This window comes from Allobosea sp. TWI1241 (genome assembly GCF_039673065.1).
Classification (GTDB): domain Bacteria; phylum Pseudomonadota; class Alphaproteobacteria; order Rhizobiales; family Beijerinckiaceae; genus Allobosea.
In genome coordinates this window covers 54711-110063 of sequence record NZ_JBDJKW010000013.1, presented here as the reverse complement: position 1 = coordinate 110063, position 55353 = coordinate 54711, and the positions used below count along the sequence as shown (strand labels likewise).

The 55353-nt window shown below is 66.3% G+C and carries 53 protein-coding genes, 1 tRNA gene, 2 pseudogenes and 1 riboswitch (1 of these 57 cut by a window edge); of the genes and pseudogenes, 21 read left to right on the top strand and 35 right to left on the bottom strand.

All coding sequences use genetic code 11. From position 1 onward, the window contains the following. Positions 1 to 56: 56 nt before the first annotated feature. Together ABE438_RS16360 and ABE438_RS16355 are read right to left on the bottom strand one after the other, a co-directional pair. On the bottom strand, positions 57 to 1433 hold the full coding sequence (locus ABE438_RS16360) for a PleD family two-component system response regulator (protein WP_346503715.1): 1377 nt from the start codon (positions 1431 to 1433) through the stop codon (positions 57 to 59). Positions 1434 to 1452: 19 nt separating this feature from the next. After that, positions 1453 to 1824, bottom strand: coding sequence for a response regulator (locus ABE438_RS16355; protein ID WP_346503714.1), 372 nt, complete (start codon positions 1822 to 1824; stop codon positions 1453 to 1455). 140 nt (positions 1825 to 1964) lie between these two features. Between ABE438_RS16355 and ABE438_RS16350 the strand changes: the two genes are divergently transcribed. After that, on the top strand, positions 1965 to 2255 hold the full coding sequence (locus tag ABE438_RS16350) for a DUF3572 domain-containing protein (protein WP_346503713.1): 291 nt from the start codon (positions 1965 to 1967) through the stop codon (positions 2253 to 2255). After that, positions 2252 to 3598: a DNA polymerase IV gene (locus ABE438_RS16345; protein WP_465248629.1), complete on the top strand. Its 1347-nt coding sequence runs from the start codon at positions 2252 to 2254 to the stop codon at positions 3596 to 3598. Before ABE438_RS16350 ends, ABE438_RS16345 begins: the two co-directional genes overlap by 4 nt. Here the strand turns inward: ABE438_RS16345 and ABE438_RS16340 are convergent. After that, on the bottom strand, positions 3555 to 4397 hold the full coding sequence (locus ABE438_RS16340) for a cell envelope integrity EipB family protein (RefSeq protein WP_346503712.1): 843 nt from the start codon (positions 4395 to 4397) through the stop codon (positions 3555 to 3557). The genes ABE438_RS16345 and ABE438_RS16340 overlap by 44 nt on opposite strands. Before the next feature lie 197 nt (positions 4398 to 4594). Between ABE438_RS16340 and ABE438_RS16335 the strand changes: the two genes are divergently transcribed. From ABE438_RS16335 to ABE438_RS16315, 5 genes are read left to right on the top strand one after another with little or no spacing between them, the layout of a single operon-like run. Next, positions 4595 to 5068 carry a RidA family protein gene (locus ABE438_RS16335; RefSeq protein WP_346503710.1) on the top strand — a complete coding sequence of 158 codons (474 nt, stop codon included), beginning with the start codon at positions 4595 to 4597 and terminating at the stop codon, positions 5066 to 5068. Next, complete coding sequence (locus ABE438_RS16330) at positions 5068 to 5817, top strand: glycerophosphodiester phosphodiesterase family protein (protein ID WP_346503709.1); 750 nt, start codon at positions 5068 to 5070, stop codon at positions 5815 to 5817. Before ABE438_RS16335 ends, ABE438_RS16330 begins: the two co-directional genes overlap by 1 nt. Next, positions 5814 to 7034: a GNAT family N-acetyltransferase gene (locus ABE438_RS16325; protein ID WP_346503708.1), complete on the top strand. Its 1221-nt coding sequence runs from the start codon at positions 5814 to 5816 to the stop codon at positions 7032 to 7034. Before ABE438_RS16330 ends, ABE438_RS16325 begins: the two co-directional genes overlap by 4 nt. After that, positions 7024 to 7803 (top strand): hypothetical protein, encoded by a 780-nt coding sequence (locus ABE438_RS16320; protein ID WP_346503707.1) that lies wholly within the window; start codon positions 7024 to 7026, stop codon positions 7801 to 7803. Before ABE438_RS16325 ends, ABE438_RS16320 begins: the two co-directional genes overlap by 11 nt. Then, entirely contained in the window at positions 7800 to 8228 is a 429-nt protein-coding gene (locus ABE438_RS16315; protein WP_346503706.1) for an HIT family protein, read from the top strand. The genes ABE438_RS16320 and ABE438_RS16315 overlap by 4 nt, the downstream gene beginning before the upstream one ends. Positions 8229 to 8245: 17 nt before the next feature. Here ABE438_RS16315 and ABE438_RS16310 read toward each other — a convergent pair whose 3' ends face one another. After that, positions 8246 to 9106 carry a DMT family transporter gene (locus ABE438_RS16310; protein WP_346503705.1) on the bottom strand — a complete coding sequence of 287 codons (861 nt, stop codon included), beginning with the start codon at positions 9104 to 9106 and terminating at the stop codon, positions 8246 to 8248. Positions 9107 to 9222: 116 nt separating this feature from the next. On the opposite strand from ABE438_RS16310, the gene ABE438_RS16305 reads away from it, so the two are divergent. After that, the gene (locus tag ABE438_RS16305) at positions 9223 to 10620 is read left to right on the top strand and encodes an aminotransferase-like domain-containing protein (RefSeq protein ID WP_346503704.1); all 1398 of its coding nucleotides are present in this window, start codon (positions 9223 to 9225) and stop codon (positions 10618 to 10620) included. Positions 10621 to 10631: 11 nt separating this feature from the next. Here the strand turns inward: ABE438_RS16305 and ABE438_RS16300 are convergent, their stop codons facing one another. Beyond that, positions 10632 to 13196 carry a bifunctional acetate--CoA ligase family protein/GNAT family N-acetyltransferase gene (locus ABE438_RS16300; protein ID WP_346503703.1) on the bottom strand — a complete coding sequence of 855 codons (2565 nt, stop codon included), beginning with the start codon at positions 13194 to 13196 and terminating at the stop codon, positions 10632 to 10634. A 251-nt stretch (positions 13197 to 13447) separates the two neighbouring features. Here ABE438_RS16300 and ABE438_RS16295 point away from each other — a divergent pair, with 251 nt between their 5' ends. Continuing rightward, on the top strand, positions 13448 to 14659 hold the full coding sequence (locus ABE438_RS16295; protein ID WP_346503702.1) for a GGDEF domain-containing protein: 1212 nt from the start codon (positions 13448 to 13450) through the stop codon (positions 14657 to 14659). Here ABE438_RS16295 and ABE438_RS16290 read toward each other — a convergent pair. From ABE438_RS16290 to ABE438_RS16265, 6 genes are all read right to left on the bottom strand, one after another. Further along, positions 14638 to 15243 carry a TlpA disulfide reductase family protein gene (locus ABE438_RS16290; RefSeq protein WP_346503701.1) on the bottom strand — a complete coding sequence of 202 codons (606 nt, stop codon included), beginning with the start codon at positions 15241 to 15243 and terminating at the stop codon, positions 14638 to 14640. The two genes, ABE438_RS16295 and ABE438_RS16290, sit on opposite strands and share 22 nt — an antisense overlap. 86 nt (positions 15244 to 15329) lie before the next feature. Continuing rightward, entirely contained in the window at positions 15330 to 16247 is a 918-nt protein-coding gene (locus ABE438_RS16285; RefSeq protein ID WP_346503700.1) for a ribokinase, read from the bottom strand. Between the two features lie 55 nt (positions 16248 to 16302). Further along, positions 16303 to 17157, bottom strand: coding sequence for a carbohydrate ABC transporter permease (locus ABE438_RS16280; protein WP_346503699.1), 855 nt, complete (start codon positions 17155 to 17157; stop codon positions 16303 to 16305). Then, complete coding sequence (locus tag ABE438_RS16275) at positions 17154 to 18071, bottom strand: carbohydrate ABC transporter permease (protein ID WP_346503698.1); 918 nt, start codon at positions 18069 to 18071, stop codon at positions 17154 to 17156. The genes ABE438_RS16280 and ABE438_RS16275 overlap by 4 nt, the downstream gene beginning before the upstream one ends. Before the next feature lie 2 nt (positions 18072 to 18073). After that, positions 18074 to 19336, bottom strand: coding sequence for an ABC transporter substrate-binding protein (locus ABE438_RS16270; RefSeq protein ID WP_346503697.1), 1263 nt, complete (start codon positions 19334 to 19336; stop codon positions 18074 to 18076). 34 nt (positions 19337 to 19370) lie between these two features. Next, positions 19371 to 20321: a nucleoside hydrolase gene (locus ABE438_RS16265; protein WP_346503696.1), complete on the bottom strand. Its 951-nt coding sequence runs from the start codon at positions 20319 to 20321 to the stop codon at positions 19371 to 19373. A 218-nt stretch (positions 20322 to 20539) separates the two neighbouring features. Between ABE438_RS16265 and ABE438_RS16260 the strand changes: the two genes are divergently transcribed. Further along, complete coding sequence (locus ABE438_RS16260) at positions 20540 to 21550, top strand: LacI family DNA-binding transcriptional regulator (RefSeq protein ID WP_346503695.1); 1011 nt, start codon at positions 20540 to 20542, stop codon at positions 21548 to 21550. 4 nt (positions 21551 to 21554) lie between these two features. On the opposite strand, the gene ABE438_RS16255 is transcribed toward ABE438_RS16260, so the two are convergent. The 6 genes from ABE438_RS16255 to ABE438_RS16230 are packed head-to-tail and all read right to left on the bottom strand — an operon-like array spanning position 21555 to position 26918. Further along, positions 21555 to 22118 (bottom strand): GNAT family N-acetyltransferase, encoded by a 564-nt coding sequence (locus ABE438_RS16255; protein WP_346503694.1) that lies wholly within the window; start codon positions 22116 to 22118, stop codon positions 21555 to 21557. Further along, positions 22115 to 22897 (bottom strand): ABC transporter ATP-binding protein, encoded by a 783-nt coding sequence (locus ABE438_RS16250; protein WP_346503693.1) that lies wholly within the window; start codon positions 22895 to 22897, stop codon positions 22115 to 22117. The genes ABE438_RS16255 and ABE438_RS16250 overlap by 4 nt, the downstream gene beginning before the upstream one ends. Continuing rightward, positions 22894 to 23925, bottom strand: a complete 1032-nt coding sequence (locus ABE438_RS16245) for a FecCD family ABC transporter permease (RefSeq protein WP_346503692.1) — start codon at positions 23923 to 23925, stop codon at positions 22894 to 22896. Before ABE438_RS16245 ends, ABE438_RS16250 begins: the two co-directional genes overlap by 4 nt. A gap of 7 nt (positions 23926 to 23932) precedes the next feature. Next, complete coding sequence (locus tag ABE438_RS16240; protein WP_465248630.1) at positions 23933 to 24940, bottom strand: ABC transporter substrate-binding protein; 1008 nt, start codon at positions 24938 to 24940, stop codon at positions 23933 to 23935. A gap of 22 nt (positions 24941 to 24962) precedes the next feature. Next, entirely contained in the window at positions 24963 to 25940 is a 978-nt protein-coding gene (locus ABE438_RS16235) for an ABC transporter substrate-binding protein (RefSeq protein WP_346503690.1), read from the bottom strand. Between the two features lie 18 nt (positions 25941 to 25958). Next, entirely contained in the window at positions 25959 to 26918 is a 960-nt protein-coding gene (locus ABE438_RS16230; RefSeq protein WP_346503689.1) for an ABC transporter substrate-binding protein, read from the bottom strand. Between the two features lie 161 nt (positions 26919 to 27079). Continuing rightward, a riboswitch (cobalamin riboswitch) is annotated at positions 27080 to 27277 on the bottom strand. 268 nt (positions 27278 to 27545) lie between these two features. On the opposite strand from ABE438_RS16230, the gene ABE438_RS16225 reads away from it, so the two are divergent. After that, the gene (locus tag ABE438_RS16225) at positions 27546 to 28355 is read left to right on the top strand and encodes a hypothetical protein (RefSeq protein ID WP_346503688.1); all 810 of its coding nucleotides are present in this window, start codon (positions 27546 to 27548) and stop codon (positions 28353 to 28355) included. A 127-nt stretch (positions 28356 to 28482) separates the two neighbouring features. Here ABE438_RS16225 and ABE438_RS16220 read toward each other — a convergent pair whose 3' ends face one another. Then, complete coding sequence (locus ABE438_RS16220; protein WP_346503687.1) at positions 28483 to 29646, bottom strand: alpha-hydroxy acid oxidase; 1164 nt, start codon at positions 29644 to 29646, stop codon at positions 28483 to 28485. A gap of 156 nt (positions 29647 to 29802) precedes the next feature. Here ABE438_RS16220 and ABE438_RS16215 point away from each other — a divergent pair. Next, positions 29803 to 30337, top strand: a pseudogene (locus tag ABE438_RS16215) (IS3 family transposase); the annotation flags it as partial. Positions 30338 to 30432: 95 nt separating this feature from the next. Here ABE438_RS16215 and ABE438_RS16210 read toward each other — a convergent pair. The 4 genes from ABE438_RS16210 to ABE438_RS16195 all read right to left on the bottom strand — a co-directional run bounded on the left by ABE438_RS16210 (position 30433) and on the right by ABE438_RS16195 (position 33736). Continuing rightward, positions 30433 to 31014, bottom strand: coding sequence for a hypothetical protein (locus ABE438_RS16210; protein ID WP_346503686.1), 582 nt, complete (start codon positions 31012 to 31014; stop codon positions 30433 to 30435). A 293-nt stretch (positions 31015 to 31307) separates the two neighbouring features. Continuing rightward, positions 31308 to 31925 (bottom strand): hypothetical protein, encoded by a 618-nt coding sequence (locus ABE438_RS16205; protein WP_346503685.1) that lies wholly within the window; start codon positions 31923 to 31925, stop codon positions 31308 to 31310. 54 nt (positions 31926 to 31979) lie between these two features. Continuing rightward, positions 31980 to 32375: a hypothetical protein gene (locus ABE438_RS16200; protein WP_346503684.1), complete on the bottom strand. Its 396-nt coding sequence runs from the start codon at positions 32373 to 32375 to the stop codon at positions 31980 to 31982. Between the two features lie 53 nt (positions 32376 to 32428). Beyond that, positions 32429 to 33736 carry a GYF domain-containing protein gene (locus ABE438_RS16195; RefSeq protein ID WP_346503683.1) on the bottom strand — a complete coding sequence of 436 codons (1308 nt, stop codon included), beginning with the start codon at positions 33734 to 33736 and terminating at the stop codon, positions 32429 to 32431. A 234-nt stretch (positions 33737 to 33970) separates the two neighbouring features. Here ABE438_RS16195 and ABE438_RS16190 point away from each other — a divergent pair, with 234 nt between their 5' ends. Then, positions 33971 to 34183, top strand: a complete 213-nt coding sequence (locus ABE438_RS16190) for a helix-turn-helix domain-containing protein (RefSeq protein ID WP_346503682.1) — start codon at positions 33971 to 33973, stop codon at positions 34181 to 34183. A gap of 291 nt (positions 34184 to 34474) precedes the next feature. Here ABE438_RS16190 and ABE438_RS16185 read toward each other — a convergent pair whose 3' ends face one another. Next, positions 34475 to 35386 (bottom strand): DUF2971 domain-containing protein, encoded by a 912-nt coding sequence (locus ABE438_RS16185; protein ID WP_346503681.1) that lies wholly within the window; start codon positions 35384 to 35386, stop codon positions 34475 to 34477. 400 nt (positions 35387 to 35786) lie between these two features. Here ABE438_RS16185 and ABE438_RS16180 point away from each other — a divergent pair, with 400 nt between their 5' ends. From ABE438_RS16180 to ABE438_RS16155, 6 genes and pseudogenes are all read left to right on the top strand, one after another. Beyond that, a complete protein-coding gene (locus ABE438_RS16180; RefSeq protein ID WP_346503680.1) occupies positions 35787 to 36926 on the top strand; it encodes a DNA cytosine methyltransferase in 1140 nt (379 codons plus the stop codon). Between the two features lie 6 nt (positions 36927 to 36932). Next, entirely contained in the window at positions 36933 to 37367 is a 435-nt protein-coding gene (locus tag ABE438_RS16175; protein ID WP_346503679.1) for a very short patch repair endonuclease, read from the top strand. Then, complete coding sequence (locus tag ABE438_RS16170; protein WP_346503678.1) at positions 37364 to 38275, top strand: HNH endonuclease; 912 nt, start codon at positions 37364 to 37366, stop codon at positions 38273 to 38275. Before ABE438_RS16175 ends, ABE438_RS16170 begins: the two co-directional genes overlap by 4 nt. 121 nt (positions 38276 to 38396) lie before the next feature. Next, positions 38397 to 39586 (top strand): IS3 family transposase gene (locus ABE438_RS16165; RefSeq protein WP_346503677.1). Its coding sequence is split into 2 segments (ribosomal slippage): positions 38397 to 38661 and positions 38661 to 39586, totalling 1191 coding nucleotides; the frame shifts between segments, so codons are not numbered across the junction. Between the two features lie 70 nt (positions 39587 to 39656). Next, entirely contained in the window at positions 39657 to 41006 is a 1350-nt protein-coding gene (locus ABE438_RS16160; RefSeq protein WP_346503676.1) for an ATP-binding protein, read from the top strand. Position 41007: 1 nt separating this feature from the next. Continuing rightward, positions 41008 to 41963, top strand: a pseudogene (locus ABE438_RS16155) (O-methyltransferase). 75 nt (positions 41964 to 42038) lie between these two features. Here ABE438_RS16155 and ABE438_RS16150 read toward each other — a convergent pair. The 8 genes from ABE438_RS16150 to ABE438_RS16115 form a co-directional block, all read right to left on the bottom strand. Next, entirely contained in the window at positions 42039 to 42785 is a 747-nt protein-coding gene (locus ABE438_RS16150) for an HNH endonuclease (protein WP_346503674.1), read from the bottom strand. A gap of 4 nt (positions 42786 to 42789) precedes the next feature. Further along, a complete protein-coding gene (locus tag ABE438_RS16145) occupies positions 42790 to 43344 on the bottom strand; it encodes a hypothetical protein (protein ID WP_346503673.1) in 555 nt (184 codons plus the stop codon). Between the two features lie 434 nt (positions 43345 to 43778). After that, on the bottom strand, positions 43779 to 44042 hold the full coding sequence (locus tag ABE438_RS16140) for a hypothetical protein (protein WP_346503672.1): 264 nt from the start codon (positions 44040 to 44042) through the stop codon (positions 43779 to 43781). Positions 44043 to 44050: 8 nt separating this feature from the next. Continuing rightward, positions 44051 to 44461 (bottom strand): hypothetical protein, encoded by a 411-nt coding sequence (locus tag ABE438_RS16135; protein WP_346503671.1) that lies wholly within the window; start codon positions 44459 to 44461, stop codon positions 44051 to 44053. After that, positions 44458 to 44811: a DUF2958 domain-containing protein gene (locus tag ABE438_RS16130; RefSeq protein ID WP_346503670.1), complete on the bottom strand. Its 354-nt coding sequence runs from the start codon at positions 44809 to 44811 to the stop codon at positions 44458 to 44460. Before ABE438_RS16130 ends, ABE438_RS16135 begins: the two co-directional genes overlap by 4 nt. Continuing rightward, entirely contained in the window at positions 44808 to 45881 is a 1074-nt protein-coding gene (locus tag ABE438_RS16125; RefSeq protein ID WP_346503669.1) for a PGN_0703 family putative restriction endonuclease, read from the bottom strand. The genes ABE438_RS16130 and ABE438_RS16125 overlap by 4 nt, the downstream gene beginning before the upstream one ends. Before the next feature lie 261 nt (positions 45882 to 46142). After that, positions 46143 to 47435 carry a hypothetical protein gene (locus ABE438_RS16120; protein WP_346503668.1) on the bottom strand — a complete coding sequence of 431 codons (1293 nt, stop codon included), beginning with the start codon at positions 47433 to 47435 and terminating at the stop codon, positions 46143 to 46145. Positions 47436 to 47473: 38 nt separating this feature from the next. After that, on the bottom strand, positions 47474 to 47908 hold the full coding sequence (locus ABE438_RS16115; protein ID WP_346503667.1) for a hypothetical protein: 435 nt from the start codon (positions 47906 to 47908) through the stop codon (positions 47474 to 47476). A 67-nt stretch (positions 47909 to 47975) separates the two neighbouring features. Between ABE438_RS16115 and ABE438_RS16110 the strand changes: the two genes are divergently transcribed. Both ABE438_RS16110 and ABE438_RS16105 read left to right on the top strand, forming a co-directional pair. Next, on the top strand, positions 47976 to 48854 hold the full coding sequence (locus ABE438_RS16110; RefSeq protein ID WP_346503666.1) for an AAA family ATPase: 879 nt from the start codon (positions 47976 to 47978) through the stop codon (positions 48852 to 48854). Beyond that, complete coding sequence (locus tag ABE438_RS16105; protein WP_346503665.1) at positions 48851 to 50026, top strand: hypothetical protein; 1176 nt, start codon at positions 48851 to 48853, stop codon at positions 50024 to 50026. The genes ABE438_RS16110 and ABE438_RS16105 overlap by 4 nt, the downstream gene beginning before the upstream one ends. 809 nt (positions 50027 to 50835) lie before the next feature. Here ABE438_RS16105 and ABE438_RS16100 read toward each other — a convergent pair. The 4 genes from ABE438_RS16100 to glpK all read right to left on the bottom strand — a co-directional run. Beyond that, the gene (locus ABE438_RS16100) at positions 50836 to 51558 is read right to left on the bottom strand and encodes a hypothetical protein (protein WP_346503664.1); all 723 of its coding nucleotides are present in this window, start codon (positions 51556 to 51558) and stop codon (positions 50836 to 50838) included. A 132-nt stretch (positions 51559 to 51690) separates the two neighbouring features. Further along, on the bottom strand, positions 51691 to 53448 hold the full coding sequence (locus ABE438_RS16095) for a DUF6538 domain-containing protein (protein ID WP_346503663.1): 1758 nt from the start codon (positions 53446 to 53448) through the stop codon (positions 51691 to 51693). Positions 53449 to 53542: 94 nt separating this feature from the next. Beyond that, positions 53543 to 53616, bottom strand: a tRNA-Gln gene (locus tag ABE438_RS16090). A 539-nt stretch (positions 53617 to 54155) separates the two neighbouring features. After that, positions 54156 to 55353: the 3' portion of a glycerol kinase GlpK gene (glpK, locus tag ABE438_RS16085; protein WP_346503662.1), read on the bottom strand. Its footprint extends 305 nt past the window's final position; the window shows 1198 of its 1503 coding nt (coding positions 306–1503); the start codon falls outside the window, past its right edge; it ends in the stop codon at positions 54156 to 54158.

Sequence of the window (55353 nt, the reverse complement as noted above, 5' to 3'; positions counted from 1 at the left end):
CGCAGGGGAGTTCCGGGAGGAAAAGCCGCGTGGCGCGGGGCGCCCCCTCGCCGCGGTCAGGCCGCGCTGGAGACGATCACCCGGTTGCGGCCGCCGGCTTTGGCCCGGTAGACCGCCTCGTCAGCGCGCTTGAGCATCTCGGCGGCGGAGATGTCGCCGGCGCGGCGGCTCGCCACGCCGATCGAGACAGTGACGGGAATCGCGGCGGTGCGGGCGTGGATCGGGAAGGCCTCGCCCTCGACGCGCGCGCGGATGCGCTCGGCCACCGCGCGGGCGGCCTCGAGAGGGGTATCGGGCAGCACGACGACCACCTCCTCGCCGCCGAGGCGGGCGACGAGGTCGATGCCGCGCGTGCAGGCCCGGACGCGGTCGGCGAATTCGCGCAGCACCTCGTCGCCGACATCGTGGCCCCAGCCATCATTGACGGCCTTGAAGTGGTCGACGTCGAGGACCAGCACCGAGAGCGCCCGGGCGCGCAGGGCGGATTCGTCGAACATGCCGGAGAGGCGGCCGTCGAGATAGCGGCGGTTATGGAGGCCGGTGAGCTGGTCCATCACCGCCATTTCCATCGAGCTCTGCACGCTGTCGCGCAGCCGCTCGGCGAATCGCTTGCGGCGCACCAGGGTGCGGGCGCGCGCCAGCAGCTCGTTGCGGTCGATGGGGCGGACCAGGAAATCGTGCGCGCCGATCTCGAGCCCGCGCAGCACGCGACCCTGGTCGCCGGCCTCGCCCAGCATCAGCACCGAAAGATTGCGGGTGCGCTCCAGCGAGCGCAGCTGGCTGCACAGGCGCAACCCGTCATAATTGGCGAGATCGAGGCTGACGAGGACGATCTCGAAATCGCCCTCCGAGGCGCGTTCCAGCGCCTTGCCGGCGTCGCCCTCGACCTCGACCGAATGGAAGCTCGACAGCGCCTGTGCCAGGCGCTGGGCGATCAGCGGCCGGTCCTCGATCAGCAGGAGGCGGCCGTTGAGGCCGGTCTCGGCGGCGGCCGCCACCAGCGGGTCGGCGATGCCGAGCCGGCGCGAGGCGAGCGCGCGCTGGCGCAACTCGTCGGTGACGGATTTCAGCCGGATCAGGCTGCGGACGCGGGCGAACAGCGCCGCATCGTCGATCGGCTTGGTCAGGAAGTCGTCGGCGCCGGCATCCAGTCCTTTCAGCCGGTCGCTCGGCTGGTCGAGCGCGGTGACCATCACCACCGGGATATGGGCGGTCGACGGTGCGGTCTTCAGGCGACGGCAGACCTCGAAGCCGTTCATGCCCGGCATCATCACGTCGAGCAGCACGATGTCGGCCTCGCCGCGCTCGCAGATGGCCAGCGCCTCGATGCCGTTGGTGGCGGTCACGACGTCGAAGTACTCGGCGGAGAGCTTGGCCTCGAGCAGCTTCACATTGGTCGCGATGTCGTCGACAACCAGGATACGGGCTGACATCCTCTTCGCTTTCCGGCCCTCAGGCCGTTCCGAGATAGGCGCGTACGGTTTCCAGGAACTTCCCCACGGAAATCGGCTTGGAGATATAGGCCTCGCAGCCGCCGTCGCGGATGCGTTCCTCGTCGCCCTTCATGGCGAAGGCGGTCACCGCGATCACCGGGATCGACTTCAGGTCGTCGTCCTCCTTGATCCATTTGGTGACCTCCAGCCCCGAGACTTCCGGCAGCTGGATGTCCATCAGGATCAGGTCCGGGCGATGGGTGCGGGCGAGCTCGATCGCCTCGATACCGTCGGCGGTCTTGAGCGTCGCATAGCCATGGGCCTCCAACAGATCGTTGAACAGCTTCATGTTCAGCTCGTTGTCCTCGACGATCAGAACCGTCTTCGTCATCGAGACCCCGCTTGCGAGAGAGAATGATCGGCCGAACGCCCGGGGCTTTCAAAGCCGGCGACCTCGTTCGATGATGATGTATCACGCCAGCCGTTGACGAAACGCAAATCCGATCGCAGACACCCGGCGAGGTATCCGTCATGTCGCGCGCCATCACATCGCAGGAAGCCGAGGCGCTCGCCTTGCGCGCCCTCGCCTTCCTCGCTTCCGAGCCCGAACGCATCGAGCCCTTCCTGGCCGCGACCGGCATCGGGCCGGGCACGCTGCGCTCGGCAGCGCAGGAGCCCGGCTTCCTGCTCGCGGTCGTCGACCATCTCTGCGCCAGCGAATCGCTTCTGCTCGAATTCGCGGCCAATCTCGCGCTCGATCCAGAGGTGATCGCCCAGGCGCGCGAACTGCTCGCCGGCCCGCCGGACGCCTACGACCCGTGACCGCGCCCGGCAGCGATGCGGGCCGGATCCTGTGCCGCGACTGCCTCGCGGACCATGTCGTCACCGAGGCGGCAGCCCGGCCCCGGCGCTGCCCGGCCTGCGGTTCGCCGCGGCTGTTGAGCCATCCCGAGCGCGACAGCCTCCACCTCGCCCATGTCGACTGCGACGCCTTCTTCGCGACGATCGAGAAGCGCGACGATCCCTCGCTCGTCGACAAGCCGGTGATCATCGGCGGCGGCAAGCGCGGCGTGGTCTCGACCGCCTGCTACATCGCCCGCATGTCCGGCGTCCGCTCGGCCATGCCGATGTTCAAGGCGCTGAAGGCCTGCCCCGAGGCGGTGGTGATCAAGCCGGACATCGCGAAATACGCCAAGGTCGGCCGCGAGGTCCGCCGTCTGATGCAGGAGTTGACGCCGCTGGTCGAGCCGGTCTCGATCGACGAGGCCTTTCTCGACCTTGGCGGCACGCAGCGGCTGCACCATGCCAGCCCGGCGGCGACGCTGGCGCGCTTCGCCCGCCGCGTCGAGAGCGAGATCGGCATCACGATCTCGGTCGGCCTGTCCTATGCGAAGTTCCTGGCCAAGGTCGCCTCCGACCTCGACAAGCCGCGCGGCTTCTCGATCATCGGCCGCGCGGAAGCTGTCGGCTTCCTGTCGCCGCAGCCGGTCGGGATGATCCCCGGCGTCGGCCAGGCCGGCGTGGCGCGGCTCGCCCAGGCCGGGTTCGCCACCATCGGCGACCTCGCCCGCGCCGAGGTCGAGACGCTGTATCGCATCGCCGGGAAGGACGGCGCCCGCCTGCGCGACCTGGCGCGCGGCATCGATCCGCGCCGCGTCCAGCCCGACCACGACACCAAGTCGGTCTCCTCGGAGACGACCCTCGACGTCGACCTGTCGCGCTTCGAGGATCTCGAGCCGATCCTGTGGCGGCTCTGCGAGAAGACTTCCGTCCGGCTCAAGGGGCAGGCGCTCGCCGGGCGCACCGTGACGCTGAAGCTCAAGAGCAGCGACTTCCAGATCATCACCCGCGCCGCGCGCCTGCCGGAGCCGACCCAGCTCGCTGCAAGGCTGTTCGCCGCCGGCCGCGAGTTGCTGCGGCGCGAATGCGGCGGGCGCGCCTACCGGCTGATCGGCATCGGCGCGGCCGATCTCTCCGATCCGGAGAGCGCCGACCATGGCGACCTCGCCGACCGGGAGACGCCGCGGCTGAAGGCGATGGAAAGCGCACTCGACCGCGTCAGGGCGCGCTTCGGCGAGGCGGTGATCGGCAAGGGGCTGTCGCTGCGCGACAGCCGGCGCGCTACTTCGCGCAGTCCGAAGCCGGACGCAGATCCAGATTCGTGACGGTGCCGCGCAGGGCGAAGGAGCCGTAATCCAGCTTTACCGAGCCGCCGATGCCGTTCTCGTAGAGGTCGAAGGAGACGGTGTAGGCGGGCGTGCTCTCCTCCGAGCCGACCTTGAAATAGGACATGGTCACCGGCCAGCGCTTGACGTCCTTGAGCTCGGGCCGGCGCAGCGCCGGCTCGGCGGGCTCGCCGGTGACCGGGCGGCCGATCACGGAGAGCGTCTCGTAGACGTCCTTGCCGGTGTTGGCGCCATCATAGAGCCGGGCGTTCAGCGTGGTCTTGCCGGCACGGGCGGCCGCGATCAGCGCCTTCATCTGCTCACTGGGGAACATGGTCGGCACGGTCTCGCGATGCGTCTCCGCCTCCGGTGCGCGCAGCGTCACCTCATAGCCCTCGGCGGCCTTCTTGGCGGTGCCGTCGACGGTTTCGGCCGGTGCGCCGGCGGTGCTGCTCTCCGTCTTGAAGCGGTAGGTCTTCGCCGTGCCGTCCTCGAAGCTCGTCGTGCGCGCATCGATGACGCGCGGCCCGATCTCGGAGCCGAGCTCCGTCACCTGCCGGAAGGAGAGAGCGTAGCCGTCGCAGGCATCGCCGGAGAAATCGATGACGATGCGGCCGCGGGCGCTGGAGATGTCGCGCGAGGGCGCGCCCTGGTCGAGCGAGAGATCGTAGACGATGCGGTGCGAGGCCAGCACGACCGGGGCGGCCTTGTCCTGCGCCACAACCGGAGCTGCCAGAGCCAGAACCAGCCCCGCGCTTCCACAGATCAGCCACGCCTTCATGCCGTCATTCGCCTTCATGTTCGGCCCCGCCGGACCGGCGGAGCATGCGATTCTAGGTGCACCGGCGCAATGGCGCAAAGATGGCGCGGCGCGGCCTTAGCCATCGCCGCGGCGCCGCTTGCCGCGCAGCCGAGCTTCGTCCATGACATGGAGGCACAGCACCTGCAGACCAGCTCCGGACCCGCGCAAGACGCGCCGCTCATGAGGCCCTCGCGATGAACGCCATCGAAACCAGGCTGGCCAGCCTCGGCATCACCCTGCCCGCCCCCGCCGCCCCTGTCGCCAACTACGTGCCCTATGTCATTACCGGCAACCTGCTGGTGATCTCGGGGCAGCTCTGCTTCGGCCCCGACGGCAAGCTGGCCGACCGGCACAAGGGCAAGCTCGGCGCCGAGATCTTCAACGAGGCCGGGCTCGAGGCGGCGCGGCTCTGCGCCATCAACGTACTGGCCCAGGCCAAGGCGGCGCTCGACGGCGATCTCGGCCGCATCGTGCGCTGCGTGCGGCTCGGCGGCTTCATCAACGCCATCCCGACCTTCGCCGCGCTGCCGACCGTGATGAACGGCGCCTCCGACCTGATGGTCGAGGTGCTGGGCGACAAGGGCCGCCATGCCCGCTCGACCATCGGCGTCGCCGAGCTGCCGGCCGACGCCGCGGTCGAGGTCGAGGCGATGTTCGAGATCGCCTGATGCACGCGCAGGACTGGCTCACGATCCGCCCGATCGCCCATCGCGGCCTGCACGACCTCGCCGCCGGCGTCGCCGAGAACTCGCCCACCGCGGCGCTGAACGCCATCGAGGGCCGTTTCGGCATCGAATGCGACGTGCAGCTCAGCGCCGATGGCGAGGCGATGGTGTTCCACGACTTCAATCTCGACCGGCTGACCGCCGCGACGGGCCCCGTCGCGGCGCGCAAGGCGGCCGAGCTCGCGGCGATCGGGCTCAAAGGGTCGAGCGACAGGATCCCGACGCTCGACGCCTTCCTCGACCTGATCGGCGGGCGCACCCCGCTGGTGATCGAGGTGAAGAGCCGCTTCGACGGCGACCTGCGCCTGACGCGGCGCACCGCCGAGGTGGTCAACGCCCGTCGCGACCAGCCGATCGTGCTGAAATCCTTCGACCCGACGATCGTGGCGGCGCTGCGCGAGCTCGCCCCCGGCTTCTCGCGCGGCATCGTGGCGATGAGCGCCTACGAGTATGGCGACTATGCCGCCATGTCGCCGCAGCAGAAGCACGCGCTGGCGAACCTGCTGCATTTCGAGACCAGCCGGCCGGACTTCGTGTCCTGGAAGGTCGGCGACCTTCCCTGCGCCGCGCCCTTCCTCTGCCGCAAGGCGCTCGGCCTGCCGCTGATCACCTGGACGGTCAGGACGCCCGAGGAGCGGGCGCGGGCGGCGGAGCATGCCGACCAGATGGTCTTCGAGGGCTTCCGGCCTTGAGCGAGACCGGTCCTGACGCAGGCCTCACCGTCCGCGTCGCGACCTCGCTGAAAGGCGTTCCCGCCGCCGCGTGGGACGCCTGCGCCAATCCCGGCGCCGGCCGCCCCGCCGGCTTCGGCCCTGCCGCAGCCGATCCCGACAACCCCTTCGTCTCGTACGCCTTTCTGCGCGCGCTGGAGGAGAGCGGCTGCGTCGGCGGGCGCAGTGGCTGGTCGCCGGCCTATCTGCTCGTCCACGACGCGCAGGAGCGGCTGCTCGCCGCCGCCCCCTCCTTCGTCAAGAGCCACAGCCAGGGCGAATACGTCTTCGACCATGGCTGGGCCGATGCCTATGAGCGCGCCGGCGGCCGCTATTATCCCAAGATCCAGGTTGCGGCGCCCTTCACCCCCGCCACCGGCCCGCGCCTGCTCGTCGCCGAGGGGCCGGACGCCGACGAGGCGCGCGGGGCGCTGATCGCCGGGCTCGAGGCGCTGCGCGGCGAGATCGCAGCCTCGTCGGTCCACGTCACCTTCGCGCAGGAGCCCGACCTCGCGGCGCTCGCCGCCGCCGGCTATCTCGAACGCCACGACATCCAGTTCCACTGGCACAATGACGGGTTCGGCTCCTATGACGACTTTCTCGCCACGCTGTCCTCGCGCAAGCGCAAGGCGCTGAAGCGCGAGCGGCGCGAGGCGCTCGCCGCCGGGATCGAGGTCGCGGTGCTCTCCGGCGCCGACCTCACCGAGAGCGTCTGGGACGATTTTTTCGCCTTCTACGAGGATACCGGCGCGCGCAAATGGGGGCGGCCCTATCTGAACCGCCGCTTCTTCTCCGAGATCGGCGCGCGCATGGGCGAGCGGATCGTGCTGGTGCTAGCGCGTCGCGGCGGCCGCAACATCGCCGGCGCGATCAATTTCCGCGGCGCCTACACCCTTTATGGCCGCAACTGGGGTAGCATCGAGGACCACCCGTTCCTGCATTTCGAGCTCTGCTACCATCAGGCCATCGACTATGCGATCGCCCATGGGCTGGCGCGGGTCGAGGCCGGCGCGCAGGGCGAGCACAAGCTGGCGCGCGGGTACCGGCCGGTGGTGACCCGCTCGGCCCACCGCCTTGCCGATCCGGGGCTGGAGCGCGCGGTCGCCGCCTATCTTACGGGGGAACGGCGCGAGATCGACGCCGCCCGCTCGGCCCTGGAGGCCGAACTGCCGTTCAAGGAACAGGGCGATGGCGGCTGAGACGATCTGCGGCGACGAGGACCTCGGCTATCGCCGCAGCCTGAGCGATTTCGCCGAGCCGCTGAGGCTCGACGAGAGCTATCGCCGGGCGCATCTGCCGCTGCTGCGCCCAGAGCATCCGGGCGTGATCGCCCATGACGCGGAACGCGGCTACCTCATGGGGCGGCACGAGGCGATCTTCTCGCTGGTGATGATGCTGCCGGCCGAGGCGCTCGCGGCCTCGCCCGCCTTCGCGGCGTTCGAGGCGGAGCTGCGCGCGGCGCCCTTCGCCGCCAAGATCGCCTGGGACCTGCAGCCCAAGCGCGCCGACCGGCTGCACGCGACCGTCGTCGGCACGCTGTCGCGCGGCACGCCGCCTTTGATCGCCCCCGAGACGCGCCGGGCGCTGGCGGCGCTCGGCCCCTTCGAGGTAGTGCTGCGCGGGCCGTTCTCCGGCACGGTCAACCGCGGGCGGCTCTATCTGCGGACCTATCCGGCGCTCGGCGACGGCGCCAATCCGTTGCAGGTCATCCAGCAGGAATTCGGCCGCGCGCCGGGCGATCTCTGGCTCGTCGGGCTCTACAATCTCGTCGCGGATCTCGATGCGGCCGAGACCGCGGCGCTCGGGCACCTCGTCGCGCGCTGGTGGGACCGCGACCTGCTGCGGCTTACGGTGCGGGATCTCGCCGTGATGGGGGCCCATGACGACCTCGTGCTGGACAGCCGGATCGTCGAGACCTTACCTCTCGCGGCGTCCGAGTCGCGCCAGCCTCAAGGGGAGCAGCCATGAGCGCCTATGATCCCAGCAACGTCTTCGCCAAGATCCTGCGCGGCGAGCTGCCGTCGCAGACCGTCTACGAGGACGAGGCGACGCTCGCGATCATGGACATCATGCCGCGCGCCGACGGGCATGTGCTGGTCATCCCCAAGGCGCCCTGCCGCAACCTGCTCGACGCGCCGGCCGAGGCGCTGGCGGCGGTGGCGCTGACCTCGCAGAAGCTGGCTCGGGCCGTGATGCGCGCCTTCGGCGCCGATGGCGTCACGGTGCAGCAGTTCAACGAGAGCGCCGGCGGGCAGGTGGTGTTCCATCTCCACGTCCATGTCGTGCCGCGCTTCGAGGGCGTCGCCATGCGCCCGCATACCGGGGCGATGGAGAAGCCCGAGGTGCTGGCCGAGAATGCCGAGCGCATCCGCGCCGCCCTCGCCCGCCTCTGACCTGACAGACCGCCCGCTCAGGCGAAGCGCCTCGCACCCGCGACGCAGAGCACCACCAGCGCGGTGACGCCGACCATGGCAGGCGAGACCGCCTCGCCGAGCAGAATCCCGGCCAGCGCCAGCCCGAAGAAGGGCTGGAGCAGTTGCAGCTGGCCGACCGTGGCGATGCCGCCGAGCGCCAGCCCGCGATACCAGAACACGAAGCCCACCAGCATGCTGAACACCGAGACATAGGCGAGCCCGAGCCAGGCGGGCCGGCCGATGCCGGCCAGCGAGCCGGGCCATGTCGCGAGCGCCAGCGCGGCCATCGCCGGCAGCGACAAAACCAGCGCCCAGGAGATCACCTGCCAGCCGCCGAGCCGCCGCGACAGCGCCCCGCCTTCGGCATAACCCAGTCCGCAGACCACGACGGCCGCCAGCATCAGCCCGTCGCCGAGCAGCGAGGCTTCGCCGCCGCCCGCCAGCGCAAAGCCGGCGACCAGCAGGCTGCCGAGGATCGAGAACAGCCAGAAGGCGGGCTTCGGCCGCTCGCCGCCGCGCAGCACGCCGAACAGTGCGGTCGCCAGCGGCAAGAGACCGATGAAGACGATCGAGCGTGCCGACGGGATATGCTGGAGGGCGAGCGCGGTCAGCAGCGGAAAGCCGACCACCACGCCGAGGCTGACCACGGCCAGCGAGCCGAGATCGCGCCGGGCCGGGCGAGCCTGCGCCAGCAGGGCGAGCAGGCCGGCGCCGAGAACGGCTGCGATCACCGCCCGGGCGCTCGTCAGGAACAGCGGCGAAAACCCCTCGACCGCGACCCGCGTCGCCGGCAGGGACCCGCTGAAGATCACCACACCGAGCAGCCCGCTGCCCCATCCCTCCGTCGCGCGCGCCATGGACACCTTCTCCCGTCAGCGTCGGGACGTAGCGCCGCGGGGCTGGCGCCGCCAGATACAGGGCCATACGATCGGATAGAACCGTACTGCCACACCGCCCCATACGGAGCGTCCCGATGCCAGTCGAAACGCTGTCCCGCACCGGCGCGGTCGCCATGGCGATCCGCACGCGCATCGCCGAGAGGCGCCTCGGCGCCGGCGATAGGCTGCCCTCGATCCGCCGTCTGGCGCAGGAGATGCGCGTCTCCCCCTCGACGGTGGTAGAGGCCTATGACCGGCTGCTCGCCGAGGGGCTGATCCGCTCGCGCCCCGGCTCCGGCTTCTTCGTCTCGGCGGTGAGCGCGCCGCGTTCCCTCGCGGAGGCGGAGCCGCGCCCGGAGCCGGCGATCGATCCGTTCTGGGTCTCGCGCCAGTCGCTCGATGCCGATCCCGCGCAGCCCAAGCCGGGCTGCGGCTGGATGCCGGCGGGCTGGATGCCGAACCCGGCGATCCGCAAGGCGCTGCGCGCGCTAGCGCGGGCGCCCGAGTCGCTGCTCGCGGATTACGGCCAGACGCGCGGTTCGCTGCCCTTGCGCCGCCTGCTGGCCCGCCAGCTCGCCGGGCAGGACATCGCCACCGGGGCCGACCAGCTGATGCTCACCGCCTCCGGCACGCGCGCCATCGACCTGGTCTGCCGGCTGCTGCTGCGGCCGGGCGACACGGTGCTGGTCGACGATCCCTGCTATTTCAATTTCCAGGCGCTGCTGACCGCGCATCGGGCGCAGATCGTCGCCATCCCCTACACGCCGGAGGGGCCGGATCCCGAGGCCTTCGCGGCAGCCGCCGCCGGCACGGCGCCGCGGCTCTACATCACCAATTCGGCGCTGCATAATCCCACCGGCGCGACGATGACGCCGCGCATCGCCCACCGCATCCTCGGCCTCGCCGCCGCCCATGACGTCGTGGTGGTCGAGGACGATATCTTCGGCGACCTCGAGCCCGAGCCGTCCGTCCGGCTCGCCAGCCTCGACGGGCTGTCCCGGGTGATCCGCATCGGCAGCTTCTCCAAGACTCTGTCGGCCTCGGTACGCTGCGGCTATGTCGCGGCGCGGCCAGACTGGATCGAGGCGCTCATCGACCTGCAGGTCGCGACCAGCTTCGGCGGGCCGAGCCCGCTGGCGGCCGAGCTCGTGTTGCAGGTGCTCGGCGATGGCGGCTATCGCCGCCATCTCGATGGGCTGCACCGCCGCCTTGCGGCTCTGCGCGCCGAGGTCGCCGAGCGGCTGGCCGGCCTCGGGATCACGCCCTGGCTGGTGCCGCGCGGCGGCTTCCTGCTCTGGTGCCGCCTGCCGGAGGGCGTCGACTCCGCCGATCTCGCCCGGCTGGCGCTGGCGCGCGGGCTGGTGCTGGCTCCCGGCGACGTGTTCAGCCCGACGCGCAGTGCCGCCGCCTTCATGCGCTTCAACGTCACGCAGATGGGCGGGCAGGAGCTGTGGCGCACGCTGGCGGAGGCGATGCAGGCCGCGCGGCGGTGAGGCGGCCGCCCTTAGACGGGCAGCGTCTCCAGCGGTGCGCCCTCAGTCTCCACCGTCAGAACGACGCGGCGCAGCGAGGAATCGTCGGGCTCGGTGGTGACGACGAAACCGAGGCTGCGGCAGAGCGAGAGCATCGGGCCGTTCTCGGCGAGCACCTGGCTCTGGATGCGGCGCAGGCCCTCCGCCTTGCCCCATTCGATGATCAGCAGCATCAGCGCCCGGCCGAGGCCGATGCCCTTGAGGTCGGAGCGCAGCAGGATGGCGTACTCGGCCTCGACATGCTCGGGCTCGGCATGGAGCCGCACGACGCCGGCCGCGTCGCCGGTCTCCTCGTCGAAGGCGATGAAGGCCATCTCGCGGGCGTAGTCGAGCTGTGTCAGATGCGCCAGGAAGGCGTGGCTGAAGAACTTCAGCGGCGCGAAGAAGCGCAGGCGCAGATCGTCAGGCGTGACGCGTGCCAGCATCTCGCCGATCGCCGGCTCGTCCTCCGGCTTGATCGGCCGCACCAGGAAGCTGCGCTGGCCGAGCGCGATCCGCCGCGTCCAGGCGCCGGGATAGGGCCGGATCGCCGGGCGGCGGCGGCGGGCCGGATCGGGCTCCAGCACGATGCGGGCATCGACCGCCACCGCCCCGCTGGCATCGGCGAGGATCGGGTTGAGGTCGACTTCGCGGACCTCCGGCAGGTCCGAGGCCATCTGGCCGAGCGCCACCAGCACCGCGGCGATCGCCGGGCCATCGGCGGCCGGCACGTCGCGATAGGCGGCGAGGATGCGCGAGACCCGCGTGCGCGAGATCAGCCGCTCCGCCGAGGCGAGGTCGAGCGGCGGCAGCGCCGCATGGATGTCGGCGATCAGCTCGGCCGCCGTGCCGCCGCGGCCGAACACCACGACCGGGCCGAAGCAGGGATCGGTGGCGAAGCCGGCGATCAGCTCGCGTGCCTTGGCACGGTGGGCCATGGGCTGAATCGAGAAGCCGGTCAGCCGCGCCTCGGGGCGTGCCACGCGCAGGCGCTCGGCGATGCGCAGAGCCGCCTCGCGCACGGCGGTCCGGCCGGCGAGATCGAGTTCGACGCCGCCGACATCCGATTTATGCGCGATGTCGGGCGAGACGACCTTGAGCGCGACGGTGCGGCCGGCGGCGAAGAAGGGCTCGGCCGCGGCGGCCGCCGCATCGGCATCGGCGACGACGACCGGGCGCACCATGCGGATATGGAACAGGGCGAGGAGATCGGCGACCTCCTCGGGGTCGAGCCAGTGGCGGCCCTCGCCGAGGGCGCGGGCGACGATGGCGCGGGCGGCGGCGAGATCGACCGGGCTGTCGTCGTCGCTCGACGGCGGCGTCACCATCAGCTCACGCTGCAACCTGGCATGGCGCGTCAGATGGGCGAAGCCGACCACGGCCTCCATCTCGGTGGCGAAGGACGGCACCCCGGCGGCCGCGAAAAGCGAGGCGATCTCGTCCCCGCCGCCGATCCAGGCGGCCAGAACGGGCTTGCGCGGCGAGGCGGCGTCGCGCGCGGCGATGACGGCGCGGGCGCAGTCGAGCGGGTCCGTGGGCGCCACCGGCGCGTGCAAGGCGAGCACCGCATCGACATCGGGTTCCGCGAGCAGGCGGGCGGTCGCCGCCTCGTAATCCTGCGCGCTCACGACGATCTCGGGCGCACGCGCCGCCGCTGCCGCGCCGCCGATCTGGCGCAGGCGGCCGACCGCGAGCGCCGCGAGCCCGTCGCCATTGCCGACGATGCCGAGGCGGCCCGCCTCGGCGGCGCGCGCCCGCCCGAGCGTCTCGGCGGCGGCGAAGAGCTCGTCGAGATCGCTGACGCGCAGCAGCCCGGCGCGATGGAAGGCGGCCTCATGGGCGGTGTCGGCGGTGACGATCAGCGCGGCGTGGGTCAGGGCCGGGCCGGTGGCCGGCGCGCCCGGCGGCCGCAGCACCAGCACCGGCTTCAGTCGCGCCGCAGCCCGGGCCGAGGAGAGGAAGCGCGCGGCGTCGAAGACGTCGTCGAGGGCGAGCAGGATCGAGCGCGTAACATGGTCGGCGGCGAAATGGTCGAGGCAGTCGGCGAGATCGACATCGGCGCCGTCGCCGAGCACCACCGCGCCGGACAGGCCGATCTCGCGGCGCGCCGCCCAGGCGAGGATGCCGGCCGCGACGGAATTGGAGCGGGCGACCAGCGCCAGCGAGCCGGCAGCCGGCGTCACCGGCACCAGCGTGGCGTTCAGGCCGAGGCGCGGCGAGGCGATGCCGAGCGAGGACGGGCCGACCACCCGCACGCCGGCGGCACGCGCAGCCGCCTTCAGCGCCGGCAGGTCGGCGGGACTGCCGTCCGGCACCAGCACGCCGGCGCAACCGGCTTTACCCGCCCGCGCGATCGCCCTGAGGGCGTCCGTCACCGAGACGACGACGAGGTCGGTGCCGGCGGCGATCTCCGGCGCCTCGTCCGAGGCGATGCTGCGGAAGCGGCCGCGATAATTGCCGGCGCGGATCTGGGCGGCGATGGTGCCGACCGCGCCGATCTCGCCGATCGCCAGCACGGAGCGCGGTTCGAGCAGGCGCTTGATCAGGGCGAGCGTCATGCGGCGAGTCCATGCGGTCGGGGCGGCGGGCGCATGTGACACGAACGGCGTCCGCTTGGCCATCATGCCACGCCCCCGCTCCGGCGACATCGCGCCGCATCCGTACTCTGTCATGCGGCGGTCGGAAAGCGGCCTGATGCCGGCAAGCCGTGCAAGGGCGCGTTAGGCATCATGGCGAAGCGCTGCTCGGGCGTTTTGGCCCCGGGCGCGGCGTCGCGCATGATGGCCGACGTGACGGGGAACTGTATGCGATGACCGATCTGGCTACCGTCTTCATGACCGTCGCCCTCATGACGTTCGCAAACGGCGTCGTGCTCACCATCGTGTCGCGGGATCTGCAGACGACCCTGCGCTCCGCCGCGACCTTCTGGCAACTCGGCACCATCCTGATAGCCGGCGGTTGCGCCGCCTTCGCGATCGGCGCGCCGGTGCCCGGTCCGACCATGCTGGTCATCGCGAATGGCGGCATCCTTCTCGGGCTCACCGCCTATTCCGTGGCTATCCAGCGGCTGCGCGGCCAGCGGCGCGGGATGCTGCAATGGCTTCCGGCCGTGGTGACGACGGCGCTCATATACTGGTTCTCGGCCCAGACGCCCTCCTTTATCACACGTGTCTTCGCGTTCTCGCTCACCTCTGGCTGGCTGATGCTGGCGAGCGCCGCGCTGCTGCTGTCGCAGCCGCGCCCGGAGCGGCCGCGCAGCAGCGAGGTGCTCGCCGGTCTCCTGCTGCTGATCTCAAGCTTCTACCTGTTGCGCCTGGTCGGCTATCCGGCGATCGGCGTGGAGCCGGCCACGACCGTGGTCGACGCGCGCATCTGGCTGAACCTCGTCACGCCGATCCTGATGAGCCTGATCCCGGTGGTCGGGACGACCTGCTTCCTGCTGATCTGCTCCGACCATCTCAAGCAGCAACTCGCGATCGCCGCAGCGACGGACTATCTGACCGGCCTGCCCAACCGCCGGACGCTGGCGAGCCAGGGCGCCCACGCCTTCGCGGCCGCGCGCCGCGAAGGGCGACGCCTGCTGGTGTGCGCCATCGACATCGACAACTTCAAGCCGATCAACGACGCCCACGGCCATGAGGCCGGCGACCGGGCGCTGGTGCATGTCGCGAAGGTGCTGGGCGAGACCTGCGGCACCGGCGGGGTTCTCGCCCGAACCGGGGGCGAGGAGTTCGCGCTGATCGTCGCGGACGCCGATGGCGACAGCGCGCTGGCGCTGGTCGAGACGCTGCGCCGGGCCATCGAGGCCTCACCCGTCATGCTCGCCGGCACGGCGGTGTCGCTGACGATCTCGGCTGGCGTCGCTTTCCAGGAGCCTTCGGACGCGAGCTTCGACGCGGTGCTGCGCCGGGCCGACCGTGCGCTCTACCAGGCGAAGGCCGCCGGACGGAACCGGGTCGAACGCAGCGACGGCCGCCCCCTTCCCGTGATGCGGCTCGCTCAGGCTGCCGCGGCGAAGTAGCGGATCAGGCGCTGCGCCTCGGGCGTGCTCCAGTCGGCCTCGCCGGAGAGATGGCCGGCGGTGCGCATCTCGGCGTCGAGCACATAGCTCATCGGCATGCCGTAGAGCTGGAACGGCGTCTGGATCAGCGATTTCGGCCCCGAGGCGACGAGGCCGTCGGTGTCGATGAAGCTGCGGAAGCCGCGCAGGCCGAGACGGTCGATGAAGCGGCGCGCTTTGGCGACCTCGCGATCGAGCGAGACCGGCAGCACCGAAAAGCCGAGTTCGGCCTCGCGCTGCTGCAACCGGTGCAGGATCGGCAGCTCGCGCAGGCAGGGCGGGCACCAACTCGCCCAGAAGGCGAGCAGCGCCGGGCGGCCGCGATAGCGCCGCAGCGGCGTGCGCTTCCCGGCGAAATCCTCCAGCACCATGCCGGCGACGTCCTCGCGCGGATCGAGCTCGATGAACTGGCCGCCGCGGGTGCGGAAGGGCGGCGGGGCCGCCAGCGCGCGGGAGGCCGGCAGCGGCGCAAGCGTCGAGGCGGCGGCCAGAAGCAGCGTCCGGCGCATGATCGCGCCCCGCCCGGCCGGTCTGTCCTCGCTCATGCGCTCGCCTCCCCGTGTCGTGTCCGAGACGCGACCTCGCATCGCATCGCGTCCCGAGCAAGGCAGCGCGAGCGGTTCGGCCTGCGCTATCGCGCCGCGTCGAGCTCGGCGCGGGTCGGCAAGGCCGGCTGGGCGCCGAAGGCGAGGCATGCCAGCGAGGCGCCGAGGCAGGCGTCGGCGCAGGCGATCTCGATCCCCGCCCCGCGCGACAGCCCGGCCGCGAGGATGCCGACGAAGGCGTCGCCGGCGCCGGTGGTGTCGACCGGCTCGATCGGGCGCGCCGGGACATGGCGGCTCGTACCGTCGGGGCCCACCACGAAGGCCCCGCGGGCGCCGGCAGTGACGATGCAATGCGTCGCCCCCTCGCGGGCGACGCAGGCCGCGGCGGCCTCGAAGCCCTCCTCCTCGCGCCCGAGCAGCACACTGGCGCGCAGCGCCTCCAGCTCGTTGACGACGAGGTAGTCGGTGCGACGCAGGATGGCGCGCAGATCGTCGGTCCCGAGGTCGTCGGGCACCGGCGCGAGGTTCCAGACGACCGTGCCGCCGGCGGCCTCGATCCGCTCCGCCATGGCGAGCGAGCCGGGCAGCGGCACTTCCATCTGGAAGACGCCGACGCAGCCCTGCACCGGCGCGTCGCCGCAAGCCGACGCGTCGAGCCCGGCATTGGCGCCGCTCGCGACCGTGATGGCGTTCTCGCCAGCCTTGTCGACGACGATGAAGGCGCAGCCGGTCGGCAGCGCGTCGTCGGTGCCGATCCGCTCCACGGCGATGCCGTTGCGGGCGAGGTTGTCGCGGCAGAGCCGGCCGAAGGCGTCGTCGCCGACGCGCCCGATCATCGCGACCGCGCCGGGACCGGCGATGCGGGCGGCGGCGACGGCCTGGTTGGCGCCCTTGCCGCCGAACAGCGTGCTGTAGCCGGCGCTGAGCACGGTCTCGCCGGGACGCGGGATCGACGCGACGGGCGCGACGAGATCGATGTTGATCGATCCGAAGACGAGGATCATGTGGTTTCTCGGTCGTTGGGCGCGCCCGCAAGGCGCACCGGCGGGCAGTTAAGCCCTATTTGAGGCCGGACGAGGCGATATTGCGCAGATAGACCCGCTGGAAGGCCAGGAAGGGCACCAGCGCCACCAGGCAGGCGATCGTCGTCGACGAGAACAGCCGGCCCCAGGAGGTCTCCTCGAAGGAGATGTTCCGGGTGATGGCGATCTGCACCAGCGTATGGTCGGGCGATGGTGCGGCGACCAGCGGCCAGAAGAACGCCTCCCACTGCGTCATGAACTGCATGAGCGCGCCGGTGACAATCACCGGCCAGGAGAGCGGCAGCGCGATCTTGAAGAAGATGCGGCCCCAGGAAGCACCGTCGACCCGCGCCGCCTCGTAGAACTCGCGCGGCACCGCCACGAAGAACTGGCGGAACAGGAAGATCACCAGACCGTTCGCCACCTCCGGCAGGATCAGCGCCTGGTAGCTGTCGACCCAGCCGAGCCAGCGGATGATCTGGTAGAGCGGGATGACGATCGCCTCGAAGGGCATCATCGCCGAGGCCAGCACCAGGATCAGCAGCAGGCCGCGACCGGGGAACTCGAACACCGCGAAGGCGAAACCGGCCGAGGCGTTGACCAGCAGGCCCAGCGCCATGGTGGCGACGCCGACGAACAGCGAATTGGCCAGCGCCCGGAAGAAACCGGTCTCGACCAGCGAGGTGTAGTTCTCGAAGGTCACCACGCTCGGCACGAAGGTGCGCCAGGTGAACTGGTGGCTGTTGGCGAAGATCTCGCCCGCCGGGCGGAAGGACGAGAGGACGAGCCAGATCAGCGGCAGCAGCAGCACCGTCGCGATCGCGATCAGCGCGGCATAGCGGGCGAGCCCGGCGCCGAAGCGCGCCGAGGGACTGCCATGGACGGTGCTCACGCCTCGTTCTCCCCATGCCTGAGCAGGCGAAGCTGCACGATCGCGACCAGGATGACGATCGCGAGGATGACGGTGGAATAGGCCAGCGAGCGGCCCCAGTTCATGAAGGTGAAGGCGGCCTCGTAGGCCTTGAACATCATCAGCGAGGTGGCGCCGTTGGGCCCGCCGGCGGTGATGATGTAGACCGGCGCGAAGAACAGGAAGTTCACCGCAGTGTCGGCGATCAGCACGAAGGTCAGCGGCCGGCGCATCAGCGGCAGCGTGACATAGCGGAAGCGCTGCCCGGCGGTGGCACCGTCGATGCGGGCGGCCTCGTAGAGCTGCTCGTCGATCCCGAACAGGCCGGCGAGCAGGAAGACCATCCAGTAGCCGCAGCCCTTCCAGCTGGCGACGGCGATCGCGGTGCCGAGCGCCTGGTTCTCGTCGCGGAAGAAGCCCTGCCGTGCGAAGCCGAGCTGCTCGAGCAGCGCGTTGACCGGGCCGATCGTCTGGTCGAGCAGCATCGACCACAGCACCGCGGTCAGGCCGATCGACAGCGTCATCGGCAGGAAGAAAGCGGCGCGGAAGAAGGTGATGCCGCGCCCGGGCTTCAGCACCAGCAGCGCCATGCCGAAGGCAATGGCGATCTGCAGCGGGTTGATGATGATGTTGAACAGCAGCGTCGTGCGCAGCGCGTGCCAGAAGCTGTCATCGGCGAAGAGCGAGGCGAAGTTCGCGAGGCCGACGAAGGCCTGGTCGCCCTCGAGGTTCTCGCGATAGAGCGCCCCGATGCCGGCGACGGCGATCGGGGCGAGGCGGAACACCAGCAGCCCGAGCAGGGCCGGGGCCAGGAACAGGGCCGCGAGCCCGCCCTGGGACCGGAGGATGCGCGCCAGGAGGCCCGGCGCGCCGTGATGCCGTGCTGCGGTGCTCATGATCAGCCGCGGTACTTGGCCATTTCGCGGTCGATGTCCTTCGCGGCCTTCTGCAGACGCGCGGCCGGGTCGGACCCGCCGGTGATCTCGCGGATGGCGATGCGCAGGATGTCCTCGTATTCGCGCCAGCCGGGGGTGGCGGGGCGCGGCACGGCGGTGTTGTCGAGCTCGTGGCGGATGATCTTCCAGCCCGGCGTGCCGAGCACGTCGCTCATCGAATCCCAGACGCTGCGGATGACCGGCGGGTTGGCGCGGGCGCGGGCCTGCATCTCGATCGTCGCCGGCTCGGCGAGGTAGCGCATGAAGGCCTCGGCGGCCTCCTTCTGCTTGGTGCGCGGGTTCATGCCGACATGCCAGCTGCCGGTCGGCGTCACCGGCTTGCCGCCGCTGAAATACGGATGGGCGGCGACCGTCCAGTCGAGCCCCTCGCGGCTGCCGAAGATGCTCATATTGGAGTTGGTGCCGAGATACATCGCGGCGCGGCCGGTGGCGAACAGCTCCTGGGCGAGATTGATCTCGAAGACGTTCGGCGGGCTGACCTGGTGCTTGGTGTAGAGCTCGCCATACCAGCGGAACGCATCGATGAAGGGCGCGCTGTCGACGAAGCCGGAGGCGGTGAGCCCGTCGGGTCCGATCACGGCCGCTCCCTTGGACTGCGCCAGCGGCAGCAGCTGATAGGGCCGCTCGGCCTGCTCGATGACGAGCCCCCAGCGGTTGCTCGACCTGTCGGTGAGCTTCTTGGCGGCCTCGACGACCTGCTCCCAGGTCCAGCGCCCGTCGACCGTGGCGGGCGGCGGGGTGATTCCGGCCTCGGCGAAGAGCTTCTTGTTGATGTAGAGCAGCTGGCTGCTGGAGAAGAGCGGCAGGGTGTAGAGCTTGCCGCGGAAGCTGCCCTGGTCGCGCGCCGCCTTGGTGTAGCGGTCGAGGTCACCGATGATGCTGTCCAGCTCCTGCAGATGCTTGCGCACGGCGTAGGAGGCGGTCAGCGGGCCGTCGGCGATGTAGATGTCCGGCGTCGGGCCGCGCGATTGCAGCCGCACCTCGGTCGCCTGGAACAGTTCGTTGAACGGCAGGCGCTCGTCGCGCAGCGTGACGCCCGGGTTCTTCTTCTTGAAGCCGTCGAAGATCGGCGTGACATGGGCGTCAGGCCAGGCCTGCCAGATGACGTTGAGCTCGCCCTTGGCCTGGGCGGAGGCGGCGCGCCCCAGCCCAAGCGAGGCGGCGCCGGCGGCGAGCATGGCGAGCGTATCGCGACGTGTGGTCATGATGGGTTTCCTCCGGATCGTTCTGATCGTGTCGTCAGGCGTCGTAGCTCAGGACCGCGTCGACCACGACGTCGACCACGGCGGCTCCGTCGATCTCGAGCGCCACCAGCGCATTGGCCGGCAGCTGGGTGCGGGCGGCGGCGGCGGGCGCCGACTTGAAGACGCGCAGGTCGCAGACCGTGGTGCCGCGCACCTGCGGGCTCGCCAGCTCCATGTGGACATGGCAGGCGCGGTGCTTGATCAGCTCCGGATGGACGAAGGGCACGACGGCGCAGGCGTCGTGCATCGGCGCGCCGGCCAGCCCGTACACCGCGCTGGAGCGCGTGGCGTAGAAGTCCTGGAGGTCGCCCATCACCTTGCCGACCGGACCGCCCGTGCCGTGCAGCCGCGCGACATGCGGGGCGCCGATCAGCGCCTGGCGGGTGACGTTGAGGCCGGCCATCATCACCGGGATGCCGCAGTCGAACACCGCGGCGGCGGCCTCGGGATCGGCCCAGAGGTTGAACTCGGCGGTGGGCGTGACGTTGCCGGCCGTGGTGCTGCCGCCCATGATGCTGATGCCCTTGAGCAGCTCGGGCAGTTTCGGCTCGAGCCGCAGCGCCAGCGCGACATTGGTCATCGGGCCGACGGCGATCAGCACCAGCTCGCCCGGCGAGCGCTTCGCCTCGCGGATGATGGTCAGCGCGGCATGCTCGCCGGTGACGTCGCGGTCGGGCTCCGGCATCTCGGCGCCGTCGATGCCGGACTTGCCGTGGAGTGTCTGCTTCTGCAGCTGCGGCTGGACCAGCGGGCGGTCGGCGCCGGCCGAGACCGGCACGTTCAGCCCGGCGAGCGTGCACAGCGACAGCGCGTTGCGGGTGGTGTGCTCCAGCGGCGCGTTGCCGTGGACGGTCGTGATCGCGCAGAGGTCGAGATGCTTGGCGGCGTAGAGAATCGCCATGGCGTCGTCATGGCCGGGATCGCAATCGATCAGCACTCTGGTCATCGGCCGCAGCCCTCGCTCGCGTGATTGCGCGGGACCACGGCGCCGACGGCCAGTTCGCGGAAACCAGGGCGCGAGACGGGTATTTCCTGCGGCGGAACGCCGGCAGAGCCCTCGCGACCATTTCCTCCGAGCGGACCGGGACGCTGCGCTCCCGCCTCGTTGCATACGTGTGCAACGCTACCCTTGACGCTCCCCGCGCGTCAAGACACACAAGCGGGATGAGCGATTTCGCCAACAGACGCTGGGTGACATCGCGGGAGGTGGCGGAACTCGCCGGCGTCTCGCGTTCGGCGGTGTCGCGCTGCTTCACCAAGGGCGCCAGCATCGCCCCCGAGACGCGCCGCCGCATCATCCTCGCCGCCGAGCAATTGGGCTACCGCCCCAACGCGATCGCGCGCAGCCTCAACACCCGGCGTTCCGGGCTGATCGGCGTGGTCGTCAGCGATGTCGGCAATCCGTTCTATGCCCGCCTGATCGAGGCGCTGGCGATCGAGATCCAGGCACGCGGCCACGCCCCCCTCGTCTTCGTCGCCAAGGACGCCGCTGCGACCGAGGCGATGCTGCCGGAGCTCCTGACCTTCCAGGTCGACGGCGTGCTGGTGGCGAGCGCGCCGCTCTCGCTGCAGGTCACGCGGCTCTACAACGCCGCCAAGACCCCCATCGTCCTGCTCGACCGCATGGCCGACGACGAGGAGGAGGTCGCGGGCGACGTCTGCGCCGACAACATCGCCGCCGCCGGGCTCGTCGCCAACATGCTGGTCGCCAGCGGCCGGCGCCGCGCCGCCTATATCGCCGGGCTGGAGAACACCTCGACCAGCCGCGACCGCGCCGCCGGCTTCGCGCAGGGGCTGGCCCGGCACGGGCTCGCCATCGTGGCGCGCGGCATCGGCCGCTACAGCTACGAGGGCGGCCGGGAGGCGGCGCGCGCCCTGCTCTCCGCGAGCGAGCCCCCCGACGCGATCTTCTGTGCCAATGACGAGATGGCTCTGGCCGTGCTCGACGTGGCGCGCGGGGAATTCGGGCTGAAAGTCCCGGACCAGCTCGCCGTGGTCGGCTTCGACAATTCGGCGCCGGGCGCGCTCGCGGCTTACGACCTCACCACGGTCGACCAGGGGCTGGAAGCCATGGCCCGCAGCGCCGTCTCCGTGATCGAGCAGATCATCGCCGGCGAGGACGCGCCCGGGCGCTCGATGCTGCCCTGCGCCATCATCCGCCGCAGCACGGCCTGAACCCTCAGCGCGCCAGCGGCTTGTCGAAATGCGTGCTGCCCTCGCCGGCCGCGAAGTCGCGATAGCCGCGCGAGCGCCAGAAGGCGATGGTGGCGGGCGTGCCGCTGTCGGCGTGGAGATAGAGGGTGGCGAAGCCGAGCGCCCTCGCCCGCCGCTCGGCCTGGTCGACCAGCCAGCGCCCGACGCCGCTGCGGCGATGATTGGCGCGCAGATAGACCCGCACCAGCTGCGCCACGGCCTCCACTGTGCCGTAGCGCCCGGTGAAGCCTGCGGCGAGCGTCGGCTTCAGGTCGAGGCGGTAGAGCCCGGCCGTGCCGACGATCTCGCCCGCGGCATCATGCAGGGCCCAGAAGGCACCGCGCTCCTCCGGCGCGAACCAGCCCGGCCCTGCCTCACCGGCCAGCCTGTCGAGATCGGCATGCCAGTCCGGCCGATAGGCCGTGCCATAGACCTCGGCGATCGTCGCGAGGCAGAAGGCGCGGGCGGCGCGACGCACGGTCTGCGGCGCCGTCGCGAGATCGCGGCAGCGCAGGCCGAGGGGAGCTTCGGAACCGTCTGCGCCCATCATGGCCGCCGCACCGGATCGTCGTAGAGGAACTGGATATGCGGCCGTCCGGCACGGGTGGAGCGGCCGATCTGGGCGCGTACGCCGAAGACCTCCCAGAGCAGCCCCTGCGTCAGCACCGCGGCCGGCGGGCCGGCCGCGACCACACGCCCGGCCTTCAGCACCAGCACGAGATCGCAGAATGCGGCGGCGAGGTTGAGGTCGTGCAGCGCGACGATGCTGGTCAGCGGCAGGCGCTCGACCAGAGCCAGGATCTCGATCTGGTGCTGGATGTCGAGATGGTTGGTCGGCTCGTCGAGCAGCAGCTCGCGCGGCTCCTGCGCCAGCGCCCGGGCGATCTGGACGCGCTGGCGCTCGCCGCCGGACAGGGTGTGCCAGGACTGGTCGCCGCGCCCGCCGAGATCGACCTGGTCGAGCGCACGCCGCAGGATCGCCTCGTCGGCAGCCGTCCAGGGCGAGAACCGTCCGCGATGCGGCGTGCGGCCGAGCGCGACGACTTCGCGCACGGTCAGTTCCTCAAGCGTCGCCGCCTGCTGCTCGACCACCGCGACGCGCTGCGCGATGGCGAGCCGCGTCAGGCTGGCCAGATCGTCGCCGCCGAGCGTGACGACGCCGCCCTGCGGCTGGCGCAGCCGGCAGAGCAGCTTGAGCAGGCTCGACTTGCCGGAGCCGTTGGGACCGATCAGGCCGAGCGTCGCGCCCTCCGGCACATCGAGGCCGACCGCGTCGAGAATGAGCTTTCCGCCGGCGCTCCAGCTGACATCGCGCACCGAAAAGCTCATTCGGGGCGCCTCGCGCGGTAGAGCAGCAGGGCGAAGGCCGGCGCGCCGAAGAGCGCGGTCACCACGCCGATCGGCAGGATCTGGCCCGGCACGACGATGCGGGAGAGGATGTCGGCGAGCACCATGAAGATGGCGCCGGCCAGCGCCGAGGCCGGCAGCAGCAGGCCATGGCCCGAGCCGACCAGCATGCGCGCGGCATGCGGGATGACGAGCCCGACGAAGCCGATCGAGCCGACGATCGAGACCATCGCCGCGGTCATCAGCGCCGTCGCGGCGAAGAGCACAAGGCGCAGCCTTGCGACGGGAACACCGAGCGCCGCCGCTGCCTCCTCGCCGAAGCTGAAGGCATCGAGCGCCCGCGCCTGGCTGATGCAGATGGCGAAGCCGGCGGCAGCCACGGCCGCCGCGAGATAGACGTCGGGCCAGCGCACGCCGCCGAGATTGCCGAGCAGCCAGAACATCACGCCGCGCGCCTGCTCGGCATCGGCCGAGCTGGTGACGATATAGGCGGTGAGCGCGTTGAAGAGCTGCGAGCCGGCGACGCCGGCCAGGATGGTGCGGTCGGAGCCGCCGCGGGCGCCGCGCGCCAGCAGCAGCACAAGAGCGAAGGCGGCGAGCGCGCCGAGGAAGGCCCCGCCAGAGAGGCTGAGTGCCCCAGCACCGAAGCCGACGATCATCACGCCGACGGCGCCCGTCGAGGCGCCGGCCGAGATGCCGAGCACATAGGGCTCGGCCAGCGGATTACGCAGCAGTGCCTGCAGCACCACGCCGCTCAGCGCCAGCGCGCCGCCGCAGCAGGCGGCGACGAGCGCCCGGCTCATCCGGTATTCCCAGACGACGCCGGCCTGCACCCGGCCGACCTCGTAGCCCGCGCCGAACAGGCGGTTGGCGAGGGTCTTGAAGGTCGTCGCCGGCGGGATCGCGATCTCGCCGATCGACACCGCCAGCGCGATCGCGGCGAGCAGCACGGCCAGGCCGGCCAGGGCGAACAGGGCACGCGGGCCCCACCCGCCGAGGCGCCGGGTCATGCGGGGCTCAATCGACCAGTTGGAGGCGCTTGAGGCCGGCCGCGACCGTCTCGATGCCGTCGATGGTGCGGATGGTCGGGTTCATCGCCTGGGCGCTGAGCTCGATGAAGCGCTTCTTCTTCACCGCGTCGATCTGGCTGACCACCGGATCCTTCTCCATGAAGTCGATCTTCACCTTCGGATCATCGGCCGGAAACTTGCGGCGGTCCATGGTGCCGACGACGATCACGGTCGGATTGCGCCCGACGATCGATTCCCAGCTCACCGCCGGCCACTCCTCGCCGCTCTCGACGGCGTTGCGGGCGCCGAGCACCTGCGTGATGTAGCCCGGCGCACCGAACTTGCCGGCGACCCAGGCGTCACCGTTGAGCTGCGAGGACGAGAACCAGTAGAGCAGCGAGACGTCCTTCGCCTTGCCGCCCGCCACCGAGGCCACCGCCTTGGCCTCGCGCTGCTTCAGCTCGGCGATGAAGGCTTCGCCGCGCTCCTGCACGTCGAAGATCTGCGCCAGCTCGGCGATCTCCTGGTAGATCAGGTCCATCGAAAACAGCTTCGTGCGCGCGCCGTCGCGCATGGAATTGTCCTTGGCGATACAGTCGCCCGGCGAGATATAGGTCGCGATCCCGAGCTCCTCGAACTGCTCGCGCTTGCCGACGACACCGTTGGGCCCGACGTCGAAGACGAATTGCGCGGCGACGAGGTCGGGATCGGTCTTCACCACCGCCTCGAAGCTCGGCTGGTTGTTGGAGATGCGCGGCACGCCCGCATTGGCCGCCTTGAGGTTCTCCAGCACCGGGCCGACCCAGACCGCGGTCGCGGCCAGCCGGTCGGCGAGGCCGAGCGAAAGCAGGATTTCGCTCGAGTTCTGGCCGATGGAGACCGCCTTTTCCGGCGCCTTGTCGAAGGTGATCTGCCGGCCGCAATTCTCCAGCGTCAGCGGATACTGCGTCTTGCCGGCGGCGAGCGCCCCGGAGGCGCCGAGCGCGAGGGTGGCGGCGGCGAGGAATGAAGCCAGTCTCATGACGAAGCCTTTCTGCTCAGGAGCGAGGCGTGGCGGCCAGGATCGCGTCGAGCCGGGCCAGGATGAAGGGGATGTTGGCGGGGTTGGGCGCGACGAGCGCGTCGTAGAGATGCGTATCGACGAGATGCGCCCGGCCATGGGCGACGACCGGCAGCGCCACGGCACCAGGCAGCGGCGCCAGCAGCTCCCGCACCGAGGCCGCCTTGCCGATCGGCGCCAGCAGCGCGAGGCCCGCGCCGCCGATGCCGCGCAGTTCGGCCAGCGGGCGCGGATGCGAGCCGTTGCAGTCGAACGCCCCTGCCCCCGCCGTCACCGGGCGCAGGCCGATGCGCCGGAACAGGTCGAGCGCCGGGGCGGTCTCGTCGACGATGGGATGGAAGGAGGTCGCGGTGACCTGCGCATAGGCGACACTGCGGCCGCGCCAGCCGGCATGGCGCGCGGCGAAGGCGGCGATCGCGGCATCCGTCTGGGCGACAAGCGTCTCCGCCGCCTGCGCCGGCGCCCCGGCGAGCCGGCCGATCAGCCGGGTGAGATCGCCATAGGGATCGCGCAGGTTGCGGCCGCGGCTGACCAGCGTCGGTGCGATCCGCGCCAACTGCGCATAATGGTCGCCATAGCTGTGATAGGCCGTGGCCGCGAGGATGAGATCGGGCTCCAGCTCGGCGAGCAGGTCGAGATCGACCCGGCCGGCCGGGACGCAGGCGATCTCCTGCGGCAAAAGCGGCTGGACCCAGGGGAAATTGTGACCGTCAGCCCCGGCGCCGTAGCGCATCGCGCCGACCAGCTTGACGCCGAGCGCGGCGCAGATCGCGACGTCGCTGTAGCCGACCGCGACGATGCGTTGCGGCGCCGCCGCCAGCAGCGTCTCGCCGGCGCTGTGCGCGATCCGCAGCGGGTACGCCCCGGCGGCCTGCGCGCGCCGCGGCCCGGCGCCGAGCAGCAGCGCGCCCGCTCCAGCGAGCAGCGCCCTGCGCGACCATATGACGTTCGTCATCTCCGCCCCCGCGCCCGCTCAGCCCTTCCGGGCGAAGGCGCTCTCGACCATGTCGAGCAGGCGCAGCGCCGCGAGATAGTCCGGGCGTATCGCCGATTCATCGAGCTCCCAGCGCCGGTAGCTGATCACCGCCTCGAGCTGGCGGAAGCCGGGATCGCAGCAGAGCTGGCCCATGCTGACCGGCCCGTTTGAGACCATGATCAGGTTGGGCGCGGTGAAGACCTCGAGCACCGCCGCCAGCGGCACCGGCACGCGCCCGTCCGCATCGAGCGTCCCGCCCTGCACCCTGGAAGCGGCATCGAACAGCCTGAAGCCGAGCCCGGCCAGGGTCCGGCCGAGCCCGCTCGTGGGAGAAATCGCGAAGGGATCCTCGTGGATGCCGCCGGCATTGGCCTGCAGCAGCGCGGTCTCGCCCTCCGGCAGCGCGATCTTGCCCGCGACCTGCGCCGCGCGCGCCTCGAAGGCGGCGATCAGCGCCGGCACCTTGTCCGTCCGCCCGAGCAGGTCGGCGACGAAGGCCAGTTCCTCGCGCCAGCCCGGCAGGTCGGCCGGTACGACCAGTGTCGGCGCGATCGCGGTGAGATCGGCGGCGCGCCCCGCGCTCGCCAGCCCGCCCGGATTGCGGCCGCCGGCGATGATCAGATCGGGCTCAGCCGCGCGGATCGCCGCGAGATCGACGCCGTCCGCCCCGGCCGGCAGCGCCACGGCCTTACGTGCCGCGGCCTGCCGGTTCCACAGCGGCGGGAAGCCGGTGCGGCGGTTGATGCGCGCGTCGGGAAAGCGGGGATCGGCGGCGACGACCGGCGCCTCCAGCGCGAAGGCGTAGCCGGCGATCCCGGCGTCGAGCACCACGATCCGCTGCGCCCCGGCCGCATCCGCCGGCCGGGCGGCGCCCGGCCCGGCCATGACCACCAGGGCGCCGGCAAGCACGCCTGTGAAGGCGCGGCGCGACGGTTCGACTGTCTTCGCGATGCCCATCGACATCGGTCCTTCCACGGCTCGACCGGACGCGTTTCGGGCGTCCGGTGCCGGGCTCGGGAGAACGGGAAACGGGCTCCGCCAGTCTCCGGGCACGGCAACATTCATCGAATGTCACCGTCACGGAGACGACCGCACCCTGGCACACCCCGTGCCGCGGGCTCAGGTGACAGGAACGGGCAGGTCTCCTGGCTTCCGGGTCAGCGCTTACCGTCTCCGCCTTCCCGGCGGCGCGAGAGGCGCCGCCAGTGGCTTCGTGGAGGGAAGCTCGCCGGTCACAGTTGCGGGGGCAGCCGCGGCGTCGAACCGCGTTCCCTTTTCATCCGCCTCGAGGCGGAACCTGTTCCGACGGCGACTGTAGCGTCAGCGCCGGCGGAAGGAAAGCGCGGCGACGAGGTGAAGAGCGGTCGCCGGGAGCCTCTCTGCCTCCCACGCCGGGATCATCGCGCCCATGGCCCGGCGCCGCGCTTCCGAGCCTTTTCCACACCGCCCAGCCGCGCCCATAACGCAAGGACAGGCCCCGACTCGACAGAGCGTTAAGGACTGGTAAAACAATCCCGCTTCGGGGGATTGGTCATGCGTATGCGTCTTGTTTTGGCGGTTCTCGCTGCATCAGTCTCACCAGCCATGGCGCAGTCCTTCGCGCAGACGGAAGCCCAGAAGCGCAAGCAGCATGTCCCCTATGTCCGGGCCGCGACGGACTGCGTGACCTCTGTGGTGCGCCGTGACGACGGTTTCGACGGCGCCGTCGCGTTCGACAGCTTCCAGCCGCTGATCGCCCGCGCCTTGTCCGTCTGCTCGCAATCGGTCGCGACGATGATCTCCACCCATGACGCGATCTACGGCTTCGGCGGCCAAGCCTTCTATGCCGGCCCGTATCTGAACGATCTGGAGCGGGCGGTCCGCAACCGCCTCGCCGGCCAGATCGCGGCGGCGCGCGCCAATGCCGACCGTCTCGCCGCCGAGCGCCAGGCGCGGCTCAACAAGGAAAGGGCCGAGCGGGACGCCGCCGCGGCCCAGGCGGAAGCCCGGCGCATCGAGGCGGAGACGCGCGAGAAGACCGCCCGCGCCGAGCGCGCCGAACTGCTCGAGAAGACGCGCGAGCTGATCCGGACGAAAACGCTCGGCTGCATCGGCAAGGAAGGCGCGACCATGCTGCTGACCGACGAGAAGGCCGAGGTGGTCGCCAAGGCGGCGATGATCTTCTGCCAGAACGACATCGACGCGCTGGTGAAGATCACCACCGAGATCGTCGAGACCGAGTCCGGTGCCCCCTTCGATCGCGCGCTGGTGCGCAGGCTCGCCGAGGACCGCGTCCGCGACGTCGTCACCGCCTATGTCATCCGCTTCCGCGGCGACCTGATCGGCAGGAACCTCAAGGACCAGCAGGCGCCCACCCGGCCGGCCGAGAGCTCGCGCAGCGCCCCGACGCTGTAGCGAGAGGCCATCCCCCGGCCGTGCACGACGGTCGCCGCTCGTTCGCACACCAGACGAGCTGGCGGGCGATCTTTCGCTTGCGCGGCCCGGCGCAGAGCCCGGCTTCGCGCCGCCGGCGACAGCCCCCTCACCGCCCCTGCTCGGCCCGCCAGATCAGTTCGCGCGGGATGTCGGCGAAGCGGCCTTGGCCGGAGAAGGCCAGGCAGTGGTCGATCTCCTCGCGCAGGATTGCGAGCACGTCGCTGGCCCCGGCTTCGCCGGCGGCAGCCGCGCCATAGAGCGTCGCCCGGCCGAGCAGTACCGCCTCGGCACCGGCGGCCTTGTACTTCACCACGTCGCTGCCGCGCCTGACGCCGCTGTCGGCGAGCACCGTCATGCGCCCCGCCACCGCATCGGCGATCAAAGGCAGCACGTCGATGGTCGCCGGCGCATAGTCGGCATTGCGCGCGCCGTGGCAGGAGACCACGATGCCGTCCGCCCCGTGCGCCAGGGCGGCCTGCGCGTCGGCGCGCGTCAGGACGCCCTTCACCACCAGATTGCCGTCCCAGATCCGGCGGATCTCGGCGACATCCTCCCAGGTCAGCCGGCGCGCCAGCTTGACATTGTTCGCCACCGCCTCACGCGTGATGCTGGTGCGGTACTCCGGCGGATAATGCGCATAGGTCGGCAGGCCTGAGGTCAGCATGGCGCGCAGCAGCACGCCCGCCAGCCAGCGCGGATGGGTCAGCACGTCGAGCACGCCGACGAGCGTCGGCTTGATCGGGATGCCGAAGCCGTTGCGCGTATTCCACTCCTTCTTCGGCGAGCGCGGCGTGTCGGCGGTGAGGACGAGCGTCTCGATGCCGAGCGCCCTAGCCCGGCGCAGCAGCTCACCGGTGAGCGTCCGGTCCTCGAAGACATAGAGCTGGAACCAGAGATCGGCGCCGTCGGCCCGCTCGGCGATCGCCTCCATCGCGGTCATCGACTGGGTGGCGACGCAGAACGGGATGCCGGCCCGGCGCGCGGCGCGCGCGACCTGGACCTCGCCATCGTGCCAGACCAGCCCGGCGACCGCCGTCGGCGCCACGATCAGCGGCACAGCGAGTCGCTTGCCGAAGAGCGTCACCGCCATGTCGGGCTGCGACACGTCGTTGAGCACGTGCTGGTTCAGCTTCACCGCGTCGAGCGCCGCCCTCACATCGCGCAGCAGCACCTCGTCCTCGGTGCCGCGGTCGATATACTCGAACATGCCGCGCGGCAGGCGCCTGCGCGCGAGATCGCGATAATCGGAAACGTTGAGCGGCTTCATCATGAGACATCCGGCAGACCGGCGCGCGGCCAGCGCCCCGGTCGGGCCGCGCCGTTGCGCCACTGGCCATGGCGGTAATCGCTCGGCGCCGCGGCGTGAAGAGGCCCGGCGCGTTTTGCGCGATGAAGGCGCGCCCCCGAGGGCGCGCGACTCACATCGGTTATCGCACCCAATGTGCTCGATCGTCAGTTCACCGCGACGCGTCTGAACCAGTGCTAGATCGCCGACTTCACCTATGTCCGGACGGCGGAAGGCTGGCTCTATGTGGCGGCCGTAATCGACCTGTTCTCGCGTCGTGTCATCGGCTGGTCGATGAAGGCCGAGATGGCGGCGGAACTCGTTACCGACGCGCTCATCATGGCGATCTGGCGCCGCGGCAAGCCGGAGGCGTTGCTGCATCACTCCGATCAGGGCAGCCAATATACCAGCCAGCACTTCCAGGAGTTGCTCGCCGAGAACGGCGTCATTTGTTCGATGAGCCGATCTGGCTACGTCTGGGACAACGCCGCGATGGAGAGCTTCTTCTCGTCGCTGAAGACCGAGCGGATCAGAAGGCAAGGTCTACCGAACCCGCGACGCCGCCAGAGCGGGCGTGTTCGACTATATCGAGCGGTTCTACAACACCCTCCGCCGGCTCTCGACCATCGGCTATCTCAGCCCGGCCGAGTTCGAAAAGAAGGTGGGATTAGGTTAACCGAGCGTCCACAGAACCGGCAGCAGGCCACAGGACGCCACGGCCGCCGATGTCGGGCCTATTCATGTCCTATCTATCGCTTTTGCCGACCCGGTCTAGCGAACCTTGCGGCCCAGTCGGGCCACGTCAGGACCTTCGCCGTGTCCAGCCCAAACCCGCCAGCCAATGCCGTCAGGATCCCGAACCCAACGCACGGAGGTCGGCCAGTCCTCACCGACGAGGCGCATGAGCTCGACGAAGGCGGTGACGTCAATCTGGATGAGGCCACGGTCACGTTCGTGATCCGAAGTCACCATGAACGCGTCGTAAGTCTCGGTGTCGCCCAGAACCTCCACAAAGACGAGACTGTGGACCAGGAGATTCAGGACCCTACGACGCGGAAGCGCGACCTGCTGGGCGGCCTTAAGATCGAAATGCTCATCAAAGCGGTGGTTGTTGAAGAGGTTGAAACCGGCTTGGGTCGGCGGAAACCGAAGGATACCCATCTCGGCACTGAGGAGGTCGGTCGATACCTTGAGGCCCTCATCCATCTTCCGTATGGCGTAGGCGGCGAGGAAGACCTTCCGCTCGATCAAGAACGAACGCCGTTCCGAGGGCCGCGGTCTCGACGCCCAGCGTTCGATGATCGCCGCGTCTCGAATTAAGTGAGTCTTCCACGGTGCGCTTTCGTGGATCATCCGATGCCCCCCAAGCAGGGGGAGGAGACTGAACTCGCGGGAGCAGCACTGCAAGGGCGGTTCCGGCGGGCGTCCAGAGCTACCGATAGTGCTCCTGCCAGTGCTGCCGGACGAAGAGTCTCTATCAATAAGCACTTGATTTTGTTTGCATATCTGCCACCCAAGAGTGGTGGCTGGGGGACTAGGACCCTCAGCCAGTTTCACGGCACCAATTTTATCAAGCGGTTACAGCTGCCGAGGTGAACGAAACAGGTCGGTTTTGTAGCAACCGATTGTAGCAAACGCGGCAGGAGCTAGCGAGTGCTCTCACCGCGGAACTTCCGGCAATCGGCGAGCATTGCCTCGGTATCGAAGAAGCCAGTTGCACCAGCGCTCTCGGCGAGGAGCTCACGCATGAGCTCCTCGAACTTCGCATTGGTGTCGTAGGCGACTCTCGTATCCCCGACGCGGAACTGAACGCTCTTCGCGCTCAAAACCCGGTCGATCTCGTTCACGGTCGCGGGTGTCCTGTCGAAGAAGAGCTCGGTGTCGATAGACTCGCCCGCGAGCGTGATCGCGCTGTTCCTGTCGATCGCGAACTGCCCTTCGATCTCGCCGCGGAACGGCTTGTAGGGCGCGCCCAGCGCGATCATGTCGTCGAGGTAGATGGTGAGATGCGCGTAGGTGCGCCGGCTCTTCGGGCAGATGAAGTTCATCTGATTGATCAACCTGCCAGCGTCCTTGTGCAAGGAAAAGCGGCCGTAGATCTTCTTGTCGCGCTGCGCGCCGGTCTTGGTCGTCGTCCAATAGGAGGTGACTGTCGCCTTGAGCTCTCGCTGTTGCGGTTCGGTCTGCGACTGGGCAGGGCTTGGGCTGCTGCCGAAAGCCGAGCAGGCCAGGGCGGCGGCGAGAAGGGTGGCGGTTTTGGTCATCGGGCACCTGGAGGCGGGAAACGATAGGATTCGGCCATGCGCGGGGCCGATCGCTCAGCGCATGTGCTGGAAGAAGATCGCCAGCATGCTGCCGACCTCTTCGCCCGTGCGTGGGTTGCCGGCGAAGTTGCCCTCCACGAAGACAAGCCGCTTCTCGTCGGGGTAGTGCTCGACGTAGAAATCCCAGGCTAACTTGTTCGGCGCCCGGCAACTCAGCGTCGAAGGGCCGGAGCTTGGCCCGCCGGCATTGTCGAAGGCGCAGGACCAGTTCTGCATCTTGGCGAACTCGTAGAAGATCCGGAACGGGCCGAGGTCGCGCTGCGTGCCCTGGACGGTCGCTTCCATGGTCGTTGCCGGCGGGAAATCCATCGGCCGCCATTTGATCCGCGGCACCTGGGCGACGGCGACGGTCGCCGCAAGGCAGGCGGCGATGATGAGGGGCAAGCGCATGGTCGAGCCTCGCGTTTGGACAAAGGGATGCGGATGGCAGGCGCGGGGCTCGCTCAGTCGTAGAGCACGGCAAAGATGTCGCTGAACGGCTTCCCCTTCCACGCATTGCTGTTCATGCTGGCCAGGCTGAAGCTGCGTCCGTCCGGATTGAGGGTCCACTGGATCTCGACCGGCTCGCCCACGGGCCAATAGGCGTCCTCGGCCCAGGTCTCGACCACCTCGCGCATCAAGGTGAAGGTCGCCCGGAGCGCATCGCATGACGCAAGGGTCGCCTGGTGCCCGCAGCCATGTTTGTCCGCAATTGGCTGAAGCCGGTTGCGGGCCTTCAGATGCTCGATCGCGGTCTGGTAATAGGGCAGCAGCGTATCGTAGCTGCCATAGCGCGCATTGATGTCGTTATCGTCCGCGGCCTGGTTGACCGGCCGCATGAGCTGCTCGATCGCGTTGGCGTGCAGGCTCGCATTGATGTTGCCTGTGAACTTGACCACCGTCGCGCCCTTGTCCGAGGTGAAGGACTGCCACTCGGCATTGTCGAAACTGGCGGCCAGCGCCTTGCCGATGGTCGTGCTGGAATAGCCGGTCATGTAGCCGTCGCGGACCAGCGCGACCGAGCCGCCCCAACTGGGCAGATTGAGATGCGGCACGACCGCCGCGGCGATGACGAGGGCGAACGCCACGATCGGCGCGACGAGATTGACGCCGCCAGTCTGTTTTGCCCTCGCCAGCGCTGCGGCCTGGTCCTGCTCCTGGCGCAGGGCTTCCCAGCGCTTTCGGACAACGTCGAGATACCAGGCGTTGCCGTAGAGCGCGAACACAATGCCGAGGCCGAAGGTGGCGAAAAGGAAAGCCCGCGCAACCGAGGTCGGCACGCTGTCGGGCAGCAGCACATAGGCAAGCTGGACGGCGAGCACGATGCCGCCCAGCACGTACATGCGACGGTACAGGAGCCAGCCATAGGGCAGGAACAGTGCCGGCCAGTTCCATGAACTGGTCGTCGCGATGTTAGCCGGATCGCCCCCGGCCTTCGCCAAGATGGCTCGCCACTTCGCGAGATGGTGCTCCTGCTTCCGGCCGATCAGCGCCTTGGTCAGCTCGCTGTAGAGGAAGTCGTTCGGCTCGAATGCAGCCTGTTCGGGCTTTGACGGAAGAGCCGGCGGCTCGTTCGGCGGCAACGGCGGTGGTAGGATAGGCTGAGGCGGGGCAAGCTCGGTATCGCCGAGCCGCCTCCACTCGCTGCCGAAGGCTGCCGTCCAGACCAGATTGGTGAGGCTGATCGCCCCGCTCGACACCATCGCCTTCAGCTCGTCGGCACTAACCGGCCCGCCGCGCTCGCCATTCTTCTCGAAAAACCAGTCGCTCACGCCAGTCAGCCCATCCCAATATTGCCCAGGATGGGGCAGCCCGAGCGCTCGCCCGGTTACGCGCCGGTGCGTCTTCGCTGATCCGCGACTTCCCCAACCCTTCCCGCAGGTTCACGCCTACGGGGATATGTTGCGTCGGAAGAGGAAGCCGCACTGCGTCGCGAAGCTGCTCTACCGTCGATTGTAGAGAATACTCCGTAGCCGAATACTCGACAAGGCGGTGCCGTCCCACGAATGGAAATTCGTGAGGTTCTGGCATTGAATCTGCGGAAGCTGCGGCAGGCACGCGGCTTGTCGCAGGAGGAGCTGGCACATCGGGCCGGCATCGACCGCACGTATGTCAGCTCACTGGAGCGCAGCGTGTATGCGGCTGGAATCGATGTCGTCGACCGGATAGCGAGGGTTCTTGGCGTCGAAGCCGCTGACCTACTGAAGCGGCCTGATTGAGAAAACGTTCGTCGCCGTCGACTAGTGGCAAGTTCCAGTTCGGAAACGCAACCGATCCACTAAAGAGATCGGCGGTGGATAACGTCGAGCCGGCAACGCGTACCGTGGCAGCGCAGGTCTAGGCCGAATTTGAGGATTTCCATCGCGACCTGATATCCTATCGCGCGGAAAAGCAGACGATTTCGGCGAGCGGAACGGCCAGGCCTACACGCTCGCTATTGTGCGGTTCTTCAACCGTCACCGTAAAGCATTCCAAACCCGGCGCTCAGACTCCGTGATCCAGTCGACGTCTTACACAGGAGCGAAGGTCATCGCGTATGTGGCCTTGTCGGGCCGGGCATCGAAGATGGCGATATCGGAATTGATTGACTTCGCTGCTTCCATGATCTCCGCGCGGAAGCAGCTATCCATGCGGCAGCCTAGGTACATCTCGCAAAGCTCTTTGGGAAAGAATTTTGAGAACCGGGCAGGCTGATCAGCCGCAACGCCATTGGGGAGCACAACCCTAAGCTCTTCCTCGTACATCCAATGGGTACTTTTGGACAGAGCCAAAGTGCGCCGGATGTCCGCGACGTCGTTCAGGCTAAACGACGGGTCGAGTGCGCTCAGATCGTAGATCGGTTGATAGAAATTGGGGCGAGTGTCGGTGTATCTGACCGGCTCCAGCATCATGAGGCAAGAATCCTCTTCGATATCCGTGCGAAACCCAAGCACCACGCCACGATGCTGCTGGGCATAATGAGCCCACATGAGCAGGTTGTTATGATTGCGGGTGGCGCAAAAAATGCCGGTGTTTTGGTATTGAGCGGCGATCGCTTTTTGCTGGCGTGCGATGCTTTCCCAGAACCCCGCCAGGCCGGGATACTCCTTGGCCAGCATATCGGGAGAAATCGCGCACAACAGCGCGGCCCGTTGCTCTGACGATTGCTCTTTCAGGAAACCGGCGCTCTTCCTCGCAGTTGCTGGAGCCGCATTGACAAGGGATGCCAGATGATCGGGATCAGACGCAATGCCGGCGATGACAGCTTCGATCGAACGAGCCTGGAGTTGCTTCGGATCCATGTTGAACAGATCATCGATGTAGAGGTCGAATGGATCATTCATGTCCGCGGGGCGACCGAACCTGAGCGTACGGTTTTCGAGGACTTTCCGCGCACCCTCCTGATCAACGTATTTGTACACAATGGTGGGAGGCGCTGACATGTGCTGTCCTGGCTGTTCTCCGGAGTACATAAGGCTTTCCAAAAGCAAGATCACCCGATCTCGATCCCATACATCGGCTCTTGCTTAGCAACTAGGGCTGAGACTCAATTGCTACCACGTGATTGCGGCGGCGATTCAGAAGGCTGAGAGCCTGACCCAGGCTAGAGCCCGAATTTTCCCGGCCGCGTTTGAACATGACAGCCGCTCGCCGGCATAACATCGGTTCCGGCACTTCGCCGGCGGAGCCAACCTTGGCTGCCGCCAACGGCATCAGTTGCGAAAAGCTCACACTCTCGCAAGACTCGCGGGAGGTGGTGGGTTTTTGGCGGATTGGGAAGTACGCGAATCGATTATTGTGCTAGCCACTCGGATACAATAGACGGGTGCAGGCGCTGATGGAATGAAGCTGGTCGAGCTATTTTGTGGCTGCGGCGGCTTTTCGCTCGGGGCACATAAGGCTGGTTTCGAAGTCGCTGCTGCCTACGACGTCGATCCGATTCTAACACATTCCTACCGCTTGAATTTCCCGCGGACGAAACTGGTCCTTCGCGATGTTGCGCCGCTTACTGGCGCAGAAATCGAGGCGGACGTGGGAGAAAAGCCCTTTGGGATTTTCGGGGGCCCTCCCTGTCAGGGCTTTAGCGACATCGGGAAACGCGACAAGGGAGATCCTCGCCGACAGCTGCTGCGGCACTTTTTTCGTATCGTATCCGAAGTTGAGCCCACCTTCTTCGTGATGGAGAATGTGCGCGGGCTGGCATACCAAGACGCTCGTCCTGTGCTCGACGACGCACTTGGTCTTGTCAGCGACCGCTACGATATTCTGGATCCGATTATTTGGGACGCGGCACAATTTGGCGCGGCCACGAGGCGCAACCGGATGTTTGTCATAGGGGTGCTTAAAGATCGTAAGGCCCCGATCACCAGGCAGGATGTCGAAGCGTTCAAACGAAAGCCCGCCACCGTGAAGCAGGCGATCGCTGATTTGATGGGGGCACGCGAGGCAGAGGAATCAGAGACCCTGCCTGGGTTTGATCGCTGGCGCATACACCGGCGCGGATTGCCGTCGGACTACGCTATGCAATTAAGGGCACCCGACAACATCTTTACTGGCCACCGACCAACAGCTCACACAGAAGTGGTTGTTGCCCGGTTCGCAAAGGTGAAGCCGGGAAAGACTGAACCGATCGGCCGACACCCACGTCTTAAGCAAACTGGTCAGTGCCCCACTCTCCGAGCAGGGACTGGATCGGACAAAGGCTCATTCCAGTCAGTAAGACCGATACATCCCACCGAGCACCGCGTGATCACTGTGCGAGAAGCAGCGCGTCTCCAGGGCTTCCCCGACGCACATGTCTTCCATCCAACGATCTGGCACAGCTTCCGGATGATTGGGAATAGCGTCTCCCCATTCATGAGTGAGGCAATCTTCCGTGCAATTCGGGCTCGATTGGAAAAAGTTACCAGCGATGCGGATGAGCCCGGCGAACATGAGCCGCCGCTCGAAGCCATGGATCAGTTTCCGCAGGCCGCGGAGTAGAATCGAATGGTGGACCGGCTGACGATTGAGCGAAGATCATGGCTCATGTCTCGGGTCCGCGGGAAGAATACCTCTGCAGAGATTCGAGTTCGCTCGGCAGTGCATGCTCGCGGACTCAGATTCCGGCTTCATCGTAAAGAGCTGCCGGGGTGCCCCGATATTGTCTTTCCGAAATGGCGCACCGCGATCTTTGTGCATGGCTGCTTCTGGCATCGGCACCTCGGATGCAAAAAGGCGACGACGCCCAAGAGCAATCAGGCCTTTTGGCAGGACAAGTTCGAACGCAACGTAGCTCGTGATAGTGCGAACTTGGCTGCTCTTCGATCGAACGGATGGCACGCCGAAATTATTTGGGAGTGTGAGACAAAGTCACCGCTGGCATTAGCGGCCCGTCTCGATCAAATTTTCGATAACGCCCAAGTACAGGGCGATGCGGTATGAAAGCCGTATTGGACACCAAACCTGAATCCGCTTACGACGACGAGATCGCCAGCCGCTATCATTTCCCTCCGCGCTACCTCGGTATTATGAGCGACTGTGTAGGCGACTGGGTTGTTTTTCGTCGACCTAGGGCAGCGGGCGAAGGCATCGCATACTTCGCAACTGGTCGGGTGACAGCTATCGTGCCTGATCACAAGAATGTCGGCTACAATTATGCGATGATTGAAGATTTTCTTAAATTCGACAAGCCGGTCGCGTGGCGAGCCGATGGCAGATACGCCGAATCTGCGTTGCGCGCTATGGCGGATATTTCTCAAGTCGGTCTCTATCTCCGAGGCCGATCATGCCGTGAATTGCAGGAAAACGACTTCGCACTCATCGCCAGTGCCGGGCTTTCGGACACGCTCGACCCGGCAAATGCGATTCAGCTCGGGCTCGACGCGGCCAACGTCGATGCCGCGACCTGGGGCATTCTGCACGACCCTTCCTGGCCGGTTGAGCGACGGATCGTCGCGATGCTCATCAACAGGAAGATTCGCGATGCGAATTTTCGGCACGCGATCTGTCGCGCATATTCTAAGCGCTGCGCCGTCACCGGCATAAGAATAATCAACGGCGGAGGGCGGGCCGAGGTACAGGCGGCACACATAGTGCCGGTAGATAAAGGCGGCCCAGATACGGTTCAAAACGGGATTGCACTGTGCTCCACAGCCCACTGGCTGTTCGACAGGCATCTGATCTCGATCGACGAGGAGTATCGTCTTCTTGTTTCCCGTAACAAGATTCCTGCCGAGCTGAAGGGATTGTTCCAACCGCAATGTGAACGCGTGCTCTTGCCGGACGACAGCCGCCTTTGGCCCAGCCAACACTACCTCGCCGACCATCGGCAACAGTTCGGCAGCCTGTGATCCGACGTGCTTATGCCGTCAGCCAATATGACTATTCGCTTTGAGACGACGTTGTGTGTGATCCACCCCCGTTGAATTGGTCCACCCTGAACTATGTCTTTTGGCAGACAGGAGGACTGAGATGCCGAAGAAGCGCCACAAGCCGGAAGAGATCGTCGCGAAGCTGCGCCAGGTCGATGTGCTGGTCTCGCAGGGCCAATCCGTTGCCGATGCGATCCGCTCGATCGGCGTGACGGAGGTCAGTTACTACCGCTGGCGTCGTGAGTTCGGCGGCCTGAAGTCAGATCAGGTGAAGCGGATGAAGGAGCTTGAGGCCGAGAACGCCCGGCTCCGTCGCGCCGTCGCGGACCTGACGCTCGACAAGCTGATCCTGAAGGAGGCCGCTTCGGGAAACTGGTAAGCCCCGCGCGTCGCCGTGCCTGCATCGAGCATGTCCGGCTCGCTCTGAAGGTTTCGGAGCGACGGATCTGCCGTGTACTCGGGCAGCACCGCTCGACCCAGCGTCGGATTCCGCGCGGACGCGACGATGAGGAGCAACTCATCGCCGACATCGTCGAACTGGTCCGCCGATACGGACGCTACGGCTATCGCAAGATCGCCGCGCTGCTGCGCTCGACGGCAGGCTGGGTCGTCAACGACAAGCGGGTCGAGCGGATCTGGCGACGCGAGGGGCTGAAGGTTCCAGCCCGACAACCCAAACGAGGTCGGCTCTGGCTCGCGGGCGGATCCTGCATCCGCCTTCGCGCCGAGCGGCCCAACCATGGCTGGTCCTACGACTTTGTCGAGGACCGCACCCATGACGGGAGAAAGTATCGCATGCTCAACATCATCGACGAGTTCACGCATGAATGCCTGGCGATCCGCATCGACCGAAGGCTGAAGGCGATCGATGTCATCGACGTGCTCTCGGACCTGTTCATCCTGCGCGGCGTTCCGGAGCATATTCGCTCGGATAACGGGCCGGAGTTCGTCGCCAAGGCCGTGCAGGCCTGGATCGGCGCGGTTGGCGCCAAGACCGCCTACATCGCGCCCGGGAGTCCCTGGGAGAACGGCTTCATCGAGTCGTTCAATGCTAGGCTCCGCGACGAGCTTCTCGACGGCGAAATCTTCTACACCCTCGCGGAGGCGAAGATCATCGTCGAAAGCTGGCGGCGGCACTTCAACACCGTGCGCCCGCATGGCTCGCTCGGATACAAGCCTCCAACCCCGGAGGTCTTCATCCCAGCCATGACCGCACGGGCGGCTGCGCAACCCGGACCCGCTACGCCGCCCGCGCTGGCCGCGCTGGCCGCGAGGCCAACTCTCCACTAACAATCGCTTTGGACCAGTCGGCGGGGGCGGATCATGTGGATATACGCAACCAAGAACTGCAGGGGGGGATATGGCACAACTCGTTCCGACCGATGAAGGCGATCTCACAAAGGTCGATGCGTCGCCCACGAAAGCATTCTTCGTTGAAATCATTACAAAAGACATACAGTTAGACGAGGCGATTCAGGACCTCGTCGACAATTGTATCGACGGCGCTAAACGCCTTCGTCCAGGCTCCGACGCAAACTATAATGGGCTGCGGGTTTCTATTGAGCTCAACGCGCAGGGCTTTGTGATCGAAGACAATTGCGGCGGAATCCCCCTCGATATCGCTAGGAAGTACGCATTCAAATTTGGCCGCGCCAAAGGGTTCAAGCGAACTTCGCACTCCGTTGGCCAATTCGGCGTCGGCATGAAGCGGGCGCTATTCAAAATGGGCGATCTCTTCAGCGTAAGCTCGACGGAGCCTGAGCACAGCTTTCGTATCGAGGTCGACGTTCCGACCTGGGCCAACGACGACACAAACTGGGATTTTGATATCACAGAGTTGGTCGACCGCCCTTATGCCGTTGAGCAGACGGGTACCCGGATCCAGGTGAGCAACCTTGACCCAGCAGTTGCGACAACCTTTTCCCAAGCAGGTTTCGTAACCAAACTGCGTCACGACATTCGTGTCGTACAACAGCACCCAATGCGACTGGGGCTGCAGATCTCGCTCAACGGCCAGGCGATCATACCTACTGAATGGCAGCTCAAGGAGGGGGCTGGAATAGCTCCAGCATTCCGTCAGTTCGAGGATGATCTCGGTGGCGACTCTCCCCTTAGTACACGCCTATACGCTGGCGTTGGCGAATCCAGCCGCGCACACGCCGGTTGGTACGTGTTCTGCAACGGGAGATGCATTCTCGAAGCGGATCAGGAGGCGACAACGGGCTGGAGTGAGCTCTCGGACGACGGCGTTGGTGTTCCAAAGTATCACGGCCAATTCGCGCGCTTCCGAGGATACGCTTTTCTGGATTCCGATGACTCCAGAATATTACCCTGGAACACAACGAAAACGGGGCTTGACCTTGAGTCTGATGCCTATCGAAGGCTACGAGGCAGGCTAATTGAAATAACACGGCCCGTTATTGATTTCTTGAATAACCTAGATGCCGAAAAGGACCTTGAGGAGACAGATAAAATACTTACTCATGCGCTTGCAAAGGCGGCGCCTGTGGCGCTCGAGAGGCTCGTCGCCCGTCCGGTTTTCGTTTACACGCCGCAACCGCGTCGTGGGCCGCCCCTCGCACGTATCAGCTTCCAAAAACCCAAAGCGGAAGCCGATCGGCTGAAAGAGGCACTATCGGCTCAAAGCAATCCTGACCTCGGTGCGAAAGCCTTCGAATATGCTTACGCTAATCTCATAGAGGAAGATTGAGATGGCGGGGACGTTTAAGAAGATAGATTATCGCCTGCGCCCCGCCAAGCATGCGGAGCGCATTATGCTGATTGATCTGTTTAAACGGATGCGGTTTGCGCCGATAGAAACTTACCAATATGTGGGATTTGGCTCGGTTGCTTTCATTGATTTTCGAATGGTCCACAAGTCGCTGGGCATCAAAGATCTCATTAGCATCGAGGCCACGGATGACCCTGAGGAGCGGACTCGCTTTGAGCGCAACAATCCTTATGCCGGGCTGACGCTGCATTTCGGGCATTCAAGTGCGGTTCTTCCGACACTTAATTTTCGGAAGCGTTCGTTAGTTTGGCTTGATTATGATGGGACACTATCGCGCTCTGTGGCCAATGACCTGGCGACGGTTGGCCGTCACGCGCATAGCGGATCTTTCGTGGGCGTTACGTTCACCGCAGCTTTTCCGACCTCGGCAAAGGAACGTGACAAGGAGCTAGGGAGGCTGAAAGATGAGTTTCCTGATTTCCTCGCCGAGGACACAAAAGCAAGCTCGTTCGATGGGCCGAAATGCGCCGAGTTCGGGCGATCAACGCTCGGCGCGATACTTGAGAAAGCCGTACTCGATGCCGATGCAGGGGAACCAAATTTAGCGCTGAAGAGGAATGTTCGCCAAGTCTGCTTCTTTAGATATAAAGACGGCACGCTGCCTATGGTTACGGTCGGCTGGATTATTATTAATAACGCGGATATGGATGCATTCGAGGCATCTCACTTCCCTGCCTTGCCATTTTTCGAGACGAAAGCACGGCATTTCGTATTACAATTCCACTGGTTACACCTTTCGAGATTCGAGAAATGGAGCTTAGGATCCCGAATTTAGCCACGACATCAGATTTGGATTGGATTCCTAAAGAAGATCGTAGAAATTTCTGGAACGTGTACCGCTATTTACCTCAATTTTCTGCCGTCGAGCAGATTTAGGTTAAGTTATTATTCAATGAATCTGAAGCGTGTCGACTCAAAGAAATACTTGATTTGGCATGGTCTTGAATTCGATTATTCACTCTCAAAGTCTAAAGTATACGCTCGCGACCCGTCGCCTGATATAATCAGCGCCCCCCCTCGAAGGGGCGGCCGCAATGACAGGTTGGGGAAACCGTTCGCGGCTAAAATGGCATCGGTTATACCTTTAGGAGATTGTCTCCAGATTAGGTACGCTTGCTCAATCCGACTACCTGGAAACGGCGTTGACCAGTCAAAGCCCTGGAACATCTTAAATTTGGCTAGAACGCTATCGCTAAGGTAATAATAATTGCTATCAAGCAAGTTTCGCCGTTCGCCATCTACGAACAAGCGGCCATATAGGTCCTCCATGATATCGATTTTTTCGCCACCCTGACCGTCCATCGGCATGTTCAGGTCGGGTCGACCATTATAGCCGCGATGAACTATTCGATGGCAGCCGTAGCAAAGAGTTATCCCATTTCCTACTTGAAATGCTGCCTCTGGCATGAAGCTTTTGCGGCATATATGGTGTGCCGAGACGCGATGTTCGCTGCCGCAACGCACGCATGAAAATCCATCTCGCAGTCGAACAAAATGGCTCCAAAGTTGTAAGCAGCTTTTTCCGGGGCGCCTTCTCTCAATGGAGACGTCCAGTTTTAAGAGCGCTCTGTCTAGCACGCCCCTGTCGGCAGCTCCATTGAAATCTCGATAGGAAACTTCTCCGTCAATAGATCGATATTTCTCGTATGTCTCACTCAGCAGATTATCAACGTTCTCAAAACCGTTGCCTGAAATCATATAGCTATCCTTTCCAAATAGGAATCTGGTCGACTTGGGTGTCGTGCCGAACACTACTTGTCCTAAGAGAATCGGACCAGCGGCGGTTCTGAAGCAGGCCTGAGTGCCGCACCGGCAGTTTGCCGCAGTCTCGAAGAGTTCTGACCAGATTCTTGAATGTTTCGAAATGAGCCTTCGGAACTTCGCCACTCACATAGACGCTCGTGATGCAGGAGAGAGGAATTGGTAGTTCGTAGGTAGCGGCGGCATGTTCCAAGGGTGGCGCAGCGATCAACCTATATTCTCGTTCGGCCCGATAGACCTGACGCTTGATAAATGGCAGAGACGTTTGGACTGAAATAACATCGGGAAGTTTGCGCCAGTTTACATACGCGACCTCTCGATGTCGGATGTGCGGATCGGCTGAAACGGCCTCGACCAGTCTCCTTTTATCAAAGACTAGGCATGCGCCCATACCGCGGTCGGCAAAAACTTGCCAATGATGTGCGGTTTCACCGCCCTCCGCCAAGCAATAGGCAAACACCCGACCGCCTGGAGTGCCCCCAGCGAAATGCGCCATCACCTCACGATCGTTCCGATCAGCCCACGTCGCTGGATTGAGTAGCGTGATGCGCCGATGCATGAGCGTATCAAGCGCTGCTAGCGTGCTGGTGTATCGCCGCAATGCCCCGAATAGGACCAAGCTATCTCTCCTCTGAAGATCTGTATCACCTCAACGTGGCATTTCGCTGGTGAAAGATCACTAGGAGCTGGGGCATCTTCGCTTATGCAGAATTGGATAGGTTAGCGTGAGGTTGTCCTATTTGGTCCGCTAGTGTTTATCCCGTACTCGTGCGCTTGCCTAGGCAGAGAAAACGTGGGCGTCTTCGAGACGCCGATCACCCGGCCGGAAGGGTGCGAAGCTGGAAGACACGCTGGAAAAGCGCAATTTGATCGATCATTAAAGGGGACCATTGTGCACTGGTTATTCGGTCGCCCCTTCCAAGGCAGCTTTCACCCGGCCGGCGCCGAGCCTTGGTCGTAGAGATAGGCCGTACCCGGGAACGGCCATTCCCGTTCCGCCCGCAGGACAGCCTCACGAACGGTGGTGCCGTACTGCCAGGCCACGGCGAAGTAGGCCCCGCTGTTGGCCGTCTCGTCCCAATCGAAGAAGGGCTCGCCGCGGCGGCGCTGGTCATCATGAACGGAGGGCTCGAACACCGCATCGACATGCGGATTGAGGCGGTCCGTGCGGTGGTCGACGATGTTGCCGAGCATGATGGTCCCTATCGCATCTTGGTAGCGCTGGCGGCGATCTGCGCGAGGATGGTGGTGCGCTCGTCGTCGCCGATGGTCTGGAGTTGGCTGCGGAGTTGCTGCCAAAGGTGAGCGATCAGCTCATGGTCGGCACCGGCCGGCTCGAAGCCGAAGTGCCGATAGCGGCGATGCTCGTAAAACGTGCACAGCCAGAGCTCGATGGCGGTGGCCCGCCACGAGCCCGTCATGGCAGCTTCGTCGGCGCGCTCGTTCGCCCATAAGGCGAGTTCGCCGAGACCAAGCGCCACCGACACATCGTAGTGCAGGAGATGGGCAAAGGCGGCGGAATCTTCCCAGGTGAAAGCTTCCGGCATGGCCGAGAAATCCCCGTGACGAACCCGGTCAAGCCAAGGGGGCTCGTTGCCTGCGTTATCGCTCACGCAATGATCCTTCCCTGGGCGCGGGCTTCCGCGGCATAGGCGGAGAGCGGTTTGTCCGGGCGGAAGTGCTCGTCCCGTTCGATCGGCAGGCCGAGACTTCCGCGAACGCTCGCGAGCTCGGCCAGCGCGACGAAGCCCAATTCCGGCGAGCCAAGGCCGAGATCGCAAAGCCCGAAGGCAATGCCCGGATCGTCGGCATCGAGCTCGGAGATCAGCCAGACCGCGTTGGCGTCCGGCGTGAACAGTTTCACGACCGGGAGCGGATCAAGGTCTTCGCCTGCGGCGCTAAGCCGGCCGTTGGCGAGCAGGCGCTCACGCTCGGCCTGGGGGATGATGAAGGTCGCGCTCATGCGCGTCCTCCCGGCAGGAGCTTCAGCGGGCCGGCCGCCGTGACGGCGGCGGGGTCGCTGGCCGTCCCGATCGGGCCATCGCCGGCCCAGAACAGGTTGAGTTCGCCGTCGACGAGCTGGAAGTCGCAATACCGGCGATACAGCCTGGCCGCGTACTGCTCCTCGCCGGCCATGGCAAGGGCGACGATGGTGTCTTCCAGGGTGATGCCGGCGAAGCCGACCTGATCCTCGCCGGCCGGCTTGAGCTCGGCCTGGTAGCCGGCGATGGCAGCCGCGACCAGGGTGTTGAGCTGCGGCGAGATGACGACGAACCGGGCTTCGTCGGCGTCACCACGCATCAGCATCGTCTGCGCGAGCAAATGCTCGCGGAAGAGCTGCTGGTACGGGTTCGTCCGCAGCGCCTGCTTCCGGGGCTCGACGAACAGGCCGGAGACCTCGGCCAGGTCGTCATAGCGCGGCCGGATCACCGGGACAGGCTCCTGGCAGGACTCGCTGTACTTCACCTCGATCGCAACGAAGCCCCTGCGTCCGGTTGGCGTCTCGTAGCGGAGGAGCACGTCGAAGGCGGAATGATCGCCGGTCAGGACCGGATTTCCGCGGCCGGGCGAATGCTCGAACAGCACGGCTCGGACCTGTGCCCCGGCCAGGTCCTGGAAAAGTTCGCCGAGGACGCGGGAGGCAAAGGCGAGGTCGAGCTTGAGCAGGCCGAAGACATTGAAGGCCAGAGGCATCGAGCTCAGCAGGTTGGCGTAGAGCCGGCCCTCGTCGATCATCGCGGCGGGCTCGCGATAGGCCAACTCGCGACGCACCAGCGCGGCGATGGCGGGGGCCATGAAGTTCCCGCCGGACTTGGCGGCGGCGGGGCTGATGCGCGAGCCGAGCTTCTTGCGCTTGCCGTCGACCATATAGCTGCCGATCGGCAATTCGCGGTCCTGGCGCCACATGCTTTGCATGAGACGCGCGGCGGAGCGGAAGCGGTGGTCCTGCGGTTCGAAAATGTGGTGCTTGCGGAGGAGTTCCTCCGGCAGCAGCGGGACGAACGGGAGCGGTTCGAGAACGTCGGGCGCCATGAGGCCTCCTGCCTGTTGTGGTGTGGCGGAGGTTCAAGGACGCCGTTTGGAAATTGACGCTGACGCCGGAAAGACGTTCCTCTTGGGGTAAAGCGGCTCGCCTGCCGGACGGTCTTCCGGCAGGCGTAGAGAAAGGCTGATTCTTGGAGTCAAGCTCCAACAATTCCGTTTATTTTCAAATAGATAGATGAATTTTTACTGATTCTGGGGTGCGGCATAAGTCTCATATTCAGTTCGAAACAGCTTCCCTATCGGTTCGTCTCACTCATCGTTCGAAACATCGTGGTCATCACGCCCGAGGGTTGAGAGCGCAGCGCGCAACTGCAGCCCCTCATAGGTGACTTCCAGCATCAGCATGTTCCGGGTGGTCTTGAGCTTCACCTTCTCCGGGAACTTCATGGCGGCCAGGACCCTCTCGATGGTCTGATGGTCGACGCGCCCAGCTAGAGGCTGAACGCACTCCTGCCGAGCACCGGCGCGCTCTCCCTCCTGCGCGGTCAACCCGTCGGCCTCGTCTGCCAAGAGGATGGGCGCACCGTGACTGAATCGGCCGCGTGCGTTCTGTGCCTTCCACAGAATGCGCTCGTCTCGGCGCTCGAAATCGAGCTCGACCTTGAACCCCTTGCCTCCGAGAGGCCCGGCGATCCCCAAGCCGAACAGCAACGCATCGTGCTTCAGCTCGATCGCATCGTCGAACGGGGATGTAAGGGAGGCCGGAATCGTAGGCTGGCTAACCTTCGGAATCATTATTGCGAGTTCGAGATTGCTGCTCGTGATGAACCGAAACTCGCCGGCCTCCCAGAGCTGCGTATCGTGCGGATTCATGCGCTTGAGGATCCGGCAGGCATGCGGAATATCATTCGCCGCCATCGAGAGGTCGACCCCGACCAGAGCTTCGCCGGACGCACAAGCGATCGCATTGAGCGAGCAACCCCGCGCCACACCGTCCTTGATCTCAACGCTGGAGAATTGTCCGGCGCCGCCCTTGTCTGCCCCCAAGGCGGCAAAGGTCAATGCTTCGCGAAGGACTTTGGGATCGATCTTGGAGACAAGGCGGCGGTCGGCAATGCGCCACGGCTTGATGTCGCCGGGATCAGGCTCGCTCAACGTAAGATTGATGCTGGCATGGCCGGGAAGCACGCGGACACCCCAGCACCTGGAATGTGTCTCGATGCGCTGTGCGACGGCGATCGTGTTCTCCGCCAAGCGATCGACGAGAGCCAGCGGATACTCAAAAGCGATCTCGCTCGTGGGAATGATAGCTGCTGCGTCGACCAATGGCACGCGGGCACGCGCGAACACCGAGCGCCGACGCATCGAGACCGAGAAGCTATCCTGGGAGATGGCGAAGATCGCGCGCTGATCCGACTCCAGGTCGACGTCTCCGCAGAGCCGAGCCTCGCTCAGCACGTTACGAAGCAGGCTGCCAGGCATCTTGAAGACGGCCAAATCGCCGCTGCCGGTCATCTCGGTGGAAGGCTCGCCATTGGCGAGCCAGAACTCCGGCTTCACATGCTCCTGCGCGTCGAACTCGCTTCTGTATTTAAGTCTCAAGATTGACCTCCTATATGCGGTGGGGGACTTGCCAGCATTCACTGGAACGTTTGGAGACGAGCGCGGATCAGCGCTTCGGCCTCGCGAAGCTCGACTTCGCTCAGCGTGTCGATGATCCGAGTGATGAGGGAGGACGTCTCGGTCGCCGTTGCTGAACGACTACGATAGGTCGCCCCGAACGAGAACAGCGGGTCCTTCGCGACACGGACGCCGGTCTGATCGACCTCGAAGCCCTCTTCGGAGAGGATCGCTGCGCAAGCGAGCCCGCAGAATTGGCGCATCATCGGCGCGGTCATGACCGACTTGCCGAACATATCGACCAAAGCGCTGCTGACGGAGGAAGCCGGGACACGGCCTTCCTCAGCCGCCGCGATCAGCTGCGACCGGCCACGCTCGCGCAGAAATTCATAAACCTCAGCCCGATTGGCATCGGAGCGCGCCATGCGCTCGGCCCGCTGCTGCAATTTCTGCATCGAACTTGCCCTCATTGATTGTAGCCATACATATCAATCAATGCCCCTCTTGCAAGGGAAGTCGAGAATGACACTGTCCGAGAAATTCAGGCCGACGACATTCGAAGCCGTTATCGGCCAGGCCAAGACCGTGAATTGGTGCCTCGCTCAGCTCAGCAAGTCGGTCGCCGGCAGCATCGTGATGCATGGGCCGAAGGGAACCGGGAAGACGACGCTCGCCCGGCTCTACGCGGCCGCGCTGCTCTGCGAGAATCGGCCGGCATCGGGCTCACCGTGTTGGCGGTGCAGCTCCTGCAAGGATTTCGCCGCCGGCAATCCGCTGAACTGCGTTACGCTGAACTCCCCGACATTAGACGTCGCAGCGGTTGTCGGCCTTGTCGATTTGTCGCGATCAAACCCAATGGGAGCGGATCACCGTGTTTTCCTGTTTGACGAAGCGCACGGATTGCCCAGAAAAGGTTTTGAGAGCCTTCTGACAGTTCTGGAACGGCCGCGCCGGAACGTCTTTATCTTCCTGACGACTGAGATCGCCAAGATTCCGCTGACAATCCGAGATCGCTGCTCAGACCACCATCTCGACCTGATCAATCGGGCGACGGCAGTCAGACATCTCGCCGACATCTCTACCAAAGAGCGGATGCAGGCCGAACCCGAAGCGCTCGATCTGATTGCCGAGCTTGCCGGCGGCCATGTGAGAGAGCTTGTGAAGCTCCTTGAAGACGCCACCGAGAACGGTGCGGTGACGGCCGATGGCGTTCGCCGTCGCTTCGGTCTGGACTTCTGCGATCGGCTCACGGCTTTCCTGCAGGCCGAGCTCGACAACGGGGCCGGCGAAGCGATAGCCGTGCTGGAAGCCTGGCAGGACACACCCACCCAGAAGCGAGAGCTCATCCACGCCGGGATCGTCGACCTCTATCGTCGCGATGTGCTCAAGCTTCGCTCATGAGCGCGATCTTCCGCGGAATGAAGGCGGAGGAGCGGGCCGCCATCGTCAAGGGCATGAGGGCGCGCGCATTTGCTGCTGGGCTGTCCGAAAACCAGCTCTGGCAGGCCGCCATCGATTTCTGGGCTCCAGCCGCGATCGTGACGCCGGCCTCGCTCGTCGCCGACGCGATCAAGTTTGCGGGCCTCCTGAACAATGCGCCGAACGTCTCTCCTCCGGCGTCGGCACACCGACCTCAGAAACGTCGGGCGCGTCTTCGCAAGCCAAGGGCGATGAAGGGGAATGAGAATGGCCTGGACTATTGGTCACGGGCCACGGCGGCGGCAGTGTTCGACGCCGCTAGCGCCCTTCCGCAGCTCTTTGGCGTCCACTTCAACGTGCTGATCGTCCTGCGCCACGATTTGCTGGATTGCGACGAAGCGCATGGGGCCATTGAGGCGTCCGATCTCATCCATGAAGCGGCTCAACAGTTTCGGCGTCTTGCCGGTGTCCAAGCGCGACTGCATTCCATCTATCGGCACCGCAAGACCGACCGCGACGGTTTCACGACGGCCATCATCTGCCACATTCCGCCCCTGTGGGCGGATGCCATGCGAGACTGGGTCGACGGGTTCATCGAACGGCGTTTTGGCACGCGGCGCGACCGCCGTGCCGTTCATATCCGCATGACGGAACACCCCGATATGAAGGGCCAGGTTCGTCGGCATTGGCGCCTCGTCCGCGGTCTTGCCGGCGCCCTCGATCCGACTCTCGAGATCGTACATGAAGGCAGGAGGCGGTGGCTTGTCGATCTGCTTGGTGTTCCGCGCGCTCTGCGTCGTCCGGGCCAGGCGCTGTCGCTCGCGCAGCGCTACCGGATCTCCGAGACGATTGGCGCCAGCGCCCAGGCTCGTGCGCGCCGCGAGCGCCTGGCGTGCCTCTCGGCCTTTCGCGATCAGGCCTGGGGGGCGCTGACGACGGGATGGGAACTCGCAGGACATAATGAACGCCTCCGGGAGCTCGATGAACGTGACCAGAAGCGCGCTGTGATCATGGCGCATTGGCCGAAAGGTCGCGACCCGCTTCATGACGAAGTCCGGGCGTCTGAACTCGAACGGCTTCGGTCGTCATGGCCGGAGGACCCGCGCCAGCGGCCAAGGGCATGGCGGGGGTGGTGGCTGCCTCGGGAGCTTTGACCGATCTGATCCGTTCCGTTGATGAACCGCGGCAGGGGTGACGTGGTGCGGGACGGACTGTTGGGAGTCGCCGCTTCCATCAGCTTGCATATCATATTGGCCTGCCTGCTGCGGTGAGAGGATTGGATATTCCTCTTGCCCCCCAACCTTGGTGATTGCTCGAGGTGGGCTGCCCTTGCCGAAGGCAAGGCTTCGCCTGGCGGCGGCGAAGCCTCGACTGACCGATCCCGGTTCCGAACCTCGGAGCCATGCCGTCGGCAAGCCGCTGGATGGTCGCGTAACCCTGCTACGGGTAGGCCGGGGTCAGGCGGTCGGCCTTTACACGCGTCTTCTGATCTGGCGCGGACGGATCGGGCCGCACCATCCGTAGACAGCCCAATCGTCTGGGAGTCGGGGCGACCCGGAGCTCCCTCCTGCGACTTGGTCGCCCATGTCGCTTTTTTACCGATGCCCTTCGGCGAATATCCGGTGGTTCCCTGATCTCGCCTGGCTAGCGTCACGGACCGGAGCCCATAGGGGGCTGGCGATGCACCAAAGCGTGAGAACGATGTCGTTCACAGGTTAAGGGGATCGCCCAGAGCATTTTGCCGGGCTTCTCTCGAAAAGAAGTGGCGGCGTCTGTGCGGCTGTCTTGTCGGAGAGTGCGGTCGGGCAGTGCGGTGCACTGCCCGAGGCAGACAGAGGGAGTGCTGATAGAGGTATGGGGGCTGTAAAGGTAGATAGCGTGGCGCCCAAGGCGCTGCACAGAATCCAACGCGGTGACCGCGCGTCAGCCCCAGAGCGTTTGATTTGACCAATCGCAACCCGCATCAAGGGACGGGGCGAGCAGCCCGTATACGATAGCTACGCCCCTCCCAGATACCATCGAACAGATAGGCCCGATCATCTTCCACTGATACGTTCGGATCGCAATGGAGCGGGTTGAGTACTCCTCCCTCTCCCTCCAAGCGAACATACCAATTCCTTTTGACGGAGATGGCTGTTCCAAATTTTCCATCAAGGCTAAGTAGCTTAGGGGCCTTAATGTTGTTGGAAATAGTTCGAACCATCGAATCCGTTTCGTATGCAATAGATGCGGCCTCAGCGTGAACAGCTTCCTTTGCTTCTCGAACGAGTTTTACAGACTCCTTATCGAAGGTAACTACGTTGCCGTTCCCCACGACAAATATGTTTAGTTGCTGAGATTCGCCTTGAGCGATCGGCTTCTGTAGCGTCTCGATCATCCGATCATCGGCTGCCTTGTTTCTTCCTGAAGCGAGCCCTTGCGCAATGGAAAGAGCGTTACTTACAAAACCGATAAACCCGTAGAGCGCCTCGCGATGCTGCATCGCTGCCATTGTCGTGCTGGTGCCAAGCGCAATGAGGTCGGCGATAAGGCTGCCCAACTCGACACGCTGGACGGCCAAGTGCAGGCCTCTTTGACGCAAGTTCATCCGCGAATAGCGCTCGAACCCCTTGCTCACCTCCATTAGAATGGCGCCCACGTCGGCGGCAGGAAGCGGAGCCTGGCTATCATAGTGCAGTCTGAGCACAGGCTCGTTGTCGCTAACTTGAACCGGCAAAGCTCCCCCCATTTCTAGCTGTGCTCTTCCCGGCGCTTTAGCTCGCGCGGCCAAAAGCACTTCGAAAACCTAATCGTAACAGAGGCAATCCCTGCGGCCCCACTAATGCTGCCTCAGCGCAGAAAGGTCCACGCCCGCATCAATAGATTCAATCGCGGCCTTGAGCTGGGCGATGTCCGTGCTCTTCGTATAGCGCGCCGTTTCGCCGGGCGTGGTGTGGCCGGTGAGGCGATCGACGATGGAATCGGAAACACCGCCCTGGTGCAGGAACGTCGTGGCGCTGTGCCGGAAGGAATGGAAGTCTTTCCCCACCTCGTAGAGTTCGACGTCGCGTCGGTACCGCGTGAACCATTTAGTGAAGCCGTGACCGAGACGATCGTCCGCCCCGCCAGGATGCAAATTGGGGAAGATCCGGGCGTTTCCCGCTTTGCGCTGCTCGTCGACATATCCCAGGAAGCCAATGCGGATCAGTTCCTCATGGATGGGCACCTGGCGAACTGCCGAGCGGTTCTTCAGCTTGCGCGGTGGTCGGGCGTTGATGTCGAAGAGCCAGATGCCTTCCTCCTGTCGGATGTCCTCGACGTGGAGCTGGCAGATTTCCTCCTGGCGCGCGCCGGAGAACACGGCGATCAGCGGCAGCCAGAACTTCTCATCGCGGATGACAAGGCTGCCAGGCGTGCTGCGCCGGCCTTCCGACTTGCAGCCTGCCCAAACCGGCGTCTTGAACAGCCGCGCGAGATCGGCGCGCGTCCACATCGGCCGCTGGTCCTGCGCGCGCTGCTGCAGCGGGAACTTGAAGCCGGAGAAAATCTTGTCGGCGGCATTGCCGAGCGGAATCGACTCGTCCCAAAGCGCCGACAATGCAGACAGGTGGCGCTTGACGGTCTTGATCGAGAGACGCTCGCCCTTGCTGCCGCTCTCGGTGTCCAAGGCCAGGATCTCGTCAGGCGTCTTGCCCGCGTACCGCGAGGCCTTGCCGTAGTCAGCCGGTAGCCGCTCGAGCACGTCCTTGAAGGTCGCGGCGTCTCTGCGGGTGTAGGAGCGCAATGGCTTATTGCCGCAGATGGCCTCGAAGAGCTCGTAGCTCTTCTCGTTCTGCGCGGCCGTCTGCTTTTCCCAGCGCCGCAGTTGCTTCTGCTTGGCGACGAAGCGCTCCGCTGTCTCGGCGAACAGCGCCCCGCCTTTCACCTGCGCCGCATCTTTCGGCGGCTCGGGAGGCGCGGTTGGGGACTGTTGCGGAGGTGCTTGAGGCTGGGCGGCGGCAGGCTGCGAGAACAAGGTCTCGACTTTGCGGGCCAGGAGCTTGTCGCGCGGCTCGAAGGTGAAGTCGCCTTCGTAGCGGGCGCGGACGGCCTCGGCGAGCTCGATGCCGCCACGCATCAACATCTGCGATAGTTGGTTCCGCCCCGTCTCATCGAGCTGGCCGGCGAGCTTGTGCTTGCGCACCATGGCCTCGGTGATGAAGGCGACCGTCCCGAACTCGTTGGCGCCGAGATCGGTCCGCGCTCGCTGGGCAACGTCGCGGAAATGCTCTGCACGCCGGGCTCGAACCTCCTCCGGAATACGCCCAAGCTTGAGTCGAAGCTTGTTCTCCTGATCGAGGACGTAGCCGTAGAAGTCCTGCACGATGGCCGCGAGTTGGTCGTCCGAGAGCATGGGATCGCGGCGGCTTTCCTCGAAGAGCGATTCTGCTGCCAGATATAGCTCTCGCGCCCTGATCCCGGCGAGGTGCAAATCGGAAGTTCGCAGCGAGCAGGTGATCTCGCGGCGCCCGAAGCGAGGGCGCAGGTCGAGCGGAATGCCGCGGCGGAAATGGAAGATGCGGTTGCGCTGGACGACGTTGCGGAGGAGACGCGCCAAAACGGTGCCCTTTGTAGCAACCGGACGGGCAAATCGCTTTGCCGGCCCAGAGAGGGCAGAAGAACCGCTTTGAAATCAGCTACTTCGGGAAAAGTGGCTGGGGGACTAGGATTCGAACCTAGACAACCAGAGTCAGAGTCTGGGGTCCTACCGTTAGACGATCCCCCAACGAGGGCGCCGGGCGCCGCGTCGGATGGGTGCGATCTAGACAACCTCGCGGCCGGTTGCAAGCCTTCTGTGACGATTTCTTTGCGCGGGCGGTTTCGCGCTTGTGGACAGAGCCCGCCGGCATCGCCGGATCGGCGTGGGCTTTCGTGTCTGGCAGTCGCGCCCGGGCGGCCTTGGGCGCAGTTGTTTTCAGCTCGTCATCGGCTGGCGGCCGCTGGGCCGTCTCGCGCGAAAGCGTGGATAGGCTGCAGAAGCCCCCCGCGAGCGCAGGTGGTGGCAGGGCGGCGTCGAGCCCTGTGCGGTCGACTTCCCCTGCCCTTGCCCTCTGTCCCTCGCGGCGCGCGTCGGTCAGCGTGCGGCGGACGGCGTCGCGCCAGCCGTCGACCAGCGTCCTGCGCAGCTCGGGGCCCATGCCGGGTGTGAAGCGGCGCTCCACGCGCCAGCGGTCGGCGAAACGCTCAGGACCCGGCAGCAGGGCGCCGTGGAGCGCGGCGCGGTGTTGGCTGCGCCCCGCCCCGGTCCCTCCCGGCGCGCGGCGTTCAGGCGCCGGTCAGCGTGCGGCGGACGGCGTCGCGCCAGCCCTCGACCAGTGTCCTGCGCAGCTCGGGGCCCAGGCCGGGCGTGAAGCGGCGCTCCAGGCGCCAGCGGTCGGCGAAACGCTCCGGGTCCGGGAGCAGGCCGGCGTCGTGCCCGGCGAGATAGGCCGCGCCAAGCGCGGTGGTCTCGAGCACCTCCGGGCGATCGACCGGCGCGGCGAGGATGTCGGCGAGGCGCTGCATGGTCCAGTCGGAGGCGACCATGCCCCCGTCGACGCGCAGCACGGTGCTCGCGCCCTCCGCGTCGGGCCAGTCGGCGCGCATCGCCTCCAGCAGGTCGAGCGTCTGGAAGCAGACCGAATCGAGCGCGGCGCGGGCGAATTCGCGCGGGCCGCTATTGCGGGTCAGTCCGAACATCGCCCCCCTCGCCTCCGCGTCCCAATGCGGCGCGCCGAGGCCAGTGAAGGCCGGCACGAGATAGACCGCCTGCGCGGGATCCGCCTGCGCCGCCAGCGGGCCGCTGTCGGAGGCCTTCTCGATGATGCCGAGCCCGTCGCGCAGCCATTGCACCGCGGCGCCGGCGATGAAGATCGAGCCTTCCAGCGCGTAATGGCGTACGCCGCCGAGCTGGTAGGCGATGGTGGTCAGCAGCCGGTTGCGCGAGGTCACGGCCTGCGTGCCCGTGTTCAGCAGGGCGAAGCAGCCGGTGCCGTAGGTCGATTTCAGCATGCCGGGGGTAAAGCAGGCCTGGCCGACCGTCGCCGCCTGCTGGTCTCCGGCGATGCCGCGGATCGCGATCGCGCCGCCGAACAGCGCCGGCTCGGTGTCGCCGTAATGCGCCGCGCAGTCGCGCACCTCCGGCAAGAGGCTCGCGGGGATGTCGAAGAGCGCGAGCAGTTCCTCGTCCCAGCAGCCGCGATGGATGTCGTAGAGCATGGTGCGCGAGGCGTTGGTCGCGTCGGTGGCGTGGACCGCGCCGCCGGTGAGACGCCAGAGCAGGAAGCTGTCGACCGTGCCGAAGGCGAGCTCGCCGCGCCGCGCCCGCTCGCGCGCGCCGGGCACGCTGTCCAGGATCCAGGCGATCTTGGTGGCGGAGAAATAGGGGTCGATGCGCAGGCCGGTACGCTGGGCCACCAGGGCGCCGTGCCCTTGCGCCTCCAGCGCGGCGCAGCGGGCGGCGGTGCGCCGGTCCTGCCAGACG

What these genes read in the sequence shown, in the direction of transcription:
- ABE438_RS16360 (WP_346503715.1), bottom strand. Translation starts at nt 1,433, where the DNA reads ATGTCAGCCCGTATCCTGGTTGTCGACGACATCGCGACCAATGTGAAG.
- ABE438_RS16355 (WP_346503714.1), bottom strand. Translation starts at nt 1,824, where the DNA reads ATGACGAAGACGGTTCTGATCGTCGAGGACAACGAGCTGAACATGAAG.
- ABE438_RS16350 (WP_346503713.1), top strand. Translation starts at nt 1,965, where the DNA reads ATGTCGCGCGCCATCACATCGCAGGAAGCCGAGGCGCTCGCCTTGCGC.
- ABE438_RS16340 (WP_346503712.1), bottom strand. Translation starts at nt 4,397, where the DNA reads ATGAAGGCGAATGACGGCATGAAGGCGTGGCTGATCTGTGGAAGCGCG.
- ABE438_RS16335 (WP_346503710.1), top strand. Translation starts at nt 4,595, where the DNA reads ATGAACGCCATCGAAACCAGGCTGGCCAGCCTCGGCATCACCCTGCCC.
- ABE438_RS16330 (WP_346503709.1), top strand. Translation starts at nt 5,068, where the DNA reads ATGCACGCGCAGGACTGGCTCACGATCCGCCCGATCGCCCATCGCGGC.
- ABE438_RS16320 (WP_346503707.1), top strand. Translation starts at nt 7,024, where the DNA reads ATGGCGGCTGAGACGATCTGCGGCGACGAGGACCTCGGCTATCGCCGC.
- ABE438_RS16315 (WP_346503706.1), top strand. Translation starts at nt 7,800, where the DNA reads ATGAGCGCCTATGATCCCAGCAACGTCTTCGCCAAGATCCTGCGCGGC.
- ABE438_RS16310 (WP_346503705.1), bottom strand. Translation starts at nt 9,106, where the DNA reads ATGGCGCGCGCGACGGAGGGATGGGGCAGCGGGCTGCTCGGTGTGGTG.
- ABE438_RS16305 (WP_346503704.1), top strand. Translation starts at nt 9,223, where the DNA reads ATGCCAGTCGAAACGCTGTCCCGCACCGGCGCGGTCGCCATGGCGATC.
- ABE438_RS16300 (WP_346503703.1), bottom strand. Translation starts at nt 13,196, where the DNA reads ATGACGCTCGCCCTGATCAAGCGCCTGCTCGAACCGCGCTCCGTGCTG.
- ABE438_RS16295 (WP_346503702.1), top strand. Translation starts at nt 13,448, where the DNA reads ATGACCGATCTGGCTACCGTCTTCATGACCGTCGCCCTCATGACGTTC.
- ABE438_RS16290 (WP_346503701.1), bottom strand. Translation starts at nt 15,243, where the DNA reads ATGAGCGAGGACAGACCGGCCGGGCGGGGCGCGATCATGCGCCGGACG.
- ABE438_RS16285 (WP_346503700.1), bottom strand. Translation starts at nt 16,247, where the DNA reads ATGATCCTCGTCTTCGGATCGATCAACATCGATCTCGTCGCGCCCGTC.
- ABE438_RS16275 (WP_346503698.1), bottom strand. Translation starts at nt 18,071, where the DNA reads ATGAGCACCGCAGCACGGCATCACGGCGCGCCGGGCCTCCTGGCGCGC.
- ABE438_RS16270 (WP_346503697.1), bottom strand. Translation starts at nt 19,336, where the DNA reads ATGACCACACGTCGCGATACGCTCGCCATGCTCGCCGCCGGCGCCGCC.
- ABE438_RS16265 (WP_346503696.1), bottom strand. Translation starts at nt 20,321, where the DNA reads ATGACCAGAGTGCTGATCGATTGCGATCCCGGCCATGACGACGCCATG.
- ABE438_RS16260 (WP_346503695.1), top strand. Translation starts at nt 20,540, where the DNA reads ATGAGCGATTTCGCCAACAGACGCTGGGTGACATCGCGGGAGGTGGCG.
- ABE438_RS16255 (WP_346503694.1), bottom strand. Translation starts at nt 22,118, where the DNA reads ATGATGGGCGCAGACGGTTCCGAAGCTCCCCTCGGCCTGCGCTGCCGC.
- ABE438_RS16250 (WP_346503693.1), bottom strand. Translation starts at nt 22,897, where the DNA reads ATGAGCTTTTCGGTGCGCGATGTCAGCTGGAGCGCCGGCGGAAAGCTC.
- ABE438_RS16245 (WP_346503692.1), bottom strand. Translation starts at nt 23,925, where the DNA reads ATGACCCGGCGCCTCGGCGGGTGGGGCCCGCGTGCCCTGTTCGCCCTG.
- ABE438_RS16235 (WP_346503690.1), bottom strand. Translation starts at nt 25,940, where the DNA reads ATGACGAACGTCATATGGTCGCGCAGGGCGCTGCTCGCTGGAGCGGGC.
- ABE438_RS16230 (WP_346503689.1), bottom strand. Translation starts at nt 26,918, where the DNA reads ATGGGCATCGCGAAGACAGTCGAACCGTCGCGCCGCGCCTTCACAGGC.
- ABE438_RS16225 (WP_346503688.1), top strand. Translation starts at nt 27,546, where the DNA reads ATGGCGCAGTCCTTCGCGCAGACGGAAGCCCAGAAGCGCAAGCAGCAT.
- ABE438_RS16220 (WP_346503687.1), bottom strand. Translation starts at nt 29,646, where the DNA reads ATGATGAAGCCGCTCAACGTTTCCGATTATCGCGATCTCGCGCGCAGG.
- ABE438_RS16210 (WP_346503686.1), bottom strand. Translation starts at nt 31,014, where the DNA reads ATGATCCACGAAAGCGCACCGTGGAAGACTCACTTAATTCGAGACGCG.
- ABE438_RS16205 (WP_346503685.1), bottom strand. Translation starts at nt 31,925, where the DNA reads ATGACCAAAACCGCCACCCTTCTCGCCGCCGCCCTGGCCTGCTCGGCT.
- ABE438_RS16200 (WP_346503684.1), bottom strand. Translation starts at nt 32,375, where the DNA reads ATGCGCTTGCCCCTCATCATCGCCGCCTGCCTTGCGGCGACCGTCGCC.
- ABE438_RS16190 (WP_346503682.1), top strand. Translation starts at nt 33,971, where the DNA reads ATGGAAATTCGTGAGGTTCTGGCATTGAATCTGCGGAAGCTGCGGCAG.
- ABE438_RS16185 (WP_346503681.1), bottom strand. Translation starts at nt 35,386, where the DNA reads ATGTCAGCGCCTCCCACCATTGTGTACAAATACGTTGATCAGGAGGGT.
- ABE438_RS16180 (WP_346503680.1), top strand. Translation starts at nt 35,787, where the DNA reads ATGAAGCTGGTCGAGCTATTTTGTGGCTGCGGCGGCTTTTCGCTCGGG.
- ABE438_RS16175 (WP_346503679.1), top strand. Translation starts at nt 36,933, where the DNA reads ATGGTGGACCGGCTGACGATTGAGCGAAGATCATGGCTCATGTCTCGG.
- ABE438_RS16170 (WP_346503678.1), top strand. Translation starts at nt 37,364, where the DNA reads ATGAAAGCCGTATTGGACACCAAACCTGAATCCGCTTACGACGACGAG.
- ABE438_RS16160 (WP_346503676.1), top strand. Translation starts at nt 39,657, where the DNA reads ATGGCACAACTCGTTCCGACCGATGAAGGCGATCTCACAAAGGTCGAT.
- ABE438_RS16150 (WP_346503674.1), bottom strand. Translation starts at nt 42,785, where the DNA reads ATGATTTCAGGCAACGGTTTTGAGAACGTTGATAATCTGCTGAGTGAG.
- ABE438_RS16145 (WP_346503673.1), bottom strand. Translation starts at nt 43,344, where the DNA reads ATGGCGCATTTCGCTGGGGGCACTCCAGGCGGTCGGGTGTTTGCCTAT.
- ABE438_RS16140 (WP_346503672.1), bottom strand. Translation starts at nt 44,042, where the DNA reads ATGCTCGGCAACATCGTCGACCACCGCACGGACCGCCTCAATCCGCAT.
- ABE438_RS16130 (WP_346503670.1), bottom strand. Translation starts at nt 44,811, where the DNA reads ATGAGCGCGACCTTCATCATCCCCCAGGCCGAGCGTGAGCGCCTGCTC.
- ABE438_RS16125 (WP_346503669.1), bottom strand. Translation starts at nt 45,881, where the DNA reads ATGGCGCCCGACGTTCTCGAACCGCTCCCGTTCGTCCCGCTGCTGCCG.
- ABE438_RS16115 (WP_346503667.1), bottom strand. Translation starts at nt 47,908, where the DNA reads ATGCAGAAATTGCAGCAGCGGGCCGAGCGCATGGCGCGCTCCGATGCC.
- ABE438_RS16110 (WP_346503666.1), top strand. Translation starts at nt 47,976, where the DNA reads ATGACACTGTCCGAGAAATTCAGGCCGACGACATTCGAAGCCGTTATC.
- ABE438_RS16105 (WP_346503665.1), top strand. Translation starts at nt 48,851, where the DNA reads ATGAGCGCGATCTTCCGCGGAATGAAGGCGGAGGAGCGGGCCGCCATC.